At 74.6% G+C, this 56,535-nt stretch carries 49 protein-coding genes and 1 pseudogene (1 of these 50 cut by a window edge); 30 read left to right on the top strand and 20 right to left on the bottom strand.

What is annotated here, in order from left to right; translation table 11 throughout:
* Window positions 1-56: 56 nt before the first annotated feature.
* Entirely contained in the window at window positions 57-1,724 is a 1,668-nt protein-coding gene (locus GBN72_RS00525) for a PucR family transcriptional regulator (protein ID WP_151769613.1), read from the bottom strand.
* Between the two features lie 127 nt (window positions 1,725-1,851).
* Here GBN72_RS00525 and GBN72_RS00520 point away from each other — a divergent pair, with 127 nt between their 5' ends.
* On the top strand, window positions 1,852-2,517 hold the full coding sequence (locus GBN72_RS00520) for an SMI1/KNR4 family protein (RefSeq protein ID WP_151769612.1): 666 nt from the start codon (window positions 1,852-1,854) through the stop codon (window positions 2,515-2,517).
* Window positions 2,518-2,670: 153 nt separating this feature from the next.
* Here the strand turns inward: GBN72_RS00520 and GBN72_RS00515 are convergent, their stop codons facing one another.
* Window positions 2,671-3,408: an SDR family NAD(P)-dependent oxidoreductase gene (locus tag GBN72_RS00515; protein ID WP_439959720.1), complete on the bottom strand. Its 738-nt coding sequence runs from the start codon at window positions 3,406-3,408 to the stop codon at window positions 2,671-2,673.
* A 121-nt stretch (window positions 3,409-3,529) separates the two neighbouring features.
* Here GBN72_RS00515 and GBN72_RS00510 point away from each other — a divergent pair, with 121 nt between their 5' ends.
* On the top strand, window positions 3,530-3,955 hold the full coding sequence (locus tag GBN72_RS00510) for a VOC family protein (RefSeq protein ID WP_151769610.1): 426 nt from the start codon (window positions 3,530-3,532) through the stop codon (window positions 3,953-3,955).
* Between the two features lie 115 nt (window positions 3,956-4,070).
* On the top strand, window positions 4,071-4,298 hold the full coding sequence (locus GBN72_RS00505) for a twin-arginine translocase TatA/TatE family subunit (RefSeq protein WP_151769609.1): 228 nt from the start codon (window positions 4,071-4,073) through the stop codon (window positions 4,296-4,298).
* Here GBN72_RS00505 and mnhG read toward each other — a convergent pair whose 3' ends face one another.
* The 7 genes from mnhG to GBN72_RS00470 all read right to left on the bottom strand — a co-directional run bounded on the left by mnhG (window position 4,299) and on the right by GBN72_RS00470 (window position 11,311).
* Window positions 4,299-4,661 (bottom strand): monovalent cation/H(+) antiporter subunit G, encoded by a 363-nt coding sequence (gene mnhG / locus GBN72_RS00500; RefSeq protein WP_151769608.1) that lies wholly within the window; start codon window positions 4,659-4,661, stop codon window positions 4,299-4,301.
* Window positions 4,658-4,924, bottom strand: coding sequence for an MrpF/PhaF family protein (locus tag GBN72_RS00495; protein ID WP_151769607.1), 267 nt, complete (start codon window positions 4,922-4,924; stop codon window positions 4,658-4,660). Before GBN72_RS00495 ends, mnhG begins: the two co-directional genes overlap by 4 nt.
* Window positions 4,921-5,463 carry a Na+/H+ antiporter subunit E gene (locus GBN72_RS00490; protein ID WP_151769606.1) on the bottom strand — a complete coding sequence of 181 codons (543 nt, stop codon included), beginning with the start codon at window positions 5,461-5,463 and terminating at the stop codon, window positions 4,921-4,923. Before GBN72_RS00490 ends, GBN72_RS00495 begins: the two co-directional genes overlap by 4 nt.
* Window positions 5,460-6,980, bottom strand: a complete 1,521-nt coding sequence (locus GBN72_RS00485; protein ID WP_151769605.1) for a Na+/H+ antiporter subunit D — start codon at window positions 6,978-6,980, stop codon at window positions 5,460-5,462. Before GBN72_RS00485 ends, GBN72_RS00490 begins: the two co-directional genes overlap by 4 nt.
* Entirely contained in the window at window positions 6,977-7,405 is a 429-nt protein-coding gene (locus GBN72_RS00480; RefSeq protein ID WP_151769604.1) for a Na(+)/H(+) antiporter subunit C, read from the bottom strand. The genes GBN72_RS00485 and GBN72_RS00480 overlap by 4 nt, the downstream gene beginning before the upstream one ends.
* Window positions 7,402-10,281 (bottom strand): Na+/H+ antiporter subunit A, encoded by a 2,880-nt coding sequence (locus tag GBN72_RS00475; RefSeq protein WP_151769603.1) that lies wholly within the window; start codon window positions 10,279-10,281, stop codon window positions 7,402-7,404. The genes GBN72_RS00480 and GBN72_RS00475 overlap by 4 nt, the downstream gene beginning before the upstream one ends.
* Before the next feature lie 97 nt (window positions 10,282-10,378).
* On the bottom strand, window positions 10,379-11,311 hold the full coding sequence (locus tag GBN72_RS00470) for an adenosine kinase (RefSeq protein ID WP_151769602.1): 933 nt from the start codon (window positions 11,309-11,311) through the stop codon (window positions 10,379-10,381).
* A gap of 101 nt (window positions 11,312-11,412) precedes the next feature.
* Here GBN72_RS00470 and GBN72_RS00465 point away from each other — a divergent pair, with 101 nt between their 5' ends.
* Entirely contained in the window at window positions 11,413-11,685 is a 273-nt protein-coding gene (locus GBN72_RS00465; protein ID WP_151769601.1) for a GlsB/YeaQ/YmgE family stress response membrane protein, read from the top strand.
* Window positions 11,686-11,749: 64 nt separating this feature from the next.
* Here the strand turns inward: GBN72_RS00465 and GBN72_RS00460 are convergent, their stop codons facing one another.
* Window positions 11,750-12,151: a DUF7144 family membrane protein gene (locus GBN72_RS00460; protein ID WP_164540296.1), complete on the bottom strand. Its 402-nt coding sequence runs from the start codon at window positions 12,149-12,151 to the stop codon at window positions 11,750-11,752.
* Between the two features lie 243 nt (window positions 12,152-12,394).
* Between GBN72_RS00460 and GBN72_RS00455 the strand changes: the two genes are divergently transcribed.
* Both GBN72_RS00455 and GBN72_RS00450 read left to right on the top strand, forming a co-directional pair.
* Window positions 12,395-14,410: a hypothetical protein gene (locus GBN72_RS00455; RefSeq protein WP_151769600.1), complete on the top strand. Its 2,016-nt coding sequence runs from the start codon at window positions 12,395-12,397 to the stop codon at window positions 14,408-14,410.
* Between the two features lie 224 nt (window positions 14,411-14,634).
* Window positions 14,635-15,705: a YncE family protein gene (locus GBN72_RS00450; protein WP_151769599.1), complete on the top strand. Its 1,071-nt coding sequence runs from the start codon at window positions 14,635-14,637 to the stop codon at window positions 15,703-15,705.
* 164 nt (window positions 15,706-15,869) lie between these two features.
* Here the strand turns inward: GBN72_RS00450 and GBN72_RS00445 are convergent, their stop codons facing one another.
* Window positions 15,870-16,823: a zinc-binding dehydrogenase gene (locus GBN72_RS00445; RefSeq protein WP_151769598.1), complete on the bottom strand. Its 954-nt coding sequence runs from the start codon at window positions 16,821-16,823 to the stop codon at window positions 15,870-15,872.
* A gap of 265 nt (window positions 16,824-17,088) precedes the next feature.
* On the opposite strand from GBN72_RS00445, the gene GBN72_RS00440 reads away from it, so the two are divergent.
* The 3 genes from GBN72_RS00440 (at window position 17,089) to GBN72_RS00430 (ending at window position 19,956) form a co-directional block, all read left to right on the top strand.
* Complete coding sequence (locus GBN72_RS00440) at window positions 17,089-17,760, top strand: TetR/AcrR family transcriptional regulator (RefSeq protein WP_151769597.1); 672 nt, start codon at window positions 17,089-17,091, stop codon at window positions 17,758-17,760.
* Between the two features lie 160 nt (window positions 17,761-17,920).
* Entirely contained in the window at window positions 17,921-18,961 is a 1,041-nt protein-coding gene (locus GBN72_RS00435; RefSeq protein ID WP_151769596.1) for an NAD(P)-dependent alcohol dehydrogenase, read from the top strand.
* A gap of 227 nt (window positions 18,962-19,188) precedes the next feature.
* A complete protein-coding gene (locus GBN72_RS00430; protein WP_151769595.1) occupies window positions 19,189-19,956 on the top strand; it encodes an SDR family NAD(P)-dependent oxidoreductase in 768 nt (255 codons plus the stop codon).
* A gap of 78 nt (window positions 19,957-20,034) precedes the next feature.
* On the opposite strand, the gene GBN72_RS00425 is transcribed toward GBN72_RS00430, so the two are convergent.
* Entirely contained in the window at window positions 20,035-21,582 is a 1,548-nt protein-coding gene (locus tag GBN72_RS00425; RefSeq protein ID WP_151770852.1) for an MDR family MFS transporter, read from the bottom strand.
* Between the two features lie 196 nt (window positions 21,583-21,778).
* Between GBN72_RS00425 and GBN72_RS00420 the strand changes: the two genes are divergently transcribed.
* From GBN72_RS00420 to GBN72_RS00410, 3 genes are all read left to right on the top strand, one after another.
* Window positions 21,779-22,408: a TetR/AcrR family transcriptional regulator gene (locus GBN72_RS00420; protein ID WP_151769594.1), complete on the top strand. Its 630-nt coding sequence runs from the start codon at window positions 21,779-21,781 to the stop codon at window positions 22,406-22,408.
* Between the two features lie 290 nt (window positions 22,409-22,698).
* A complete protein-coding gene (locus GBN72_RS00415; protein ID WP_151769593.1) occupies window positions 22,699-24,285 on the top strand; it encodes an alkaline phosphatase D family protein in 1,587 nt (528 codons plus the stop codon).
* Between the two features lie 108 nt (window positions 24,286-24,393).
* Window positions 24,394-24,777, top strand: a complete 384-nt coding sequence (locus GBN72_RS00410; protein ID WP_151769592.1) for a VOC family protein — start codon at window positions 24,394-24,396, stop codon at window positions 24,775-24,777.
* A 12-nt stretch (window positions 24,778-24,789) separates the two neighbouring features.
* Here the strand turns inward: GBN72_RS00410 and GBN72_RS00405 are convergent, their stop codons facing one another.
* From GBN72_RS00405 to GBN72_RS00395, 3 genes are all read right to left on the bottom strand, one after another.
* Window positions 24,790-25,416: a LysE family transporter gene (locus tag GBN72_RS00405; protein ID WP_151769591.1), complete on the bottom strand. Its 627-nt coding sequence runs from the start codon at window positions 25,414-25,416 to the stop codon at window positions 24,790-24,792.
* 212 nt (window positions 25,417-25,628) lie between these two features.
* Window positions 25,629-26,003 carry a DUF2255 family protein gene (locus tag GBN72_RS00400; protein WP_151769590.1) on the bottom strand — a complete coding sequence of 125 codons (375 nt, stop codon included), beginning with the start codon at window positions 26,001-26,003 and terminating at the stop codon, window positions 25,629-25,631.
* 129 nt (window positions 26,004-26,132) lie between these two features.
* A complete protein-coding gene (locus GBN72_RS00395; protein WP_151769589.1) occupies window positions 26,133-26,939 on the bottom strand; it encodes a peptidoglycan DD-metalloendopeptidase family protein in 807 nt (268 codons plus the stop codon).
* Between the two features lie 287 nt (window positions 26,940-27,226).
* On the opposite strand from GBN72_RS00395, the gene GBN72_RS00390 reads away from it, so the two are divergent.
* From GBN72_RS00390 to GBN72_RS00365, 6 genes are all read left to right on the top strand, one after another.
* Window positions 27,227-28,870 (top strand): ABC transporter substrate-binding protein, encoded by a 1,644-nt coding sequence (locus GBN72_RS00390; RefSeq protein WP_151769588.1) that lies wholly within the window; start codon window positions 27,227-27,229, stop codon window positions 28,868-28,870.
* Window positions 28,871-28,979: 109 nt separating this feature from the next.
* Entirely contained in the window at window positions 28,980-31,088 is a 2,109-nt protein-coding gene (locus GBN72_RS00385; protein WP_246212186.1) for an alpha/beta hydrolase family protein, read from the top strand.
* On the top strand, window positions 31,085-32,056 hold the full coding sequence (locus GBN72_RS00380; protein WP_151769587.1) for an ABC transporter permease: 972 nt from the start codon (window positions 31,085-31,087) through the stop codon (window positions 32,054-32,056). Before GBN72_RS00385 ends, GBN72_RS00380 begins: the two co-directional genes overlap by 4 nt.
* Complete coding sequence (locus GBN72_RS00375; protein ID WP_151769586.1) at window positions 32,053-32,907, top strand: ABC transporter permease; 855 nt, start codon at window positions 32,053-32,055, stop codon at window positions 32,905-32,907. The genes GBN72_RS00380 and GBN72_RS00375 overlap by 4 nt, the downstream gene beginning before the upstream one ends.
* Window positions 32,904-34,868: an ABC transporter ATP-binding protein gene (locus GBN72_RS35795; protein WP_151769585.1), complete on the top strand. Its 1,965-nt coding sequence runs from the start codon at window positions 32,904-32,906 to the stop codon at window positions 34,866-34,868. Before GBN72_RS00375 ends, GBN72_RS35795 begins: the two co-directional genes overlap by 4 nt.
* 40 nt (window positions 34,869-34,908) lie before the next feature.
* Entirely contained in the window at window positions 34,909-35,526 is a 618-nt protein-coding gene (locus GBN72_RS00365; protein ID WP_151769584.1) for a helix-turn-helix domain-containing protein, read from the top strand.
* A 35-nt stretch (window positions 35,527-35,561) separates the two neighbouring features.
* Here the strand turns inward: GBN72_RS00365 and GBN72_RS35790 are convergent, their stop codons facing one another.
* Window positions 35,562-37,283: a hypothetical protein gene (locus GBN72_RS35790; protein ID WP_151769583.1), complete on the bottom strand. Its 1,722-nt coding sequence runs from the start codon at window positions 37,281-37,283 to the stop codon at window positions 35,562-35,564.
* Window positions 37,280-37,957, bottom strand: a complete 678-nt coding sequence (locus tag GBN72_RS00355) for an ATP-binding cassette domain-containing protein (RefSeq protein WP_151769582.1) — start codon at window positions 37,955-37,957, stop codon at window positions 37,280-37,282. Before GBN72_RS00355 ends, GBN72_RS35790 begins: the two co-directional genes overlap by 4 nt.
* A gap of 346 nt (window positions 37,958-38,303) precedes the next feature.
* Here GBN72_RS00355 and GBN72_RS00350 point away from each other — a divergent pair, with 346 nt between their 5' ends.
* Window positions 38,304-38,507 carry a cold-shock protein gene (locus GBN72_RS00350; RefSeq protein ID WP_108952184.1) on the top strand — a complete coding sequence of 68 codons (204 nt, stop codon included), beginning with the start codon at window positions 38,304-38,306 and terminating at the stop codon, window positions 38,505-38,507.
* Between the two features lie 299 nt (window positions 38,508-38,806).
* Complete coding sequence (locus tag GBN72_RS00345) at window positions 38,807-40,321, top strand: DEAD/DEAH box helicase (RefSeq protein ID WP_151769581.1); 1,515 nt, start codon at window positions 38,807-38,809, stop codon at window positions 40,319-40,321.
* 154 nt (window positions 40,322-40,475) lie between these two features.
* Here GBN72_RS00345 and GBN72_RS00335 read toward each other — a convergent pair whose 3' ends face one another.
* Window positions 40,476-40,982, bottom strand: coding sequence for a DUF4383 domain-containing protein (locus GBN72_RS00335; protein ID WP_151769580.1), 507 nt, complete (start codon window positions 40,980-40,982; stop codon window positions 40,476-40,478).
* A gap of 147 nt (window positions 40,983-41,129) precedes the next feature.
* Between GBN72_RS00335 and GBN72_RS00330 the strand changes: the two genes are divergently transcribed.
* The 6 genes and pseudogenes from GBN72_RS00330 (at window position 41,130) to GBN72_RS35975 (ending at window position 47,296) form a co-directional block, all read left to right on the top strand.
* On the top strand, window positions 41,130-42,371 hold the full coding sequence (locus GBN72_RS00330) for a cytochrome P450 (RefSeq protein WP_151769579.1): 1,242 nt from the start codon (window positions 41,130-41,132) through the stop codon (window positions 42,369-42,371).
* A 375-nt stretch (window positions 42,372-42,746) separates the two neighbouring features.
* Window positions 42,747-44,288, top strand: a complete 1,542-nt coding sequence (locus GBN72_RS00325) for a PP2C family protein-serine/threonine phosphatase (RefSeq protein ID WP_151769578.1) — start codon at window positions 42,747-42,749, stop codon at window positions 44,286-44,288.
* The gene (locus GBN72_RS00320) at window positions 44,285-45,370 is read left to right on the top strand and encodes a cobalamin B12-binding domain-containing protein (protein WP_151769577.1); all 1,086 of its coding nucleotides are present in this window, start codon (window positions 44,285-44,287) and stop codon (window positions 45,368-45,370) included. The genes GBN72_RS00325 and GBN72_RS00320 overlap by 4 nt, the downstream gene beginning before the upstream one ends.
* A gap of 177 nt (window positions 45,371-45,547) precedes the next feature.
* Window positions 45,548-46,204 (top strand): pentapeptide repeat-containing protein, encoded by a 657-nt coding sequence (locus GBN72_RS00315; protein WP_151769576.1) that lies wholly within the window; start codon window positions 45,548-45,550, stop codon window positions 46,202-46,204.
* A 223-nt stretch (window positions 46,205-46,427) separates the two neighbouring features.
* Window positions 46,428-46,814 (top strand): annotated as a pseudogene (locus tag GBN72_RS00310) (aa3-type cytochrome oxidase subunit I); the annotation flags it as partial.
* A complete protein-coding gene (locus GBN72_RS35975) occupies window positions 46,811-47,296 on the top strand; it encodes a hypothetical protein (protein ID WP_369695863.1) in 486 nt (161 codons plus the stop codon). The pseudogene GBN72_RS00310 and the gene GBN72_RS35975, both read left to right, overlap by 4 nt.
* Here GBN72_RS35975 and GBN72_RS00300 read toward each other — a convergent pair.
* Both GBN72_RS00300 and GBN72_RS00295 read right to left on the bottom strand, forming a co-directional pair.
* Window positions 47,235-49,739, bottom strand: a complete 2,505-nt coding sequence (locus GBN72_RS00300) for a SpoIIE family protein phosphatase (RefSeq protein ID WP_246212185.1) — start codon at window positions 49,737-49,739, stop codon at window positions 47,235-47,237. The two genes, GBN72_RS35975 and GBN72_RS00300, sit on opposite strands and share 62 nt — an antisense overlap.
* A gap of 91 nt (window positions 49,740-49,830) precedes the next feature.
* Window positions 49,831-54,414 (bottom strand): hybrid sensor histidine kinase/response regulator, encoded by a 4,584-nt coding sequence (locus GBN72_RS00295; protein ID WP_246212184.1) that lies wholly within the window; start codon window positions 54,412-54,414, stop codon window positions 49,831-49,833.
* Window positions 54,415-54,855: 441 nt separating this feature from the next.
* Between GBN72_RS00295 and GBN72_RS00290 the strand changes: the two genes are divergently transcribed.
* The 4 genes in view from GBN72_RS00290 to GBN72_RS00275 are tightly spaced (each overlapping or abutting the next) and all read left to right on the top strand, a layout consistent with a single transcriptional unit that may run on beyond the window.
* Entirely contained in the window at window positions 54,856-55,722 is an 867-nt protein-coding gene (locus GBN72_RS00290) for an STAS domain-containing protein (protein WP_151769574.1), read from the top strand.
* Window positions 55,719-56,096, top strand: a complete 378-nt coding sequence (locus tag GBN72_RS00285) for an STAS domain-containing protein (protein ID WP_151769573.1) — start codon at window positions 55,719-55,721, stop codon at window positions 56,094-56,096. The genes GBN72_RS00290 and GBN72_RS00285 overlap by 4 nt, the downstream gene beginning before the upstream one ends.
* Window positions 56,093-56,518: an anti-sigma regulatory factor gene (locus GBN72_RS00280; RefSeq protein WP_151769572.1), complete on the top strand. Its 426-nt coding sequence runs from the start codon at window positions 56,093-56,095 to the stop codon at window positions 56,516-56,518. Before GBN72_RS00285 ends, GBN72_RS00280 begins: the two co-directional genes overlap by 4 nt.
* Window positions 56,506-56,535, top strand: partial view of an ATP-binding SpoIIE family protein phosphatase gene (locus tag GBN72_RS00275; RefSeq protein WP_151769571.1) — the 5' portion only. The gene runs 1,200 nt beyond the window's last position; the window shows 30 of its 1,230 coding nt (coding positions 1-30); it begins with the start codon at window positions 56,506-56,508; its stop codon lies off the right edge, out of view. Before GBN72_RS00280 ends, GBN72_RS00275 begins: the two co-directional genes overlap by 13 nt.

Here is a 56,535-nt window from a genome sequence, read left to right as displayed (position 1 = left end):
CCGCCGGACGGCCGGCGGACGGCCGCCGGTCGCCCGCCGGTCGACGCCGCCCCGCCTCAGAACGCCCGACCGCCGGCTTCGCCGTCGCGGGCCGGGAGCCGGAGCTGGAGCATGGCGGCGAGCCGGTGCTCGGGGTCGTCGAGGTCGAGCCCCGAGACCGCGGCCGCCTTGCGCACCCGGTAGCGCAGGGTGTTGGGGTGCACGTTGAGGGCCGCGGCCACCGGCCCCACGTCCCCGAAGGCGTCCAGGTACAGCCGCAGCGAACGGGCCAGCTCGGTGCCGTGTTCGGCGTCGTGGGCGACCAGGGTGGTGAGGCCGGGATGCCGGATGCCGCCCTGGGCCGCCATCAGGTCCACGGCCTCGCGGACCAGCATCGACGACACCAGCCCGCTGTAGGCGCCCACCGGCCGCCCCGGGTCGTCGGCCAGGATCCGCAGGCCCCGGTGGCCGCGGAGCTTGACCTCGGGGATCTCGTCCAGCCGGGCCGCGGTGCCCGCCACGCAGGCCTGGACCGGTGTCCGGGTGTGCTGCCGCAGCGCGGCCACCAGGTTCTCCGCCCAGCGGACCAGCGCTGGCTCGGCGGCCGTGGCGGCGGTGTCCTCGGGGCCGGCGGTCCCGGCCGGCTCCGGCAGCATCGCGTAGATCTGGCCGCAGGCCTGGGCGACCAGGGCGTCGCGGCGGTGCGCGGCCGCGTGCACCGAGACGACCACGGCGGCCTCGGCCAGCCGCGCGTCCCGCCAGGTGCCGTCCCCGCGGGCGGTGGCGTCCCGGAGGTCGAAGGCGACCACGGAGGCGCCGGACGCGGCGGGGATGCCCAGGTGTTCGGCGAGCGCCGTCGCGTTGAACCGCCCGGTGAGCAGACCGTGCGCCAGTTCCTCCCGGGAGCGCAGCCGGGCGCCGGAGTCGCCCCGGTAGTAGTGGTCGATCAGCTGCGTCCCGGCGATCCTGGCGGCGCCGCGCAGCGCGCCCTCGGTGTCCGGCGCGAGGGGGCGGCCGCCCTCCTGCACCCAGACCGTGCCGAGCGGCCGGGCCCCGGCGTTGATGCCGGCGACCATCCGCCGCCGGATGCCCTTCTCCGGCACGGCCGCGACCTCGACGACCTCCTCGCCCTTGCGGACCCGCTGGTACACGCCCCAGTCGCGGAGCATCGCCAGATACGGCTCCGGGCAGGTGCGGCCCAGGATGGAACGCCGCCGCAGCTCGTCGGCCTCCTCCCCGGGACCCGCGTAGGCGACCACCCGGTGCGCGGTGTCCTCGATGCTGACCAGGCCGTGGGTGAGGGTGGCGACGGTCTGCGCCAGCGCGTACAGGTCGCCCTGCTGTCCGGCGCCCCCGCGGATCAGCTCCCGCCGGGCCTCGGCCTCCACGGTGTCCCAGCGCACCCCGGCGGGCAGCCCCAGCACCGGCACTCCGGCCGCCGCCGCGGCGTCCCGCACGGCCGGGGTGACGCCGTCCCCGCCGACGCGTACGGCGACGCAGGCGGCGCCCGCCGCACCCGCCGCCGCGATCAGTTCCGGCGCCTCCTCGTCACGGACCCCGACCGCCAGCACCAGGACGCCCGGCATCCCCACCAGGGTGTCGCCCGGCTCCGCGATGACCACGTCGCTGATGCCGTCGTCGGTGGCGTCCGCCGCGGCCGCGCGTGTCAGCACCGCGCCCAGCGCCTCGGCGATCCGCTCCAGTGGTGTGCCCAGGGAGCCGCTCCCCGGCAGGTCGTGCTGCATGGCCGACAGCGTAGACAGGCCCCGTTCGCGGCCGTAAGGGCCGCCGTTGTGACGCGGGACACCCGGCTTCGCCCGGTGTGCCGCGGGGCCGCCCGGGTGTGTCGGTGGTGCCGGGGAGACTCGGGCCATGTCGCACAGACCTTCGCCGGTAAGCGCCGCCTGGACGCGCATCGACAACTGGCTCCGCACCTACGCACCCGGGTCGTACGAGAACCTCTCCCCGCCCGCGGACCCGGCGGCGGTGGAGGAGGCGCAGGCGGTGATGGGCCTGCGGTTCCCCGACGAGTTGCTGGAGTCGCTGGCGTGCCACGACGGCATGCGGTGGCAGGACAGCACCTTCCCGGTGCGCTCGCCGCGGTCCGTCGCCGCCATCGTCTCCTTCTGGCGGACGGCCATGGACATCCTGCGCCACGAGGCGGACGACCCGGAGGACGAGGCGCCCGGCGACGGCGCGGAGCCCTGGTGGCACCCGCTGTGGATCCCGTGGGCCCACGGCGACGGGGACGCGCAGATCATCGACATGCGCGAGGGACCGCACCAGGGGCGGTTGGGAGAGCGCCGGCATGACGACTGCGGCCACTTCGGCGGGGGGTGGCCCACGCTGGCCGCCTACCTCGAGGAGGTCGCGGACACGCTGGAGTCCGGGGGAACCGTCGGGAGCCTCGCGCCCTTCCTCGGCGAGGGCTACGTGGACGGCATGCCGGAACTGCACTGGGAGGTGCCGGACCCGGCGAAGAGGTCGCGCTTCTCGCGCGGCGGTGTGCCGGCCCCGGTGTCCCGGCCACCTCGCTGACAGCGACACGGTGTCCGCGTCGTGAGGCGGCGGCCGTGCACCCCCGGCCGCCGCACCGCACACCGCGGCGTGCGCACCGGGGCGTGCGCACCGCGGCACGCACGCCGCCGCCCGCCGCCCGCCGCCCGCCGCCCGCCGCCCGCCGCCCGGGACCTACCGGCCGCCCGCCACCCGCAGCACCGCTCCCGTCGTGTAGGAGGCGTCGTCCGACATCAGCCAGGCGACCGCGCCGGCGATCTCCTCCGGCTGCCCGGACCGGCCCATCGGCGTGGTCTCCCCCATCCACGCGGGCCGCTGCGGATCCTGGTGGAACTCGGTCCACACGGTGCCGGGAGCCACGCAGTTGACGCGGATCCCGTCCGCGGCGACCTCCTTGGCCAGGCCCACCGTCATCGTGTCCACCGCCGCCTTGGCCGCCGCGTAGTGGACGTACTCGCCGGGGCTGCCCAGGGTCGCCGCCGCGGAGGAGATGTTGACGATCGCGCCGCCCTCCCCCGCCGTCATGTCGCGGACCGCGCGCCGGGCGCAGATCAGGTAGCCGAGGACGTTGACCCCCAGCGCGTCCCGCATGCCCTCCGGGTCCGCGTCGGCGAGCCGGCCCACCGGTCCGCTGATCCCCGCGTTGTTCACCAGGCCGGTGACCGCGCCCAGCCGCTCGGCCGCGGTGTCGAACAGCCGGTCGACCGAGGCGGCGTCGGAGGTGTCGACCGCCACCGGCACCGCGCGGACCCCCAGGCCGGCGGCCTCGGCCGCCACGCGCTCGGCGGCGGCCGCGTCGGAGCGGTAGCCGACCACCAGGTCGTGGCCCCCGGCGGCGAGACGACGGCAGACCGCCGCTCCGATACCCCGGCTGCCCCCGGTGACGACGGTGATCCTGCGCTCAGTAGTCATACCGGCCATGATCGCAGTGCCGGGACGGCGCCCCACGCGCGCCGTTGATCACGACGGCCGGAAAAACCGCCGCCCGGCGCAGCCGGACGAGCTAGCCTGACGGGCCGTCACCGACGAAGGGATGTCACCCGTGCAGGTCAACATGGTGGGAACCGCGTACGCCGCGAAGGACCCGGCCCGTGCCGCGGCCTGGTTCGCCGAACACTTCGGGCTCCGGGTGAACATCGACCTCGGCTGGTACGTGAACACCCAGCACCCCGCTCACCCGCAGTTCAGCCTGGACTTCGTGCAGCGGGACCACGAGTCCTGGCCTGAGGCCACCCGCGGCCGGGAGGTCGTCGGCGCCCTGCTGGCCTTCCTGGTGGAGGACGTGGACGCGGAGTTCGCGCGGCTGAGCGGCACCGGGGCCGAGATCGTGCTGGACCTGGTGACCGAGCCGTGGGGGCAGCGGCGGTTCCAGGTGGCCGGGCCGGACGGGCTGCTGATCGAGGTGCTCCAGGCGGTCGCCCCGGACCCCGCGTGGCTCGAGGCGAACGGCCTGGGCTGAACCGGGGCCCGGGCGGGGCCGGGTGGGGCATGGGCAGGCCGCGCGGGGCCGGGTAGATTCTCCGGCGGCACGGCCTCCCGCCGCGCCAGCCCCACCGACCACAGAACGGGATCCCATGTTCGGACTGAGCGAGCTCGCCGTCGTCCTGCTCGTCGTCGCCGCCGTCCTCGCGGCGAAGCGGCTGCCGGACCTGACGCGGTCCATGGGGAAGTCGGCCCGCATCCTCAAGGCGGAGTCACGCGCGCTGAAGGACGAGCCCGCGCCCGGCGCGCCCAGGATCGTCCAGGGCGAGGTCGTCGACCGCGACGCCGCCGGGCGGCCGGACCGCGCCGCCGGAGCCTGATCAGTCGTCCTGGCCCGGCCGCCGTTCCTCCGGGGGCAGCCTCCGGGCCAGCGCGTCCTCGGTGAGCGACTCCTCGGCCAGCGCGGACGTCCGGTAGGCGGTCCGGCCCACGATCTGCCCGGTCACCGGGATGGTCAGCAGCTGGAACAGCGCCACCAGGGCCAGCGGCACCGCGTACCGGGGCGCGTTCTGCAGGGCGGCGCCGAGCAGGATCAGCAGCAGCCCCAAAGTCTGTGCCTTGGCCGCCGCGTGCTGCCGGCCCACCGCGTCGGGGAAGCGGAGCACACCGACCGAGGCGAGCAGGCAGAAGACCGCGCCGGCGATCAGCAGCAGGGCCGACGCCACGTCCAGGGCGGTGTTCACCGCATCCCCTCCCGTTCCTCCACCAGGTGTGCCGCCGTGACGGAGCCGACGAAGGCGAGCAGGGTCACCGCGAGCAGCACCGGCAGCCCGGTGCCGTCCTCCCGCCGGGCGGCCTCCGCGGCGATGCCGGCCGCGAACAGGGTGACCAGCACGTCGAGGGTGACGATCCGGTCCAGCACACCCGGGCCGATCACCAGCCGGACGACCGTCAGCAGGGCGGACAGGCCGAGCAGGATGAACACGACGTAGTAGACGGCGGTCACGCGTCGTCCTTCCGTGACGTCGGGGAGGTGGAGGGGTCCGGCCGCCGGCCCAGCGCGGCCACCAGCCGGCGTTCGGTCGCCAGCAGTTTCCGGCGGGCCTCCTCGGGCTCGCCGGACGCGGCGACCAGCAGGACGTGGACGTAGAGCACGCCCCGGTGGCGGTCGATCTCCAGCACGAGGCTGCCGGGCGAGACGTTGGTGACCAGCGTCGCGAGGGTGACCAGCAGGTCGGTGTCCGCGTCGAGCGGCAGTTCCACGATCGCGGCCCGCACCCGGGGCCCGTGCCTCAGGGCGGCCCAGCCGACGGCGGCGGCGGAGACCACGAGGTTGCCGGTCATCCGCACGCACAGCGCGAGCAGCCGCAGCGGGCGCACGGTGATCTGCCGGGACACCTCCGGGAAGCGCGAGACGGCGAGCACGGCGACGGCGACGAGCAGGCCGCCGAGGACCACCAGCGGGCTCGGCGTGGACCAGAGCAGGATCCACAGCAGCCACAGCCACAGCAGTGAGGGCAGCCGGCGCAGCAGGGAACGGTTCACGGGCCCTCCCTCTCACCGACCAGCACCGCGTCCCGGTAGCCGCCGGGCCGCACCAGTTCGGTGGCCGCCCGCTCCCCCATGGAGGCCAGCGGTCCCGCGGCCGCCGCGAGCCCCAGGCCGGTGAGGGTCATGGCGACGGCGGCGGACATGGTGAGCAGCACCCCGGGCCGGCGGCGGAGCGGGAGCGGTTCGCCGAGTCCCGGGGAGAAGGCCCCGCGCCAGACCCGGACCATGGCGTACAGGGTGAGCACGCTGGTGACCAGCGCCGCCGCGGCGAGCAGCCAGGCCGCGACCCCGCCGTGCGCGGCGGCGGCCCGCAGCAGCGCGAACTTGGCGATGAAGCCGGAGAAGGGCGGCACGCCGGCCATGCTGAGCCCGCCGACCAGGAAGAGCAGTCCGGTGACGCCGTGCACCCGGCGGGCGCCCTCGCCGCGTTCCATCCGGGAGAGTTCCGCGGTCCCGGCGGCGTTGACGATCAGTCCGGCGACCAGGAACAGGGTGGCCTGGGCGGTGATGTGGTGAAGGATGTACAGGATCGTGCCGGTCAGCCCGGCGATGTCGGAGAGCGCCAGGCCGAAGATCATGAACCCGACGTGGCTGACCAGGGTGAACGACAGCAGGCGGTTGATGTCGTCCTGGGCGATGGCGCCGAGGATGCCCACCAGCATGGTGGCCACCGCCAGCACGGCCGCCACCCACCAGGCGCCGTCGCGGGGGAAGACCAGGCTCTCGGTGCGCACCATGGCGTAGACGCCGACCTTGGTGAGCAGCGCGGCGAAGACGGCGGTGATCGGGGCGGGCGCGGTCGGATAGCTGTCGGGCAGCCAGAAGTGGAGCGGCACGACGGCGGCCTTGATGCCGAAGACGACCAGCAGCATCAGGCTGAGCGCGGTGCGCAGGCCGGGCGGCAGCCGTTCCGCCTGGACGGCGAGGTCGGCGAGGTTGACGGTGCCGGCGGCGGAGTAGACCAGGCCGAGGGCGGTGAGGAACAGCAGCGACGAGGTGAGGCTGGTGATGACGTAGGTCATCCCGGCTCGCACCCGGTCCGGTCCCGCGTCCAGGGTGATCAGCACGTAGGACGCGGAGAGCAGCATCTCGAAGGCGACGAACAGGTTGAACAGGTCGCCGGCGAGGAAGGCCAGCGTGATCCCGGCGACCAGCACCAGGTAGGACGGGTGGTAGGGCACGGTGATGCCGGGCCCGCGGTCGGCGTTGTCCTGGCCGACGGCGAACAGCAGCACCGCGAGGGCGACCAGGACGGCCAGGGCGAGCAGCATGGCCGCGAGCAGGTCGGCGACGAGCACGATGCCGATCGGGGGCGCCCAGTCCCCGGCCCGCACCACGATGGTGCCGTCCCGTTCGACGACGACCAGCAGGGCGATCGCGTCGGCCAGCACCAGCGCCAGCGCGGTCAGGGTGACGGTGCGCTGGCGGTCGGTGCTGGCGGAGACGATCAGCGAGAGCCCGGCGGCGAACAGCGGCACCAGCACGGGGAGGGCGACCAGGGCGAGCGTCATCCGGCGTCCCCCCGGTCGTCGGACGGCAGGTGCGGGGTGGGGTCGTCGTCGGCGCGTTCGGCGACGTCGCCGATGCGGCGGTCCTCCGGGTCGTTCTGCACCTCGTCGTGGCCGGTCAGCCGCCACGAGCGGTGGGACAGGGCGAGCAGGAACGTGGTGACGCCGAAGGTGATGACGATGGCGGTGAGCGCCATGGCCTGCGGCAGCGGGTCGGAGTAGGCCTCGACGTCGACCTCCGGTCCGCCGCCGGTGATGGGCGGTTCGCCGAGCGGTCCGCCGGCCTCCAGGAGCAGGAGGTTGGCGCCGTGGCCGAGCAGGATGATGCCGAGCACGATCCGCATCAGTGAGCGTTGCAGCAGCAGGTGGACCCCGGCCGCGAACAGGCCGCCGACGACCAGTGCCATGGTCACGTCGAGGCTGGTCATGTGCTCCTCCCCACGGCGGTGCCGCCGCCGGTGCCGAGCTTGGGGACGGGGGCGCGCAGTGAGGTGCCGGCGGCCGAGAGCAGGGTCAGGATGACTCCCAGGATCAACAGGTAGACGCCGATGTCGAAGACGAGGCTGCTGGAGGTCTTCACCTGGCCGAGCAGCGGAAGGTGGACGCTCCACAGGGTGCTGGTGAGCGGCGGGTCGCCGAAGGCGAGCGGGACCATGGCGGTCGTCGCGGCGAGGGTGAGGCCCACGCCGATCAGGTGGCCGGGGCGGACGCGGACGGCGTGCTCGACGTCGGTGGGGCCGCCGACCAGGTAGCGGAGGATGAAGGCCTGCCCGGCGACCAGTCCGCCGGAGAAGCCGCCGCCGGGCCGGTAGTGGCCGGAGAGCAGCAGGAACAGCGAGACGACCAGGATCGAGGGGAAGAGCAGCCGGGTGACGACCTCCATCAGCACCGACCGTTCGGCTCCGAGCAGGTCGGTGCTGCCGGGCAGCCAGTGTTCGCGGGGCTCGTCCCAGCGGTCCGTGGGGTATCCGGTGGACTCCGTGACGACGTCGGGGCCGGCGCGGCGTCCGGCGGCGGTCCGGGTGTCGGTGCGGGTGCCGAGCCGGATCAGGCTGATGACGCCGAGGGCGGTGACCATCAGCACGGAGATCTCGCCCAGGGTGTCCAGGGCGCGGAAGTCCACGACGATCGCGTTGACGACGTTTTCTCCGCCGGTCTCGCCGACCCGGCGCAGGTAGTCGCCGGCCGGTCCGGCGTTCTCGCGGCCCTGGGGGGCGGTCAGCGCGAACCCGGCGACGAAGAGGCCGACGAGGAGGGCCACGGCGGCGCGCGCCCAGCGCCCCGGCCCGGTCTGCGAGGCGGGGGTGAAGCGCGGCGGCATCCGGCGCAGCACCAGCACCACCACGACCAGGGTGAGGGACTCGACGAGGAACTGGGTGAGCGCCAGGTCGGGCGCCCCCTGGACGACGAAGAGTCCGGCCACCGCGTAGCCCACGGCGCCGGTGACCAGCACGGCGGCCAGCCGGTGCTTGAGCACCGCGGCGCACGCGGCGGCGATCACCACGATGACCGCGAGCGGCAGTTCGGCCGGCGTCCACCAGGCGCGCACCTGGTCCAGCGGTGGCATGGCGGTCAGCACGGCGAAGGAGGGCAGCACCACGACGGTGATCAGGATGGCGGTGAGGTAGAGCGGGAGGGAGCCGACCTGGGTGTACCGGGTGAACACCACGGCGCCGTGGTGCAGGGCGATCATGCCGCGCCGGTAGCACCGTTCGGCGTCCGGCAGCCGGGGAAGCCGGCGCAGCAGCCGGGAGAACGGGCGGCGGGCGGCGTGCAGGGCGAGGCCGAGCACCACGATCAGCAGGGCCAGCCACACGACGGGGGTCCAGCCGTGCCAGAGCGCCGCGTGGAAGGGCTTGCCGGTGGGCTCCGGGTACTGGTCGGCGTAGGGCGCGGTCAGCGCGTCGACGGCCGGGTAGCAGAGGCCCGCGACCAGGCCGAGCACGGAGAGCACGGCGGCGGGGGCGAGGAAGAGCGGTCGGGGCGGGCTCGCGGGCCGTCGCGGCCTGTCGTCCCGCTTGGTCGCGAACCCGCCCTGGAGGAGGCGCGCGGTGTAGGTGACGGTCAGCACCGAGCCCAGGCAGAGGGCGGCGGTCGCCCACGCGGCGCCGGTGAGGTGGCCGTGGAGCATGGCCTCCAAGGCGCCGTCCTGGGCGATCCAGCCGATCGTGGGCGGCAGTTTGGCCATGGAGGCGCCCGCCAGCAGCGCCACCACGGCGACGGCGGGCAGCGCCCGGCCGAGGCCGGAGAGTTCCCTGAGGTCGCGGGTGCCGGTCTGGTGGTCGACCACGCCGACCACCATGAACAGGGAGCCCTTGAACAGGGCGTGGGAGAGCAGCAGCACCGCCCCGCCGATCGCGCCGGTGCGGGTGCCCATGCCGAAGAGGGCGATCATCATGCCGAGTTCGCTGACCGTGCCGTAGGCCAGCAGCCGCTTCATGTCGGTCTCGCGCAGCGCCCGCCACGCGCCGACGACCAGGGTGTAGAGGCCGACGGTCAGCACCAGCGGCCGCCAGGGCGCCACGTCGGCGAAGCCGGGGGCCAGCCGGGCCACGAGGTAGACGCCCGCCTTGACCATGGTCGCGGCGTGCAGGTAGGCGCTGACCGAGGTGGGGGCGGCCATCGCGGCGGGCAGCCAGGCGTGCAGCGGGAACTGGGCGGACTTGGCGAACGCGCCGATCAGGATCAGCACCAGGGCCGTCGTCACCATCGCGTCGGCCGGGGGCGGGTCGGCGAGCAGCGCGGAGATCCGGTAGGTGCCAGCCGCCCGGCCCAGCATCACCATGCCGAACAGCATGGCCAGTCCGCCGGCGACGGTGGTGAGCAGGGCCTGTTCGGCGGCCCGCTGCCGGTCGCCGCCCTCGCGGCGTCCGGCGATCAGCAGGAAGGAGGCGACGCTGGTCAGCTCCCAGAAGACGTACAGCAGCAGGAGGTGGTCGGCGAGGACCAGACCGAGCATCACCGCGGCGAACGCCAGCAGCAGTCCGGCCTCGCGGCCGTGGCCGAGGTGGTGGTAGTACGCGCCGTAGACCATCACGCCGACGCCGACGCCGGTGACGACCAGGGCCATCAGCAGGGCGAGGGGGTCGAGACGCAGCGCGATCTCCAGGCCGAGCGTCGGGGACCAGGCGTAGGTCTCGGTGTACGTCGTGCCGTCCAGGACGGCCGCCGTCCGGGTGAGCAGCCAGGCCAGGGAGCCGGCGAGCACCAGGGCGGCGACCGCCCAGACCCCGCGGCCGATGCGCCGCGCGGCCGCGGGCAGTGCGGCGGCGCACGCCAGCTGCGACAGCACGACGACGAGCACGCGACCTCCGGACGCTGGGCGGTGTGCCTCCGGTTCCCTGTCCGCTCCACCCTTAACGTCCTGGTCGCCGCGCGCCTCCCGTACTGCCCTACATGGCCTAGGAGCCGGCCCCCGCGGAGCGGCCGGGCGCCTCGCCGGCGGCGGCGAGCAGCGCGGCGGCGTCCACGGCGCGCGCGGCGGTCGCCGGGACGGTGCAGGCGTAGGCCCCGGCGACCGCGCCGAACCGTCCGCACCGCTCCGCCGGTTCGCCGCGCAGCCACCCGTACAGGTAGCCGGCCGCGAAGGCGTCCCCCGCGCCGTTGGAGTCGACCACCGGCGCGGGCGGCTCGGCGGGGGCGATGCGGCTGAGCGTGCCGTCGGCAAGCTGGAGCGCGCCCTCGGCGCCCGCGGTGACCACCACCACGCGCGCCCGGCCCTCGCGGGCGATGCGGCGCATCGTCGGCCCGGGGTCCGCGGGCAGCGCCGCGGCGGAGACGAACACCAGGTCCGCGCCGAGGGCGTAGGGCAGGTGGTGCGCGGCCTCGCCGTCCCAGTCGTGCAGGTCGGTCGAGACGGTCACGCCCGCCTTCCGCAGCACGGGCAGGGCGCGTTCGCAGGGCTGGGTGATGGAGACGTGCGCGTGCCGGCACCTCGCCGCGAGGGCGGCGACCGTCTCCTCGGGGTAGTGGCCGCCGCCCCGGGCCCCGTCGTAGAGGGAGGAGCGGCGTCCGTCCGGGCCGACCAGGTTCACGGCCCGCCGGGTGCCCTTCGGGGCCGGCGGGGCGGTCAGCGGGATGCCCCTCTCCCGGTGGAAGGCGCGCACCAGCTCGCCCTCCGGGTCGTCACCGACCACGTCGAGGTGGTGGACCCTCAGCCCGAGTTCGCTCAGGCCGAGCGCCACGAAGTCGCCGGTGTGGCCGGCCCGGGCCTCGATGCCCTCCACCAGCCTGCTGTCGGCGTCCTCGAGGGGCAGTCCGGGTACGTACACGATGGTGTCCACACCCGCGCCGCCGAGGACCAGTACGTCGAAGTCGTCGTCCGTTCGCTGCATCCGCCCATCCTGGCGTGACCTGCCGTGTCGTTGGGCAGGAACCCCTTACCGGCCGGGGAACCGAACGGGAAGGAAGCGCGCGGGAAGCGGAGGAAGCGGACATGGGTGTCGTGGCGTGGGTGGTGCTGGGGCTGGTCGCCGGGGCGATCGCCAAGGTGCTGATGCCGGGCCGGGATCCGGGCGGCCTGATCGGCACCACCCTCATCGGGGTGGTCGGGGCGTTCCTGGGCGGCTGGCTGTCCGCCCGCTTCTTCGACCGCCCGGTCGACCGGGACTTCTACGACCCCGCGACCTGGGTGTCCGCGGTCGGCGGCGCCCTGGTGCTGCTGATCGCCTACCGCGTCCTCTTCGGCCACTCCCGCGAGCGCGGCTGAGCGCCACCGGGCGTCCGGCTCACCGGGCCGCGGCGGACCGGGCGGCGGCGGACCGGGACGCGGCTCACCGGGTCGGCCGGTAGGTGGCCAGCGACCAGATGACGAACACGTAGAAGGCGATCAGCAGGACCGACCAGACGGGGGCGTAGGGCAGGAAGACGAACTGGTCGATCAGGCTGATCACGGCCAGCATCAGGCCGACGATCCGCGCCCAGGCCTGCCCGCTCAGCAGCCCCAGTCCGGTGACCAGCAGCAGCACGCCGACCACCAGGTGGAAGACGCCCCAGCCGGTGAGGCTGAACTCGAAGACGTAGGAGCCGATCCGGCGGTACACGTCGTCACCGGCGAGCGCGGCGATGCCCTGGAGCGCCGTCACCACTCCGGAGACGCCCAGCAGCATCCCCGCGAAGGTGATGCCGCCCTCGGCCAGCAGCTGTTTGCTCCCGGTGCCCGCATGCCCGCTCATCCGCGGTCCTTCCGCCGTGACGTCTGGTCCTTCCGAGGGTGCGCCGCAGGCGCCGGAGCGGCACGTCGTGCGCGGCGGACGGGCTAACACCGTGCGGGGCCGGGTGCTTTCGCCCGCACCCACCCCGCACAGCCGAACTTTGGTTAGGCTAACCTAAGCTCGTCGCACAGGGCCTCAGCCCTGTCTCCACGCCTTCTTCTTGGGCTTTTCACACCCTTCGCCCCATCAGGAGCATCCGCAGCCATGCCTCCCTTCAGAGCCGACCGCGCCCCCCGTTCCCCCGGCCGCCTGGGCAAGCTCGCCGCCGCCACCGCCGGCGCCGCGCTCACCATCGGCGCGCTGACCTCCCCGGCGATCGGCGCGGGCCAGAACGAGACCGGCCCCGCCGCACGGGCGGCCGCCGACGTCGCCCCCTCGGTCTCCCTGGGGTCCCCGTCGGCCGCCGCGGGCGCGCAGCTCTCCTTCTCGGTGAAGGACTTCCCGGCCGGTGAGACCCTCACGGTCAAGCTGGACAAGGTCACGCAGCTCGGCCGGTTCACCGTCGGCACGGACGGCTCGGTCTCCGGCTCGGTCACCGTGCCCGCGGACGCGGTCGCGGGCACGCACACCCTGCACTTCCTCGCCCCGGGCACCTCCGTCCCGGTCGAGTTCGGCGTCCGCGTCCCGGCGGCCGAGCTGCTGGCCTCCTCGGTCCGGGCCGGGGAGAGCGTGCCGTTCCGCGTGAGCGGATTCCCGTCCGGGGTGAAGCTGAGCGTCAAGCTCGACGACGCGGACCTGGTGGCCCAGTTCACCACGGGCGCCGACGGCTCCTTCTCCGGCAGCGTCACCATCCCCGCCGGCACCGCCGCGGGAGACCACTGGCTGCGCTTCCTGGCAACCGGCACCAGCGTGAAGAGTTCCCCCCTCGAGGTCACCGCGCCCGCGCCCGCCGCCCCGAAGGCCGTGATCACCGCGGGTTCCTCGGTGGCGGCGGGCGGCAAGGTGTCGTTCGCGCTCTCCGGCTTCACCCCGGGGCAGAAGATCACCGTCAAGCTCGACGACGACAAGATACTCAAGCAGTGGGACGACGCGATCGCGGCGGACGGCACCTTCTCCGGTACCGTCACCGTCCCCGCGGGCACCGCCAAGGGCGCCCACTGGCTGCGCATCCTGGCCCCCGACCCCTCCACCAGCCTGCGCGCCGACTTCACGGTGACCTCCACCGGCGGCGGCTCCGGCTCGGGCGGCTCCACCGGCGGTTCGGGCGATGCGACCGGCGGCTCCGGGGGCGGCAACGGCGGGTCGACGGGCGGCGGGTCGACGGGCGGCTCCACCGGCGGGTCGGGCGGCGGGTCCAAGGGCGGTTCCGGTTCCACCGGCGGAGGCACCAGCAGCGGCGCGTCCGCGTCCATCACCGCCGGTGCCGACGTCAAGGCGGGCGGCAAGGTCTCCTTCCGGGTCACCGGCTTCCCGCCGGGCCGGCGCCTGACCGTCAAGCTGGACGACTCCGACATCCTCGGCCAGTGGACCATCGGCACCGACGGCTCCTTCTCCGGCAGCGTCACCGTCCCCGACGGCACCACCAAGGGCGCGCACTGGCTGCGCTTCCTGGCACCGGACCCCTCCACCAGCCTGCGCGCCGACTTCACCGTCACCGACGGCGCCGAGCCCGGCTCCGCCGGCACCGGCGGCCCCGCCGGCACGGGCGGCACGGGCGAGGTCCCGGCCGCGACCGGCGCACCCGCCTCGGCCTCCAACTCCGCGGGCGCCAAGGCGGAGATCACCGCCAGCGAGGTCCAGCCGGGCGGCAGCATCCACTTCAAGGTGACCAGGTTCCCCGGGAACGAGACCGTCACCATCAAGCTGGACGACGACGCGATCCTCGGCCAGTGGAAGACCGACGCGGAGGGCGGCTTCGAGGGCGACGTCGAGGTCCCCGCCGAAACCCCGGCCGGGGAGCACTGGTTCCGCTTCCTCGCGCCCAACCCGCCCACCACGCTGAAGGTCGACTTCACCGTGGTCGCCGCGGACGGGAGCGGGGCGGCCGCGGCCGGCTCCACGACCGCCCCGGAGGCCGCCGCCGAGACCCTCGACGGCGCCGCCGCGGCCTCCACGACGGCCGCCGCCTCCCCCGTCTCCTACGCCACCATCGCCTGGTCCACGGCCGGCGGCGTGGCCGGCGGCGCGGCGGGCGCAGCGGCCGCGAGCTACCTGGTGCTGCGCCGCGCGAAGTTCGCGTCGCAGTCGCCGAAGGCCGCCGGGACCGCCACCGGCGACTGAACCGGCCTCGCCCCCGCTCCGGCCGCCCTGCGCGGCGCACGACTCATGTGAGAACTGCGCCGCGCAGGGCGGCTCTTGCGTGTCCGGCGCTCAACTCCCTTACGGAACAAGGGAGTTGTGATATTGGCCATAGCGGGAATGGGGGTTCAAGTTAGGTAAGGCTAAGCTAAGTTATGATCAGTCAGACGCTCTCCGGAGCACCGTCCCAAGGAGCTTGATCACCCATGCGCAACACCTCCCGCACCCTCCGTCGCGCCGCCGCGATCGCGGTCGCCGCCGCCGCCGGCCTCTCCCTCGCGGTCCCGGCCGCCACCGCCGGCCCCCAGGCCGGCAAGGGCGCCGGCAAGCACGACGTCCCGTCGATCGCGACCAAGACGGCCGTCGCCAAGGGCCAGTACCAGACCGCCTACTCGGAGCGCAACGACGTGCTCTGGGCCGCCAGCGCCGTGGGACGCCCGCCGGTCACCCAGACCGCGCTGCTCAAGCTCGACCCGGACACCCTCGAGGTCATCGACACCATCACCCCGCCGCTGGTCAACGAGACGACCGGCGCGCGTGAGGCCGTCTACGGCGTCGAGGTGGACGACGAGAACAACACCGTCTGGGTCACCAACACCCGCGACAACGGCGTGGCCGTCTACAGCCAGCGGACCGGCGAGCACCTCGCCTTCATCCCGAACGTCAGCCACGCCCGCGAGGTCGTGATCGACACCCGCCGCGACACCGCCTGGGTCAGCGCGGTGAACTCCGCCGAGGTCGTCGCCTTCGACACCGACACCTTCGAGGAGAAGCGCCGCGTCACCGTCGAGGGCTCCCGCCCGGCCGGCCTGGCGCTCGAGGAGCGCAGCGGCAAGGTCTACGCGAGCGACCTGAACGGCGACCAGATCATCGAGATCTCCCCCTACAAGGAGACCGTGGAGCTGCACCCGGCCGGCGCCGGCGCCATCTCGGTCTCGCTGTCCAAGAACGGCAGGACCGCGTACACCGCCAACCAGACCGACGGCACCGTCACGGTCACCGACCTGCGGACCAGCACCGTCACCGCGACCATCCCGACCGGCGAGGGCGCCCTGTCCGTCCGCACCGACTTCCGGACGGGCAAGCTGGTCGTCGCCAACCGCGTCGCCGCCACCGTCTCGATCGTCGACCCCAAGCGCGGCACGGTCCAGAACCTCGTCACCGAGGCCAACCCGAACCACGTCGAGATCGAGGACGGCATCGCCTACGTGGTCGACAAGTCCGGCGCCAACGCCGAGGGCGGCGACTTCGCCTACCGCATCGACCTGGGTCACTGAGCCACACCCGCACCCCCACCGACGGAGCCCCGCAGCCGCCCCTCCCGCCCGGCTGCGGGGCTCCCGCGTACCCGGGCGCACCCACGCCCGGGGGACGACGAGTGGCCGGGCCCCGAGGAGGGGCCCGGCCACCGTGGCGCGACCGGCTCGTCAGCCGGCCGGGGTCACTCGCCCGCCACCGCGACGAGACGTCCGACGACCCCGCCCTCGGCCAGGCGGCGCAGGCCGTCGGAGATCTCCTCGAAGGTGATCGGGGTGAGCTGCGGAGAGAGCTCGCCCGCCGCCATCAGGGCGTAGACGCCCTTGACCGCGTCGATGTCGCCGCCGCAGGAGCCGCGCAGGATCACGGACTTCAGGATCAGCGACTTGGTGGAGATGGTGGACTCCAGCCGGCCCATGCCCACCTGGACCACGGTGCCGCCCGGACGGATCGCCTCGACGGCGCCGGCGGTGGTGGTGCCGAAACCGGCGTAGTCGACGATGACGTCGAGCTGCTTGTCGGCGAGTTCGGTGACGTCCTTGACGATCTCCTTGACGCCGATCTCCCGGCCGAGCTCCCAGACCTTCTCGTTGGGTTCGGCGGCGTAGACCTCGCAGCCGGTCAGCACGGCGACGCGGGCGCCGATCTGGCCGAGGCCGCCCAGGCCGATGACGCCGACCCGGTCGCCCTTCTTGATGCCGCCCTTGGCGACGACGGCGTGGTAGGCGGTCATGCCGGAGTCGGTGCCGGCCGCGCCCTGTGCGAACGAGACGGAGTCGGGCAGCGCGACCAGCGTGGCGGCCGGGACGGCGCACCGGGGCGCGTACCCGCCGTCGAAGGCGTAGCCGACGGCTCCGTGGCCCTCGACGGTCGGGCAGACGCCCACGCGGTCGCCCGCCTTCCAGCCCTCGACGCCCTCGCCGACCTCGGTGATGACACCGGCGACCTCATGGCCCGGGGTGATCGGACGCTTCGCCAGCATGTCGAGCCAGCCCTCGTCCTCCAGGAGGCCGACGTCCGAGTGGCACAGGCCCGCCGCCCTGACCTCGAGGACGACCTCCCCGGGGGCGGCCTTCGGCTCGGGAACCTCGTTGAGCACGAGCGGCTGATGGGTGTCGGTGAACTGCCAGGCCTTCATCGGACCGGCCCTCCTGTTGTGCGTGGGGTGCTTCCGGGACGCCGCGGCGACCGGTGGGTGCGCCGCCGCGCCCCACCACGCTACGCCTTTCTGTCTGATCAGGACAACAAGTCCGGATCTGACAAAAAACCCTCGCCCTCGCGGCGGGCCGGGTCCGGCCACGGCCGTCCCGGCGCGCCGCACCCGCGCGGTAACCTCGTGACGCGGGCCCCGCACCTGGGCCCACCTGCGGAAACGGCGGGACCCAACGGCGGGAGGGGCAGGTATGGAAGGGCCAGGCAGGGCGGACGGCGCCGGCGACTCCCCGGACGCGGCCCGCGGCCCCCGGCGGCCGGGCCGCCCCCCGCTGACCGAGCGCCGCAAGGAGGCCACCCGCCTGGAGATCGCGCACGAGGCGGTGCGCCTCTTCGCCGCACGGGGCCTCGCGGCGACCTCCTGGGACGACGTCGCCCGCGCCGTAGGCGTCTCCACCCGGACCCTCAGCCGCTACTTCGCGCGCAAGGAGGAGTGCGTGCGGCCCCTGCTCACGGTGGCGGTGGAGCGGTTCGTCACCACCCTGCGCGCCTGGCCCGCGGACCGTCCGCTGCACGAGATCACCGGGCCGCTGTGGCCGCCGGCCGACTCCGACCCCGAGATGGGGACCCTGCGCGAACTGCTCCGCCTGACCCGCGCGGAACCCGGACTGCGCTCGGTCTGGCTGGACCTCCACTACGAGGCGGAGCGCGTCATGGTCCCGCTGCTGGCGGAGCGCACCGGCCTGCCCGCCGGTTCCCCCGAGGCGCAGGCCCTCGCCCTGGTCGTCAACGGCTCGCTGCGCCTGGCGGTGGAGCTGTGGGTGGACCAGCCCGGCACGGACTCCTACGCGGACGTCGTCCACGCCCTGCTGCGCCGCACGGTCACCCCGGCGCTGGAGGACGGCGGGCGGGGCCCGGCCTGACGCACCCCGCCCGGGCCGCCCCGGCCGCGGATGCGGCCCGACGCCGCCGCGGACCTGCCCGGCCTCGGGTCCACCGGGAGCGCCGCACTGGGTACCCGGTGGACGCGTGCCCGCCCGGGGCCGCTTCCCGCCCCCGTCTTCCGGAGGAGGCCGGTTCGACATGAAGGCTCTCCAGTACCGCACCATCGGCTCCGCGCCCGAGGTGGTGACCGTCCCCGACCCGGAGCCCGGACCGGGCGAGGTCCTGCTGAAGGTGACCGCCGCCGGCGTCTGCCACTCCGACATCGCCGTGATGGAGTGGCCCGCCGAGGGGTTCCCCTACCAGCTGCCCATGACGCTCGGCCACGAGGGCGCCGGCACCGTCGCCGCGCTGGGCGCGGGCGTCACCGGTCTCGCCGAGGGCGATCCGGTCGCCGTCTACGGTCCGTGGGGCTGCGGCCTGTGCGCGAAGTGCGCCGAGGGCAAGGAGAACTACTGCCTGGTCGCCCGGGAGCGCGGCATCAACCCGCCCGGCCTGGGCGCGCCCGGCGCGATGGCCGAGTACCTGGTCGTCGACTCGCCGCGCCACCTGACGCCGATCGACGGCCTGGACCCCGCGGAGGTGGTGCCGCTGACCGACGCGGGCCTCACCCCGTACCACGCCGTCAAGCGCTCGCTGCACCAGCTGGTGCCGGGCTCCACCGCCGTGGTGATCGGCACCGGCGGCCTCGGCCACGTCGCCATCCAGCTGCTGCGGGTGCTGACCCCGGCCCGGGTGATCGCCATGGACGTCAGCGAGGAGAAGCTGGAGCTCGCCCGCACCGTCGGCGCGGACGAGACCGTTCTGTCGGACGCCCAGGCCGCCGGCCGGGTCCGGGAACTCACCGACGGCCTGGGCGCGCAGGTGGTCCTGGACTTCGTCGGCGCGGAGCCCACCGTGCGGACGGCCGCCGGCTCGGTCGGCGTCGAGGGCGACATCACCATCGTGGGCATCGCCGGCGCGGGGCTGCCCGTCGGGTTCGGCCTGCTGCCCTTCGAGGTGTCGGTGGCCGCGCCCTACTGGGGCACCCGCGGGGAGCTGATCGAGGTCCTGGACCTGGCCCGTGCCGGGGCGGTCTCGGTCCACACCGAGCGGTTCTCCCTGGACGAGGCCCCCGACGCGTACGCCCGCCTGCACGAGGGTCGGGTCAACGGCCGCGCGGTGGTCCTGCCCGGCGGCTGACCCGCCGCCCTGCCGGCCGGCCGGCGCCCCGGCCTCGGCCCGGTGCTCCGTCGCACCCGACGTGCCCGCCGGGCGCATCCGGTTTACGGTGCCCATGCGAACGAATCGACACAGATCGCCCGGGAGGATGATCCCCGCCGCGTGCGCCGCGACCCGACACCCCGGCCGCGCGCCCGGGTCGGTCGCGCGCCCGGGTCGGCCGCACACCAGGAAAGTGAGCACCGACTGTGAGCACCGACTACGCCACCGAGTTCGCCGGGCGCGCCGCCCTCGTCACCGGGTCGGCCTCCGGCATCGGCCTGGCCATCGCCCGCCGCCTCGCGGAGGGCGGCGCCCAGGTCGTGATCGCCGACTACAACGCCGAGGGCGCCGAGCGGGCCGCCGCCGACCTGAGGAGGGACGGCTTCGAAGCCGCCCCCTTCACCGTCGACGTCTCCGACGCCGCCTCCGTCCAGGCCGCCGTCCGCTTCACCGTCGACACCTTCGGGGGCCTGCACCTGGGCGTCAACAACGCCGGCATCGGCGGCGACAGCGCCCCCACCGGCGAGCAGACGCTGGCCAACTGGGACCGTGTGGTGCGCATCAACCTGGACGGCGTCTTCTTCTCCGTGCGCTACGAGATCGAGGAGATGGAGCGGTCCGGCAAGGGCGGCTCCATCGTGAACGTCTCCTCCATCCTCGGCTCGGTGGCCTTCAGCGGCTCCTCCGCGTACGTCGCCGCCAAGCACGGCGTGCTGGGCCTGACCAAGTGCGCCGCCGTGGAGTACGCCGCGAAGAACATCCGGATCAACTCCGTGGGTCCCGGCTTCATCGAGACGCCGCTGCTGGAGAACCTGGACGCCGAGACCCGTGACGCCCTGGTGGGCCTTCACCCGGTCGGCCGCCTGGGCCGGAGCGAGGAGGTCGCCGAACTGACGGCCTTCCTGCTGTCCGACCGGGCCTCCTTCGTCACCGGCAGCTACCACCTGGTCGACGGCGGCTACACCTGCGTGTGACACCGGACGGCGGGAACGCCCGTGGGGCCGCCCCCCTGACACGGGGGCGGCCCCACGGGCGTGCGGAGCGGACCGGGATCAGACCTTCGCCGTCTCCTGGCCCTGCGCGCCCTCGACCTCGAGGTCCACGCTGTCGCGCAGCTCGGTGGAGGTGAGGAAGAGGGTCGCGACGATGCCGAGGACCGCGACCGCCGCCGCGACCAGGAAGATCTGGCCGGTGGCCTCGCCGTAGGCCGCGCGGACGATCTCCTGGATCGGCGCGGGCATGGCGGCGATGTCGAGGTTGCCGCCCGCCTCGGCGCCGCCGCCCGAGGTGTCCACGCCGAGCTTGCGCAGGCCGTCGGCGATCTTCGTGGAGACCCCGTTGGCGAGGACGGCGCCGAGGACCGACACGCCGATGGTGCCACCGAGCGAGCGGAAGAAGGTGATCGAGGCGCTGGCCGCGCCGAGCTCGGCGAGCGGCACGGTGTTCTGGAGCACGAGGACCAGGTTCTGCATCGACATGCCGACGCCCACGCCGATGAGGAACATGCCGCCGAAGACGTGCCACATCGGCGTCGTGTGGTCGATCACCGACAGGGTCAGGAAGCCGAGCGTGAGGATCACGGTGCCGGAGACGATGTACGGCTTGACCCGGCCGCTCTTGGAGACCAGTCGTCCCGCGATCGTCGAGGAGATCAGCACGCCCGCCATCATCGGGATGGTCATCAGGCCGGCCTTGGTGGGCGAGTAGCCGCGGCCGATCTGGAAGTACTGGCCCAGGAAGACGGCGCCGCCGAACATGGCCACACCGACCGCCAGGCTCGCGATGATCGCCAGCGCCGGGTCACGGCGCTTGATGACCTTCAGCGGCACGACGGGCTCGGGGACCCGCGACTCGACGAACACGGCGAGGCCGAGCAGGACCACCGAGCCGCCGACCATGGCGCCGGTCTCCCAGGAGATCCAGGCGAACTCGTTGTCCACGAAGGTGACCCACAGGAGCAGCAGGCTGACGCCGGCGGCGATCAGGGTCGCGCCCAGGTAGTCGACCTTGGGCTTGTCGCCGCCGCGCTCCACCACCGGGAGCTTCAGCGTCCTGGAGAGGATCACGAAGGCGACGGCCGTGAACGGCAGGGCGAAGAAGAAGCACCAGCGCCAGCCGAGCCACGAGGCGTCGGCGATGGCGCCGCCGAGCAGCGGTCCGCCGACCGTCGCCACGGCCATCACGCCGCCGAGGTAGCCGTTGTAGCGGCCGCGCTCCTTGGGGCTGATCATCGCGGCGATGATCACCTGGACCAGGACCTGCAGCGCGCCCATGCCGAGGCCCTGCACGGCGCGGAAGGCGATCAGCGTCTCGGTGTTCTGCGCGAAGCCGGCTCCGAGCGAGGAGACGAAGAAGATCACGATCGCCGTCTGGAGCAGCGCCTTCTTGCTGAAGAGGTCGGCGAGCTTGCCCCAGATCGGCGTGGAGGCGGTCGAGGTGAGCAGCATCGCGGTGACCACCCACGTGTACTGCGACTGCGTGCCCTTCAGCGCTCCGATGATCTGCGGCAGCGCGACGGAGACGATGGTGCTGCTGATCATGGTGACGAACAGCAGCAGGAGCAGGCCGCTCATCGCCCTCAGGACGGCCCGGTGACCCATCTTCGGGGCGGCGTCACCCCCGGGCGGTGCGGCATCGGTGGCGTCGGCGACGGGCGCGCTCAAGAAGGACCTCCGGAGAAGGAACGAGGAAAAGGGAATGCCCTCGGGAAGTGAGGGGGATGTCTTCAAGATACATGCACACTGTGCAACTTTGCTCATTGGGCATTTTTCTTGCCTTGGCCTTACCATTGCCGCGATGGACATCACCGACCGCACCGCCGCCCCGGGCGGAGCCCCGGGCCTGCGCGAACGGAAGAAGGCCGCCACCCGCGAGGCGGTGCACCGCGCCGCGCTGCGCCTGACGGTCCAGCACGGCCTGGACCACGTCACGGTCGAGGCGATCGCGGACGAGGCCGGGGTCTCCCGCCGGACCTTCTCCAACTACTTCGCCACCAAGGAGGACGCCGTCCTGTGGGGCGAGGAGCAGCAGGCCGCCGCCCTGCTGCGCGAGGTCGCCGACCGGCCCTCCGGCGAGTCCCCCTGGGCCGCGCTCGGCGCCGCCCTGCGCACCCTGGAGCCCGGCCCGGTCTTCCCCGACCGCGAGACGATCACCCGTACCCGGCTCGCCCTGCGCCACCCGTCCCTGCTGGGCCGGCAGCTCGCCACCCACGCGCGGCTGGAACAGGACCTGGCCGCCGTCCTCGCCGGACGGGGCGCCGAGCCGCTCCCTTCGCGGGTCCTCGCGGCGGCGTTCCTGGCCTCCATGCGGACCGCGATGCGCGCCTGGGTGGAGACCGAGCACCCGGGCGAACTGCTCGACCTGGTCCACGAGGTCCTGCGCCTGATGGGCCGGCCGTTCGACGGACCCGGCGCCGGGCGCGACTGAACGGCACGTCCGGCGGGTGACCGCCCCGCCTCCCCGCACGCGACCCGCCCGTCCACGTCACGCGACCCGCCGCGCGTGCGGCATCCGGCCCGCCGCGTGCCGCATGTGACCCGCCGCGCGTGCGGCCGTACCGCCGCGCCACCCTGACGGGGCGTCGGCCGTCGTCCCGGTGAACCCTTTCGGCGCGTCACGTCACGCGAATTCACGTACCAGCCACTCCGGCACCCTCACCATGTCACCGCCGGGGAGCAGCCTTCCGGATGTCCCAGCCCGACCTCCGAGGAGGCACCATGGCCGACCTGCACCGGTCCCGCAGAAGCGTCCTGGGCCACGGCTCCGCCGGCGCCGCAGCCCTGATGCTCGGCACCGGACTCTGGACCTCCGGCTCCGCGTGGGCCGCCCCCGTCATCGCCGACGACCCGTTCACGCTCGGCGTCGCCTCCGGTGACCCGCTGCCGGACGGCGTCGTCCTGTGGACCCGGCTCGCCCCCGACCCGCACGCCGCCGACGGCCTGGGCGGCATGCCGCGGGTACCGGTCCGCGTGCAGTACGAGGTGGCGGCCGACCGCCGCTTCCGCCTGATCGTCCGCCGCGGCAGCGTCGTCGCCACCCCCGAACTCGCGCACTCCGTCCACCCGGAGGTCGGCGGCCTGCTTCCCGACCGCGTGTACTACTACCGGTTCCGCGCCGCCGGCCACATCTCCCCCGTCGGCCGCACCCGCACCACCCCGCAGGCCCACGTGAAGCCCGCCGACCTGCGGTTCGCCTTCGCCTCCTGCCAGGCCTGGCAGGACGGCTACTTCACGGCGTACGACCACCTGGCCGAGGAGGACCTCGACCTCGTCGTGCACCTCGGCGACTACCTGTACGAGTCGGGCGTGCGCACCAACCGGCGCGGCGTCACGACCGACCCCAGGTTCCACACCGAGACCTTCGACCTGGCCCGCTACCGCCTCCAGTACGGCCTCTACAAGTCCGAGGAACCGCTGAGGAAGGCCCACGCCCGCTTCCCGTGGGTCGTCACCTTCGACGACCACGAGGTGGAGAACAACTGGGCGGGCGACCTCTCCCAGGCCGACACCGAACCCGACCAGGACCCCGCCGTCTTCCGGGCGCGCCGCGCCGCCGCGTTCCAGGCGCTCTACGAGCACCAGCCGCTGCGCCACACGCAGATGCCGCAGGGCCCCCACCTCCAGGCCTACCGCCGCCTCTCCTACGGCCGCCTCGCCGACCTCACCATGCTGGACACCCGCCAGTACCGCGACGACCAGCCCGACGGCGACGGCGAGTCGGCCACCAGCACCGCGCGGTTCGACGAGAACCGCACCATCCTCGGCGCCCGGCAGCGCGACTGGGTGCTGAAGAACTTCTCCCGCTCCCCCGCGCAGTGGCAGATCCTCGGCAACCAGGCCCCGATGGGGCAGACCGACAAGGACCCCGGTCCGGCCGAACTGGTCTGGCTCGACCCGTGGGACGGCTACGTCGCCGACCGCAACCGCCTCCTCGCCGAGGCCGACCGGCGCGGCGTGCGCAACCTCGTCGTCGTCACCGGGGACCGCCACCAGAACTACGCCTGGGACCTCAAGCGCGACTACCAGGACCCCGGATCGCCGACCGTGGGCGCGGAGTTCGTCGGTACGTCGATCACCAGCGGCGGCGACGGCGCGGACATGACCGCCGACGGCGAGACGTTCCTCGCGGCCAACCCGCACATGAAGTTCTTCAACTCCCAGCGCGGCTACGCCCGTGTCCGCGTCGACCACCGGCGCTGGACCACCGACTTCCGCGTCCTGCCCTACGTCCAGCGGCCGGGCGCGCCGGTCACCACCCGCGCCACGGTGGTCGTCGAGGACCGGGTGCCGGGGGTCCAGATCTGACCTTTCCCCGGGGTCGGGGTCTGCCCTAGAGTCGGTGGCCGCATCGCGTGCCGGCCACCGACCGGGTGGGGCATGGAGGTGCCGGGATATGCCCGTTGGAGGCATACCTTGTCCGTCCGGTTCAACCACACCATCGTCCACGCCCGGGACAACCGGGAGTCCGCCCGCTTCTTCGCGGAGCTGCTGGACCTCGCCGTCACCGCCGAATGGGGGCCGTTCGTCGCGGTCGCCCTCGACAACGGCGTCACCCTCGACTTCGCCACCGTCCCCGAGGGTGACATCGCCACCCAGCACTACGCCTTCCTCGTCTCCGAGGAGGAGTTCGACGCGGCCTACGCGCGGATCAGGGCCCGCGGCATCGAGCACTGGGCCGACCCGCGGCAGACCCGCCCCGGCGAGATCAACCGCAACGACGGCGGCCGCGGCGTCTACTTCCTCGATCCCGCCGGCCATGCGATGGAACTGATCACCGTGCCGTACGGCGGCTGGTAGGCCGGCCGCCCGCTACGGCAGGAGCAGCCGCACGGCCAGAGCCGTGACCAGGGCGCTGGAGGCGAGGGCGGTCACCAGCCGCCCCCGTTCCCCGGTCAGTGCCCGCCCGAGCAGCGCGCCGCCTCCCGCGAGCAGCAGCTGCCAGCTCGCGGAGGCGGCGAGGACGGCCAGCACGAACACGGCCTGTTCCGCCGGCGCGGGATCGACGGCGGCCCGGCCGCCGAGCACCAGGGCGGCGAAGTAGACCACCGTCATGGGGTTCAGCAGGGTGATCCCCAGCAGCGTCAGGTAGGCCCGGCCCGGACCGGTGGGGCTCTCCCCGGTCCGGGTCCCGGACCGCCGTGCGCGGTGGCGGCGGACGGCGCCGACGGCTCCGGCCGCCGCCACCGCGACGAGCACCAGCGCGGACACCCACCGCAGCGGGTCGGCGAACGGCCGGATCACCGCGGCGAGCGCGGAACCGCCGAGGACGGCCAGCAGCGCGTACAGCCCGTCGGCCGTGGCGACCCCGAGCGCCGCGCAGGCGCCGGTGCGCGGCGTGGTCCGCGCGGTCAGCGTCACCAGGTACGCCCCGACCGCCCCCACCGGGACGGCGACCCCGTACCCCGCGAGCAGCCCCGCGACCAGCGCGGTGTTCACCGCCGGGCCGGGGCCGCCCCGCACGGGCCGCCGTGCCGCCGCTGTCGGCCCCGTGCCGACCGGGCGTCGGAGGAGGGCAGGGGGCGGGCGGGCGTGGAGTTCATGCGCCGATGGTCGGCGGCGCGGGAGGGACGGCGCAAGCCGATTTCCGCAGGACCGCGCCGCGCCGGGGCGGGGCAGGGCGGGGCGGGACGGCGCGGCGGTGAGCGGGGTCAGTCCCGCGGGTCGAGCCGCATGGTGGTGGAGCGGGCGGCTTCGCCGAGGATGGTCTCCAGGGAGGCCGGGTAGGCCTCGTACTTCGCGTAGTAGGCGGCGTCGACCCGGTCGTTGAGCCGCGGGTCGGCGTCGACGACGGTGACGTCCCGCTCGACGCCGCCCGCCCGGACGCGGCCCTCGTGGCGGGCGCGGGTCCCCCGGTACCAGCGGGAGCCGGGCCCGTAGACGGACCGGACGTAGACGTCGTCGCCGTCGCGGACCACCCAGATGGTGCGCCAGTCGCTGAGCGAGCCGTCCTCGCCCACCGAGGCGATCTCCAGTTCCTCCGCCTCGCCGATGGCCGCGAGTTCGGTCCGGGTCCAGGTGGTCATCACTCTCGGCTCCTCGCTGCGGTCCGGTGCACGCCTGCTCCCAGCGGAACGTTTCCGCGGGGCGCACGCCACCGGTGGGCGTCCGGACGGACCACGCCGGCCCTTCCGGACGCCCCGCACCGGGGAGCGTCAGCAGAGCGGCACGCCGGGCAGCTGGGCCGCGGGGTGGTCGATGTAGATGTTGGAGACGAACCCGTTCTGGTCGCGCAGCTTGCTCCACCAGTTGTTGCTGTAGCCCTCCGCGGCGACCGTGTCGCCCTGCTTCTGGCACAGCACCCGCACGGCGGTGGGCCCGCTCAGGGTCGCGACCACGGGGGCGCTCAGCCGGGCGTCCGCGCGGACGTTGACGCCACTGCCCCAGGTGGTGAAGGGGACGCCCGTGCCACTGCCGCCGCAGCCGTTGTCGCTGGTCAGGTAGGCCTGGTTGTAGGAGCCGGGGTAGGAGAGCGCGGCGCCGTTGATGACGATGTTCTGTCCGGTGCCGTTGTAGAGCTGCTCGTAGTGGATGTGGGCGCCGGAGGAGTTGCCGGTGGAGCCGGTGGTGCCGATCTGCTGGCCCTGGCCCACGGACGCGCCGCTCGCCACGGAGTACGCGGCGAGGTGGAAGTAGTAGGTGCGCCAGCCGCCGCCGTGGTCGATCACGATGTAGTTGCCCGCGCCGCCCGCCTGGTAGTAGCGGGTGGCGGTGCCGGCCGCGGAGGCGAGGACGGGGGTGCCGGCGGTGGCGCCGCCGTCGGCGCGGACGAAGTCCAGGGCCCGGCGCACCTCGGCCGAGTGGTGGCTGTACGTCCAGCGCTGCCCGCAGGGGAACGGTGCCTTGAAGTTGGGGGCGGCGGCGACCGCGTCCGGGGCGGCCTGCGCGGGTGCGGCGGCGAGGCCCGTCAGGGCGAGCAGCACGGTGGCCAGCAGGGCGGGGAGGCGTCTGAGCAGGGACAAGGAATGCTCCTTGGGCCGGGGGGGGAACGACGCGGGACGCCCGGAACGTAGGGCCCGTCCCCCGCTTCCGGCAAGGGCGGGTTCCGGCCGTCCACCACCCCGCCGCGCTTCTTGCTCTTATATGACTGTCCAGATCGTATGCACCCTCCCCTCGTCTCGCACATAAGGCGCACTTTGACTGCGTCAAACCGCTTCGGTTACTGTCACCGCCCAAGTGGGCACTTCTGGTGGACGAATGACCGGAAGAGCCACGACGTTCCGAAGTACAGAGTGAGGACGGTGGCCCGATGTCGGCCTCGGAGACCGGCGGCGCGCTGAGCCGCCGCAGACTGCTGAGCCTTTCCGCGGCCGGGGCCGGCGTGCTCGCCGCCTCGGGGCTGCTCGGGGCGTGCGCGCCGCAGGCCGCCGACCAGGGTGACTCCGGCAAGGGCGCGGCCCAGGGCGCCGACGTGCCGCTCGGCGAGCTGACCTTCGCCCTGCCGTCCTCCATCTCCTCGCTGGACGTCGGCCGTGAGTCCGGCGTGCTGAACTACCTGGTGGCCACGCTGGTCCAGGAGTCGCTGCTGTCGGTGACGCCGGCCGGCGACCTGAAGCCGGGCCTGGCCACCTCCTGGAAGCAGCCGGACGCCACGACGTACGTCTTCACGCTCCGCCGTGGCGTCGTCTTCAGCGACGGCACCCCCTTCACCGCCGCCGACGTGGTCGCCTCGATCGAGGAGATCCGCGACCCGGAGAACGCCTCCGTGCTGGCCTACGCCTTCGCCGGGGTGAAGTCCGTCGAGGCCACCGGCTCGCACGAGGTCACCGTCCGGCTCAAGGCCGCCGACGGCGCCTTCCTGTGGAGCGTCGCCCCGGGCTGCCTGCCGATCGGCGGCGAGAAGTTCCTGCGCGCCAACCGCGGGAAGATCGGCACCGAGAAGACCCTGCTGCTGGGCACCGGCGCGTACCGGATCACCGAGTTCGCCGCCGACAGCCACGTGCTGCTGGAGAGCAACCCGCGCTGGTGGGGCGAGAAGCCCGCGGCCGGCAAGCTCAAGCTCTCCTTCGTGCCGGACGCCGGGACCCGCCTGGTGGCCATGAAGTCCGGCGAGGTGGACGGCGCGCTCGCGCTCGCCTCGGACGAGACCGAGGGCTGGGGCTCGGCCGCCGAGGTCGGCTACACCGCCGACCGCTCCGTGGTCTCGCTCGCCTTCGACACCTCCAAGGCCCCCTGGAACGACCCGCACGTGCGCCGTGCCGTCGCGTGCGCCGCCGACCGCGAGGGCATGGTCGAGGGCATCCTCCAGGGCAAGGCGGAGATCGCCAACGCCCTGGTGTCCCCCGCCATGTGGGGCGACCTGATGCCGGCCGACGAGGTGCGCGCCGCCTACGCGGAGATCCCCGAGTACGCCTTCGACCTGGACAAGGCGCGCGCGGAGCTCAAGAAGTCGAAGCACGCGGACGGGTTCACCGCCGAGCTGCACTACCCGGCGAGCGGTCCCCAGGTCGGCAAGGCGGCCCTGGCGCTGGCCGACTCGCTGAAGAAGCTCGGCATCACCCTGAAGGTCAAGGAGATCACCCTCGAGGCCTGGGTGAACGAACTCGGCTCCGGCAAGCAGCCGCTGCAGTTCCTCTGGTACTTCCCGGTCACCGGCGACCCGGCGGAGCTGGCCGACGCCTACCTGAACGCGGCGGCCACCGCCACCAACATCGCCCACTACGACGAGCCGGCCGTGAACAAGGCCCTCGACGGGGCCAAGACGGACACCGACCCGGCGAGCCGCGGCAGGAAGCTGATGACCGCGGTCACCACGGCCGCCGGCGACCTGCCCTACCTGCCGCTGTGGTGGGCGCAGACCGCGACCGCGCTCTCCCGGGACATCGTCCTCCAGGAGCCCGGCCCGTTCGCCTTCGTCGGCCCCTGGGCGACCCGCATCCGCAAGGCCGCCTAGGACCCTCCCCGCGAGCCGCCCCGCGGCTCCCCGACCGGTGGGCGGGGACGACGGCCCCCGCGCCGTCCCCGCCCACCCGCTCGTTCCCACGACTACACACGGACCCCGCATGCTTCCCCCCGCCGCCCCTTTCCCGTCCCCGGACCGGCCCACGGCACACGCCGTGCGGCGGGTGCGGGAGGCCATGCTGCGGCTGGTCCACCCCGCCGAGGCCCGCATCAGCCCCGACGGGGCCACAGTGGCGGTCACCGCCATGGGTCCGGACCACACCCGCATCGTGCTCACCCCGGCGACGGAACGTTCCTCCGCCGGGGACGCCGTCTCGGCCGCCGACGACGGCACGACCTGGCGCCACACCCCGCGCTGGCTCCCCGACTCCCGCACCCTGCTGCACGTCGCGCACCCCGACGAGGCCGGGGAGCCCGGGGAGGCCGGGGAGCCCGGCCGCCACCCGCACCTGGCCCTGCTCGACACGGTCACGGGCGCGGTACGCACCCTGCTCCGCGCCCCGGGCGAGGTGGAGGACCTGCTGCTGTCCGACGACGGCACGCGGGCCCTGCTGCTCACCGCGGACGACGGCGCGGAGCGTGACGGGATGAGCCTGGGGCTGCCGGTGCGGCTCGGCCCCGCGCCGGACCCGGAGCGGTTCGCGCCCGGTCTGGGCCTGCGCCGCCTCCACCTGGCCGACCTGGCCACCGGCGCCCTGCGCGAGGTGGGCCCCGAGGGGCTCACCGTCTGGAACGCGGCCTGGCGCGGCGGCGACCTCGCGGTGGCCACCGTCTCCGAGGACACCCTGCCCTCCGGCTACTACGAGGCCCGCCTCGCCGCGGTCGACCTGACCACCCGCGCCGCGCGCACCCTGTACGTGCCCGAGGGGCAGCTCACCGCGCCCGCGATCGACGCGGAGGGCCGTCATGCCGCCGTGGTGGAGGGCATCTCGATCGTCGCCGGACGCCCCGTGGTCGTGGACCTGACGACCGGGGAGGCCACGCACCGGGCCGGGCCGGAGGACGTGACCTGGCTCGAGTTCGCCTCGCCCGGCACTCCCGGCGGCTCCGGGGCCCCCGCGCTGTGGCACGCCGGCTGGGACGGCTTCGGCTCCCGCGTCGGCCGCACCCCGGCCGGGGGCGGGACCGAGGCCTCCTGGAGCTGCCCGGTGACACTCACCGGCTCCCATTTCACGCCCGCCCTCTCGCTCAGCGCCGACGGCCGCACCGCGGCCGCCGTGCTGGACGCCCCCGGGCGGCCCGCGGAGGCGGTCGTCGCCGCCACCCACGGCCCCGACGCCTGGCGCTGGCGGCCGGTCACCTCGCTCAACGAGGGCCTGCGGATCGGCGGGCTGCGCACCACCGTCACCGCCTGGGACTCCCCCGACGGCACGCCCGTGCACGGTCTGCTGCTGGAGGGCGACGGGCCCTCCCCCGCCGGTCCGCGCCCCCTCGCGGTGCTGCTGCACGGCGGCCCGTCCTGGCTCTGGACCTCCGCCCACGCCCCCGGCGACGTGCTGGGCCTCGCCCCGGCGCTCGCCGCGGCCGGGTACCTGGTGCTGCTGCCCAACCCGCGCGGCAGCAGTGGGCGCGGGCTGGACTTCGCCCGTGCCGTGGTCGGCGACGTCGGCGGGCGCGACCTGGAGGACGTGCTCTGCGGCGTCCGTCACCTGGTCGCCGCCGGCCGGGCCGACGGGGACCGGGTGGCGGTGCTGGGCCACAGCTACGGCGGCCACCTCGCCGCGCTGGCCGCCGCCCGCACCGACCTGTTCCGCGCCGCCGTGGTCGTCTCCGCGCCCACCGACTGGTCGAGCTTCCGGGACACCAGCAACATCGGCGGCGGCTACGACGACGCCTACCGGATCCACCCCGCCCGGGAGCGCTCGGCGGTCGCCGCCGAGGGCGGGTCCGGCACCCCGACCCTGATCATCCACGGCGCCGAGGACCGGGTCACCCCGGTCGGGCAGGCCCACCAGCTGTACCGTTCGCTGCGCCGCGCCGGCCGGGCGCCGGCCGAGCTCTGCGTGTACCCGCAGGAGGGTCACGAGTTCACCGACCCGGCCCGGGTGCTGGACGCCGCGGCCCGCGCCGAGGCGTGGCTGGCCCGGCACCTGCCGTTCGACGGCACCGGCACCCGGACCGGCACGCACACCGACATGGACACCGGCTCCGTCACCCGAGCCGGCACCGGCACCGGCACCGGCACACCCGAGGGAGGCGACGGCCCATGACCGCGCGTTACGTCCTGCGCCGGCTCGGCGGCACGCTGGTGCTGCTCCTCGTGCTGTCGGTGGCGGTGTTCGCGCTGCTCCAGGCGGCTCCCGGCGACCCGGCCCGCACCCTGCTCGGCCCGCGCAACGCCACCCCGGACGCGCTGGCCGCCGTCCGCGCCCGGCACCACCTCGACCAGCCGTTCGCCGTGCAGTACCTGCGCTGGGCGGGCGACGCGCTCCGGCTGGACCTGGGCACCTCCATCCGCACCGGCGCCTCGGTGTCCGCGACCATCGGCGGACGGCTCGCCCTGACCGGGCAGCTGGTGGGGCTGGGGCTGGCGATCGCCGTGCTGCTGGGCGTCCCGGGCGGTGTCCTCGCGGCACTGCGCCGGTACCGGGCCACGGACCGGGCCGTGCAGACCGCCTCGCTGATCGCCCTCTCCACCCCGGCCTTCGCGGGCGGTCTGGTGCTGATCTACGTCTTCTCGCTGATGCTCGGCTGGTTCCCCGCGTACGGCCCCGGCACGGGCGGCGACCGGCTGCCGCACCTGGTGCTGCCCGCGGTGGCGCTGGCCCTGGGCGTCACGGCGGTGCTGCTCAAGCTGACCCGGGCGGCGGTGATCCGTGAGCTCGACAAGGAGCACGTGGTGTTCGCGCGCGCCCGCGGGGTCGCCGAGCGGCGGATCCTGGTCCACTACGTGCTGCGCGGCGCCCTGGTGCCCGTGCTCACCGGCGTCGGGCTGGTGGTGGCCTACCTGCTGGCCGGCACGGTGATGGTGGAGCAGGTGTTCGCGCTGCCGGGCCTGGGTTCGCTGCTGGTCGACTCGGTGACCTACCGCGACGTTCCGCTGGTGCAGGCGGAGGCGCTGCTGATCGCCGTGCTGGTCTGCCTGGCCGGCCTCCTCACCGACCTCGCCCAGCCCCTGATCGACCCGCGCCTGCGCCCGGCCGCCGACGCGCCGCGCCGGCCGAAGGAGCGCCGATGACCTCCCCCCGTGCCCTCGGCCGCCCGCGCGGCCTGCCCGGCCCGTCCGGCCTGCGGCCGCTGACGGCGCTCAGCGTCCTGGTGGCCTTCCTGCTGCTGGCGGCCTCCTTGTTCGGCCAGACGCTGCTGCCGCACTGGGACGCCCAGGACATCACCGCGGGCGCCCGGATGCCCGGCGGCGGTCACCTGCTCGGCACCGACGAGCTGGGCCGGGACATCGCGCAGATGGTGATCGCCGGAGCCCGGTCCACGCTGACCGGTGCCGCGCTGGTCGCCCTCGGCTCGATGGTGATCGGCAACGTCCTCGGCCTCCTCGCCGGGTACCTCGGCGGCTGGACCGACGTCCTGGTCCGCCGCTGGGCCGACCTGCTGTTGGCCGTGCCCGCGCTGCTGGTCACCCTGGTGGTGGCCGGCATCGGCGGCGGGGGCTGGGCGCTGGCCGTCTGCGCGCTGATCGTGCTCACCTCGCCCTCCGACATCCGCCTGGTGCGCACCGCCGCGCTGGAGCAGCGGCACCTGCCCTACGTGGAGGCGGCGGAGACGCTGGGGCTCCCTGGGCGCACGGTGATGCTGCGCCACATCTGGCCCAACACCCTGCCGGTGGTGTTCGCCAACACGCTGCTCAACTTCGCGGGCGCCGTGGTCTCGCTGAGCTCGCTGTCCTTCCTCGGCCTCGGCGTCCCGCCGGGCGCCCCGGACTGGGGCCGGATGCTCTCCGAGAACCGGAACCTGCTCTGGACCAATCCGAGCGCGGCGCTCGCGCCCGCCGTCCTCATCGTCCTCTCGGCCGTCGTGCTCAACCTGCTCGGCGACCGCGTCCTGGAGGCGTTCTCCAAGCGAGGCAAGTCGTGACCACCACCACCGCGGCCACCACCACGTCCACCACCGCGCCCGAACCGCTCCTCGCGGTCGACGGCCTGTCCGTGGCCGTGGCCTCCGGGGCCCGCGCCCTCGTCGTGGACGGGGTGTCGCTGACCGTGGCGCCGGGCGAGTGCGTCGGCGTGGTCGGCGAGTCCGGCAGCGGCAAGTCGCTGACCATGCGGGCCGTCGCGGGCCTGCTCCCCGAGGGCCTGGACGTCACCAAGGGCACGGTCCGCCTCGGCGGCGAGGAGGTCCTCGGCCTGGCCCCGCGGGCGCGGGCCGCGCTGCGCGGCCGCCGGATCGCGCTGCTGATGCAGGACCCGTTCGCGATGCTGCACCCGCAGCTCACCTGCGGCCGGCAGATCGCCGACGGGCTGCGCGGGCAGGGCGGCCGCGGCCGGGCCGTCCGCGCGGCGCGGCGCGCCGAGGTGGAGCGGCGTCTGGCCGAGGTCGGGCTGGAGCCGTCGGTCGCCGACCGCTACCCGCACGAGCTGTCCGGCGGCATGCTCCAGCGGGTCGCCACCGCGGCCGCGCTCGCCGGCGACCCGGACCTGCTGATCGCCGACGAGCCGACCACGGCGCTGGACACGGCCACCCAGGCCGCCGTCCTCGACCTGCTGGGGCGGTTGCGGCGGGAGCGCGCCATGGGGCTGGTCCTCATCACCCACGACCTGCGGGTCGCCTTCTCCGCCTGCGACCGCGTCCACGTGCTGTACGCGGGCACGGTCGTCGAGCACGGCCCCTCGCACGCGCTGCGCACCGCGCCCCGTCACCCCTACACGGCCGCCCTGCTGGCCTCCGAGCCCTCGGCCCGGGAACGCCGCCCCCGCCTGACGGCCGTCCCGGGCTCCGTCCCCGCCCCCGGTGAACGCGGCCCCGGCTGCCCCTTCGCCGACCGCTGCGCCTTCACCGCCCCGGCGTGCCGGACCACCCCGGTGGCCCTCGTGCCCCTCGCCCCGGCGACCGCCGGCGGGGCGGGCACCCCGGCGCCCCGCGCCTCCGCGTCCGCCACGGACCCCGGCACGTCCGCCCCGGACCCCGGCTTGTCCGGGCCGCACGCCGCGGACGCCGGCGGCCGGGCCACCGCCTGCCTGCGCGCCGCCGGGCTCGGGCCGCTCGACCCGCCCGCCGGCGAGGCCGCCGCGGACGGCGCGGCGGGCACCGGCCCGGAGACGGACGACGCCGCACTGGTCGTGAGCGACGTCGGGCGCCGGTTCGGATCCGCCGCCGGGGACCGGCAGGTCCTCGCCGACGTGTCGCTGACCGTCCCGGCCGGTGAGGTGACCGCGCTCGTGGGGCGTTCGGGCTCCGGCAAGACCACGCTGGCGCGGATCGCCATCGGCCTGGAGACCTTCGACTCCGGCACGGTCCGCACCGGCCCGGTCGACCTCCCCCCCGGCCGCCGTCCCTCGACCGCCGACCGCCGCCGGCTGGCCGGGCACGCGCAGATCGTCTTCCAGGACCCGTACGCCTCGCTCAGCCCGCTGCGCACCGTCGGCGCCACCCTCCGCGAGGCGCTGGACGCGGCCCGGCGCGGCGGACGCGGGGACGGCGCGGAGACCGTGGAGTCGCTGCTGGCCAAGGTCGGCCTGCCCGAGCGGTACGCCGCCCGGCGCCCCGCCGCCCTGTCCGGCGGCGAGCGTCAACGCGTCGCGGTGGCAAGGGCGTTGGCGGCCCGGCCCCGGCTGTTGATCTGCGACGAGGCGGTCGCCGCGCTGGACGTCTCGGTGCAGGCCCAACTGCTCAACCTGCTCGACGAGTTGCGCCGGGACCAGGGCTTCGCCGTGCTGTTCATCACCCACGACCTCGCCGTGGTGCGGCAGATCGCCGACCACGTGGCGGTGCTGCACGACGGCCGGATCGTCGAGACCGGGCCCGCCGCCCGGGTGCTGGACGCCCCCGGGCACCCGGAGACCCGCCGGCTGCTCGCCGCCGTTCCCGCCCCACGGTAGAGTCGGCCACCCCTGACCTGCGACGACCCAGGAGGCTCCGGTGACCGGGACGACGACCCGGGCGACGGTCCCGCCCCAGGCCGGCGACCCGGCGGGATCCGCCGCGCCGGCCGCCTCCGGCACCCGCGCCTCGCTCGCCGGGAACGTCAACAGGCGGCGTCTGGCACGGGGGTTGAGCCTGCGGGAGCTGTCCGCCGCGACGGGGGTCAGCAAGGCGCTGCTGTCGCAGATCGAGCGTGCCGAGGCCAACCCGACGGTGGAGGTGCTGGTCCGGATCGCCGAGGCGCTGGGGACGACCTGCGACGAGCTGCTGCGCCGCCCCCTGCTGCGCCCGGAGATCGTCCGCGCCGCCGACCTCGACGAGCCGCCCGGCGAGACGGCCGTCAACCTGCTCTTCGCGGGGCACGAGCCGGGCCGCGTCGAGCTGTACCGCACCCGTCTGCACCCGCACGCGCAGAGCCAGTTGAGCTCCCACGGGGCGGGATCGGTGGAGTACGTGGTGGTCCTCTCCGGCGAGGTCACGCTGACCGTCGACGGGCAGCCGCACCGACTGGGCACCGGGGACAGCGCCCGGTTCTCCGGTCTGAGCAGCCACTACTACAGCACCGAGGCGGCCCCCGCCGTCACCCTCACCATGGTCGGCCACCCCCGCCACTGACGGCCGCCCACCGGCCCCCGGCGCCGGCCGGGCGCTCAGAGCCGGACCAGCGCCCTGGCGCGCCGCCGCGCCCAGGCCAGCATGGCCGCGGCCACCGCCCAGCACGCCACGGTCCGGACCGCCGTCGGTCCCTGCGTCCCGCCGAGGAGCGCCGTCACCGCCGTGACGCCCGTCAGAGGTCCCGCGGCGTGCCGGAGCAGGGCGAGCGCCGGTCCGGCGCCGGCCAGCGCGGCCGACCCGTACAGCAGCGCGGCGGGGGTCGGCGGCCGGTAGGCGCTGACCAGCCCGGCGGCAACCAGTACGGGGACCGCCGCGACGAGGAACGGCAGCGCCGGCCGGCCTTCCCCCAGCAGCGCCGCCCCGGCGCCCACCACCGTCGACACGGCCGTCAGCACCGCCGTCGGCGCCACCGCGTGGGCGAGCACGGTCCACTCGAACGGCCGGGGCGACCAGGCGGCCCGGCGCGGGTCGTCCCCGTCCAGCCGGGCGGGCTCCAGGAGCCGGGCGGCCGCGCCGTGGACCGCCAGGGCCGCCACCGCCGTCGCCGCCGGCCCGCCGCCGGCCGTCGTGACCACCGCCGCGGCGAGGAGCAGCAGCGCCACCGCCGACGCCGTGCGCCGGGGCGCCGCGAGGAGGGCCACGGTGTCCCGCCACGCCATCAGCGGACGCGGGGACCGCGGCGCGGTCAGGCTCCCGGCCCACCGCGCGGTCCGGCCCCGGCCCCTCGCCTCCCGCGCCCGGGCCGTCGCCAGGCGCACCACGCGCGGGTCCGACGCGAGGAGGCCGGCCAGCACGCCGTCGGCGGCCCGTGCCCGGGCCCGCAGCGTCCCGGCCGGGATGTCGCCCACGTGGCGCACGGCGAGCGCCAGCACCGCGGCGGTGAGCGACACCAGCAGCAGCGCCGCCACCGGCCACAGCGGGGCCGCGCCTCCCGCGGCCGCCAGCACGGGCTGCGCCGCCCATCCCCAGGGTCCGGACCACAGCTCCGCCGTCTCCAGCCACCGCGCCCTCTCCCCACGGGCGGCGGCGACGGCCTGAACGCCCATCAGCAGCAGCGCCGCCACGGCCCACGGGGTGACCCGGTGGACGGCGCCCGCGGCCCTGCGCGAGCGCTGGACCAGCGTCGCCGACGCGACGGCGAGCAGGGCCGTGCAGAGCGCGCCGCCGGCGCAGGCGGCCGTCAGCGGGCCCAGGGCGCCCAGGCCGGTGGCCGCGAGCAGGGCGGCTCCGGCGACCCCGAGCAGCAGCGCGGCCACCGCCCAGATCCCGGCGGACAGCGCCCACCACGGCAGCAGCACCGCCCTGCGCCGCACCGGCAGGGCCAGCAGCCAGTCCACGTCCGGCCGGGGCGGTGTCACCGGGCCCCGCCAGAGCGCGTCGCGCACGGTCGCCCACAGGACCGCGGCGGCCGCCGCCGCGAGTCCGGCGGGCAGCACGTCCCCGCTCACGTCGGCGTGCGCGGCGAACGGCCGCTCCCGCACCTCGGCGAGCAGGCCGGCCAGGAAGAGGCCGTACCACCCGGCGAGCAGCACCACGGCCGTCCAGAGGCGGGAGGCGAACCGCTGCCTGCGCCCCGCCCCGCGCCGCGCCCGCAGCCAGGCCCGGACCTCCGCCGTCCGGTCCTCGGGGGGACGGGCCTCGCGAGGGCCGTCCCCGTGCCCGCCGTCCCGGTGCCCGCCGTCCCGGTGCCCGCCGTCCCCGTGCCCGTCGTGCCCGCGGTCCTCGTCGCGTGCGCCCGCCCGCGCCGTGCCGCTCACGTCGGCGTCCCGGCGAGCACCTCGTCCGCGGGACCGTCCGCGACCACCGCGCCGTCCTCGATCAGCACCACCCGGTGGGCGGCGCGGGCCAGCTCGCGGTGGTGGGTGGCGTAGAGGACGGCGGTGCCCCGGGCGCCCTCGGCGCGGACGACGTCCGCGAGGCGGCGGCGCGCGCCGGGGTCGAGCCGCTGCTCGGGTTCGTCGAGCACCAGCAGGTCGCGGGGCCTGATCAGCGCGGCGGCCAGCAGCAGCGACTGGAGCTGCCCGGAGGACAGCGCCCCCGGGAGGGAGCCGCCGTGGCCGTCCAGCCGCAGTTCGCGCAGGACCGCGTCGATCCGCGCCCGCTCCACCCCGTGGGCGACCGCGACCAGTTCCAGGTGCTGCCGCACGGTGAGGTCCGGGTACCAGCTCGGCGTGTCGGCGACGACGGCGACCCGGGCCCGCACCCGGGGGTCGTTCTCGGTCATCGGCGCCCCGTCGAAGACCACCGTGCCGGCGTCGGGCGCGTCCCGTCCGGCGGCGATCCGCAGCAGGGTGGACTTGCCCGACCCGTTCGGTCCCATCAGCGCGACGAGTTCGCCGCGCGCGACGTCCAGCCGGACGGTACGCAGCGCCACGCGTTCCCCGTAGCTCCGGCTCACTCCCGTGGCCGTCAGCAGAACCGCAGGTCCCATCGCCCCGCTCCTCCCCCGCGGGCGGTTCCCGCTCCTCCCCCGCGGGCGGTTCCCGCCCGCCGCCGCCAGGCGATCATCACACCACGCGGGAGGGCGGCGGGGTGGAGACCCCCGTCACTCGGCCGCCCCGACCGGCCCACCGGCCCTCCACCTGTGCTACGGTCGCAGAAGTTGCAGTTTTGGTTCCCAGAGGCTTCGAGTGCTCTTCCGACCCTTTCGTCGACGAGCACTCTTTTTGTTTTCGGCGGTTTCACCGCTTGCCGGACATCTCCGGACGGGAAATCATCGCAGCGACTCCGGTTCCACACGGTGTGGTTCCGGGCACTGCCCCAGAAGGAGATTCAATATGGCATCTGGCACCGTGAAGTGGTTCAACTCGGAAAAGGGTTTTGGCTTCATCGAGCAGGACGGCGGCGGCCCCGACGTCTTCGCCCACTACTCGAACATCGCCACCTCCGGCTTCCGTGAGCTTCAGGAGGGCCAGAAGGTGAACTTCGACGTCACGCAGGGCCAGAAGGGCCCGCAGGCCGAGAACATCGTTCCTGCCTGACGCCGGACACGTACGACGGACTGGGGCCCGCACTTTTCGGGGTGCGGGCCCCAGTCCCGTGCTTTCCCCCGCACCACCCGACGGCCCGGCCGCATCGCCGCCGTCGCCCGCCCGGACGACCACGGTACGGAGATTCACCTCCCGTACACCGTCCGGCCCATTCTTCCGGCGCAGCCGCCCGCCCGTTCCGGCCGGCGCTGTCTCGCCCACCCACCGGCTCAGTATTGCGAATACCCGCATGGCGTTCATCCGCCCGGGGGAATTCCTCGATACGTGTGCCGCATCGAGGAAGGTTCCGCATGAACCGCACCACACGCTCCAACGGCTCGCGTCCCGACCGTCGTTCGGCCGGCGGCTCGGGCTCCGGCGCCGGCTCGCGTGGCGGCCGTTTCCGTTCGCAGGGCTCCGGCGGCGGCGGCCGTCAGGGCGCCCCGTCCCGCAAGGGCGGCTCCCGCCGTCCCTCCTCCCCGGCCCGTTCCGCCGAGTTCGCGCCGCCCGCCACCATCACCCCGGCGCTGCCGGCGGTGGAGGCGTTCGCGGAGCTGGACCTGCCCGCGGCGCTGCTGTCCGCGCTGACGGCGCAGGACGTCACCGCCCCGTTCCCGATCCAGGCGGCCACGCTGCCGAACTCGCTGGCCGGGCGTGACGTGCTGGGCCGCGGCCGCACCGGCTCCGGCAAGACGCTGGCCTTCGGGCTGGCGCTGCTGGCCCGTCTGGCCGGGCAGCGCGCCGAGTCGCGTCAGCCGCTGGGCCTGGTCCTGGTGCCCACCCGTGAGCTGGCCCAGCAGGTCACCGACGCGCTCACCCCGTACGCGCAGGCGCTGCGGATGCGGCTCACCACGGTGGTCGGCGGCATGTCGATCGGCCGGCAGGCGAGCGCGCTGCGCGGCGGCGCGGAGGTCGTGGTGGCCACGCCGGGCCGTCTGAAGGACCTCATCGACCGCGGCGACGTCCGGCTGGACCGGGTGTCGATCACGGTCCTCGACGAGGCCGACCAGATGACCGACATGGGCTTCATGCCGCAGGTCACCGCGCTGCTGGACCTGGTGCGCCCGGACGGGCAGCGGATGCTGTTCTCGGCCACCCTGGACCGCAACGTGGACCTGCTGGTGCGCCGCTACCTGCACGACCCGGTGGTCCACTCGGTGGACCCGTCGGCGGGCGCGGTCACCACGATGGAGCACCACGTGCTGCACGTGCACGAGGCCGACAAGCACGCGACGACCACGGAGATCGCCGCCCGCGACGGCCGCGTGATCATGTTCCTGGACACCAAGCACGCGGTGGACCGGCTCACCAAGCACCTCCTGTCGGTGGGCGTGCGCGCCTCCGCGCTGCACGGCGGCAAGTCGCAGCCGCAGCGGACGAGGACGCTGGCCCAGTTCAAGGACGGCCTGGTGAACGTGCTGGTCGCCACCAACGTCGCCGCGCGCGGCATCCACGTCGACAACCTCGACCTGGTCGTCAACGTCGACCCGCCGGCCGACCACAAGGACTACCTGCACCGCGGTGGCCGTACGGCCCGTGCGGGCGAGTCCGGCACGGTCGTCACGCTGGTGCTGCCCAACCAGCGGCGTGAGATGGACCGGCTGATGTCGGACGCGGGGATCACGCCCCGGATCGCCAAGGTGCGCTCGGGCGAGGCGGAGCTGACGCGGATCACCGGCGCGCAGGCGCCGTCGGGTGTTCCGGTGGTCATCCAGTCGCCGCCGGCCGCCGCGCCCGCCACGCGCTCGGCGGCCTCCCGCCGCGGCCGTCGCAGCCGTCCCTCCCAGGCGCGCCGTCGCGCCACCGGCGGCGGCACCACCCGCTGAGGCCGCGCGGAGCGGAGCGGCGAGGGGCCCCGAGGCGAGGGGCCCCGGCCCCGCTCCGCGCCGCCTGCTCCGCCCGCGCCGCCTGCTCCGCCCGCGCCCCGCTCCGCCCGTGCGGGGAGCGGGGGCGGGACGGGGCGTGACGCGGGGCGCCTCGTCACGGCATCGTGCCCGGTCCGCCGTCCCCGGGTCCGCCGGCGGCGCCGTACGGGCCGGGCGCGGTGGCGCGGTCCCGGGTGAGGATCAGCGCGAGGGCGATCATGCCGAGGCCCAGGAACAGGTGCAGCCAGTTGTCGGCCGTGTTCACCGGCACGAAGTTGGCGCCGGTGTGGTGGTCGACGACCACCAGCCCGTACACCCACAGCACCAGGTAGACCAGTCCGCCGCCGATCAGGTAGGCGCGGGCCGCCGACGCCGTGCGCGACAGCGCGAGGCCCACCACGCCGAAGAGCAGGTGAACCAGGTTGTGCAGGACGGAGACCTGGAAGAGGCCGAGCAACTGCGCCCCCGACGTGTGCGACGCGAACTCCATCTCCCCGTAGTGGGTGGTGATCCCCGGGACGAACCCGAGGACCCCCACCAGCAGGAACACCAGGCCCACCGCCTGGGCGGCCCGCTGCACCGGGGCGTACTCACCGGCCGGCCCGGACTCGTTCACGGTCATCGTCGTGGCGCCTCCTCACGGCGGCGCCGGCCTTCGGCTCCCGCCTCGTGCACCGCCGGTGCCCCGGTCCGCGTGCGGGTAGACCGAAGATCACCCACCCGGCGGAGCCGCGCGTTTTCCCGCCCCGCCCCCGGGCACTCGCCCGCCATGTCCAGCAACCCGTCTGCTCTCGCCGACCGCACCGCCGCGCTGCTGCTGAAGGGGTACGCCTGGCTGCCGGGCATGGTCCGGCGGCACGGCAGCCCCCTGTTCACCCGGCTCATGGGCCGCCCGGCCGTGGCCGTGCGCGGGCCGGAGGCGGTCCGGTTCGTGTACGACGAGCGGCACGTGGTGCGCGGGCCGGCCATGCCCGAGCCGGTGCTGAGCACGCTCTTCGGCAAGGGGGCCGTGCACACCCTGGACGGGGAGCCGCACCGGGTGCGCAAGGCGATGTTCCTGGCGCTGCTGACCGACCCCGGCCGGGTCGCCGACCTGACCGAGCAGGTCGCCGACGCCTGGGAGCGGGCGGTGCCCGAGTGGTCGGAGCGCGAGGAGATCGTGCTGTTCGACGAGGCCGCGGTGGTCCTCGCCCGGGCGGTGTGCCGGTGGGCGGGCGTGCCGCTGGAGGAGGCGGACGTGCGCCCGCTGGCCCGTGACCTGGTGGCCATGGTGGACGGTTTCGCCACCGCGGGCCCGCGCCACTGGCGGGCGCGCCGCGCCCGCTCCCGCCGCGAGTTCTGGGCGGCCGGGATCGTCGAGGAGGTCCGTGACGACGCCCTCGCCCCGCCGGAGGGCTCCGCGCTGGACGTGATCGCCCGGCACCGTGACGCGGACGGTCTCCTGCTGGAGCCGAGGGTCGCCGGCGTGGAACTGCTCAACGTGCTGCGGCCGACGGTGGCGGTGACCTGGTTCCTCTCCTTCGCCGGGCACCTGCTGCACCACCGGCCCGACGTGCGGGACCGGCTGTGGGCCGACGACGCCGCCTACCTGGCCGCGTTCGTCCACGAGCTGCGCCGCTTCTACCCGTTCGCGCCGCTGATCGGCGGCCTGGCCCCGGCGGACGTGTCCTTCCAGGGCCGCGGGATCCCCGAGGGCGCCATGGTGGTGCTGGACCTGTTCGGCCAGAACCACGACGAGGAGCTGTGGGGCGACCCGTACGTCTTCCGGCCGGAGCGGTTCCTGGAGCGGCCGGTGGAGCGCGACGAACTGGTCCCGCAGGGCGGCGGCGACCCGGCGCACGGCCACCGCTGTCCCGGCGAGGCGGTGACCATCGCGCTGCTGGAGGCGCTGACGCTGCGGCTGGCCCGGCTGGAGCACCGGGTGGTGCCCGGGCAGGACCTGCGGATCTCCCTGCACCGGATGCCGGCCCGGCCGTGCGGCGGCCTGCGCATCACCGTGACGGGGAAGTGACACCGGTGCCCGGGGCCGGGCGCCGCGGTCCGGGCGCGGCGGATCCGCCCGCGCCGCGCCTCGGCGGCCGGCCGGCGCGGCCCGCTCGCCGCTCCCGCCGGCAGCGCACCCGTCCCCGGCAGCGCGCCCGTCCCCGGCCGTGACACCGCACACATCGGCGTCCTTGGGTCCGGCACGCTTGCCCCGGCGCCGAGGCGCGGGGGATGGTGGGGAGAGCAATGTCGTACAGAAGGGCGGTCGGCGCGCCAGTTGTCGCGCCCGTTTTCCGTGGACACTTCACAGCCTCTCCACGACACCCCCTCGCCCGCGGGACACGACCGCGGGGCAGCCCTGACCGCTCCGTTCCCCGTCCTCACGGCCGATCCGGTGGGTGTCATGACCTCGCTGAATCCGGCCGCCGCCGCCCTCTTCCCGCGCGGCGCGGCCGGCGTCGCGCTGCGTGAGGCGGTCCCCACCTGGCTGGCCAAGGCCCACGACCGCCTCGGCCGCGCCTCGGCGGCCCCACACGCGCGTCCCCCGGTGTGCGGCCCGGTGGGCGACCTGTGGTTCCGCGCCGCCCCGGTCCCCGCCGGGGACGGGAGCGTCACCTGGTGGCTGACGGACGACACCGCGCGCCACACCGCCGAGCGGCGGCTCTCCGAGGAGCGACGGCAGGCCGCCGTGCTCGCCGAGGTGTCCGGCGCGCTGCTCGCCACGCTGAACGCCGAGCGCTGCATGGAACTCGTCGCACGGCTGGCCGCCGAGCACCTGGCGGACGCCGCCGTGGTGGTCGCCCCCGCGCCGGGGCGGGGCCTGCCGGTGGCGGTCGCCGGCCCGGACGGGCTGACGGAGTACCAGGTGCTGCGCGCCGACCCGGAGGAGGTCCCGGGCCTGGAGGAGGCGCTGCGGGGCCGTCCGCCGTCCCCGGAGACGGTCGCCGTCGACCCCGCCGCGCTGCCCGGCTGGGCGCTGCCCGGCTCACTGGCGGGGCCGGTCGTGCGCGCCTCGCTCACCCCGCTGCCCGGACAGGGTCTCCCGGCCGGGGCGCTGCTGCTGCTCGACACGGGCGCCTCGGACGGCGCGCGGGACGCCCGTCCCGGACCGGGCTTCGCCCGCCTCTTCGCGATCCGGGCCGGCGCCGCGCTGTCGGCGGCGCGGCTGCACGCCGAGCAGGCTGCGATCACGGCCACCTTGATGCGCGGTCTGCTGCCGCCCGCCCTGAGCGCCGTGCACGGTGTGGAGTACGCGGGCGTGTACCGCCCGTCGGGGGCGAGCGAGCGGGTCGGCGGCGACTTCTACGACGTCCACCCGGGGGCCGGACCGGACGACGAGACGCTGGTCGTGCTGGGCGACGTGTGCGGCAAGGGCCTGGAGGCGGCCGTCCTCACCGGCAAGATCCGCAACACCCTCCAGGCGCTGCTGCCGCTGGCCGACGACCACCAGCGGCTGCTGGGCCTGCTCAACGGCGCCCTGCTGACGCCGGCCAATCCGCGCTTCGCCACGCTGGCGCTGGCCTCGGTGGTGCGCGACGGCCCACGGGTGCGGCTGCGGGTGACCAGCGCGGGGCACCAGCCGCCGGTGGTGGTCCGCCGCTCCGGCGCGGTGGAGGAGGTCCCCACCCGCGGCACCCTGGTCGGCGCGTTCCACCGGATCACCTCCACCACCGTGGAGGTGGTGCTGGAGCCGGGTGAGACCTGCGTGTTCTTCACCGACGGCGTCACCGAGGCGCGCGGCGGGCCGATGGGCGACGAGATGTTCGGCCAGCGGCGGCTGGAGGCGGGCCTGTCACGGTGCGCCGGGATGCCGGTCCACACCCTCGTCGACCATGTGCACATGCTGGCCGCCGAATGGCTCGGCGGGAACGACCACGACGACATCGCGGTGGTGGCCGTCGGCGCCCCGTACCGCACGAACCCCGAGGAGGGGACGACCGCATGACCACACAGCACCCCGCACGGACCGGCCCGGGGACCCCGGCCGTCCTCACCCAGGAGGTCCACGAGCGCCTGTGGGCCGCGCTGCGCGACGGTGACGAGTACGCGGCGTCCGGTGTCGTCATGGACGCCGTGGAGGCGGGCGCGGGCGTCGAGGAGGTGCTGCTCGACCTGATCGCGCCGGTCCAGGCACGGATCGGCGCGGAGTGGGCCGCGAACCGGATCACGGTGGCCCAGGAGCACTCCGCGACGGCGGTCAACGAGCGGGTGATGGCGGCGCTGGCCCACCACCCCGCGCACCGGCCGCCGCCCCCGCACCGCGGGCGGATCACGGTGGCCTGCGTGGACGGCGAGTGGCACGCGCTGCCCGCCCGGCTGGTCGCGGAGGTGCTGCGGCGGCGCGGCTGGGAGGTGGGCTTCCTCGGCGCCCACGTGCCCACCCCGCACCTGGTGGCCGAGCTGCACGCGACGGCGCCGCGCGCGGTCGCCCTGTCCTGCTCGATGCCGCGGCACCTGCCGGTCGCCCACCGGGTGGTGGCGGCCTGCCAGGCGGCCGGGTTCCCGGTCCTCGCGGGCGGGCGCGCGTTCGGTCCGGACGGCCGTCACGCGCGGGCGCTGGGCGCGGACGGGTGGGCGCCGGACGCCCGGGGCGCGGCCGAGGTCCTGGGGTCCGGGCTGGCCGGCAGCCTGCCGAGGCCGGCCCACCTGCCGGTCGAGGACCTGCCCCACCTGGACGACCAGGAGTACACGTCGGTGACCCGGGCGCGGCGGCGGCTGGTGAAGGAGACGCTGGCGGGGCTCGAGGACCGGTTCCCGCCGATGCGTGCGTACACCGACGTGCAGCGGGACCGCACGGCCGAGGACGTCGCCCATGTCGTCGACCACCTGGCGGCGGCGCTCTACGTCGACGACGACGTGCTGTTCACCGGCTTCCTCACCTGGACGGCGGACGTCCTCACCGCCCGCGGGGTGCCCGCGGTGAGCCTGGACCCCACCCTGGACCTCCTGGCCGCCGCCCTTCCCGCCGCCGCCCCGCGCGCCCGCCGCATCCTCACCGCCGGCCGCGCGGAACTCGCCGCCGCCTGAGGGGGACGCGCGGCAGCCGCTGCGCCGACGCCGGCCCCTTCACCGGCGCGGTGACCCCTCACCGCCGGCCGGCCGGGCCGCGAGCCGGGCGGCCCGCCTGCCCCGGTGGGCGCGGCCGCGCCGGTAGAGTCGTCCCCTGCTCCCGAGCGTCCGCCCCCGAACGACCGTGAGGTGCCCGTGCCGGCCGTCCCCCGCGAACTCGCCGATCTGCCGTACGCCGGCCACCTGGAGCCGCTGCGCGGCGAGCTGGAGACGGAGGGCGTCTACGACACCGTCCACGCCGGCGAGCGGGAGTTCCTGGACGCCCGGGCGGGCGGCGCGCGGTTCGTCGAGTGCGCCTTCACGTCGGTGGCGTTCGAGGGCGGGCGGATGCGGCGGGCACGGTTCACCGACGTGTGGTGCCACACCGTGCGCTGGGTCGGCACCGACCTGGCCGAGTCCGGGTGGATGGACGCCTCGGTGGTCTCCGGGATGCTGGCCGGCGTCCAGGCGTTCGGCTCCACCCTGCGCCGGGTGACGTTCTCGCACTGCAAGCTGGACTCGGTCAACTGGCGCTCCGCGGCGCTGCGCGAGGTCCGTTTCGAGGACTGCCTGCTGCGCGACGTGGACTTCGGCGAGGCGACGCTGACCGACGTGTCCTTCTCCGGTTCCACCCTCGACGGCGTGCGCCTGCGCGGCGCCCGGCTGAGCAAGGTGGACCTGCGGGGCGCGGCGGCGCTGGGCGTCGCGGACGGCGTGGAGGCACTCCGCGGAGCCACCATCGACCACGGTCAGCTCCTCGACCTGGCACCGGCCTTCGCGCAGGCGCTGGGCGTCACGGTCACCTCGCGCTGACGGCGCGTCCACGCCACCCACGCCACTCACGCCACTCACGCCGCCCACCCCTCTCACGCCACTCACCCCGGCGGGTGGATCGGCCCGCCGTCCGGCTCAGCCGCACGGCACCGGCACGGGGCGACGCCGGGGCCGCGCGGCTACCTTCCGCTGGACCGGTGCGTCGAGACCGCGATCGCCCCGACGGAGGAGACCGATGGCGTCCCAGACCCGACCCGTCGCCGTCCAGCACTGGCTGGGCGCCGAGGGGATGCCGCGCCGGTACGCCGACCACCTCGCGGCCGACGGGTTCACCGCCCTCGACACCGTGTCCTCCGTCGCGGCGTTCCTGCTGGGCCTGTCGGCCCTGCCGTTCCTCCACAACGTCCGGAGGACCGCCAGGTACGGCCGGCGGATCGAGGCGGACGACCCCTGGGGCTTCGGCCGCTCGCTGGAGTGGGCCGCCTCCTGCCCGCCGCCGCGCCACAACTTCGAGGTCCTGCCGCGGATCCGCTCGAAGTCCCCGGCGTTCGACCTGCACCACCCGGACCTCGCCGCGTACGACGCGGACGAGAACGACGTCGAACGGGACGTCCTGGACGCCGCGAGCCACCGGGGGTCGAGGACGTGAACCCGGAGGGCCGGGACGAGCGCGCGTACTCGCCCGCCGTCGAGATGGAGGGCCATCTCATCGCCCACACCCACCGTGAGCGGGCCCGCGAGGAGGCCGAGGGCCTCTGCGCCCGGATGCCGTGGCTGACGACGGCGCAGGCCGAGGACCTGACCCGCCAGTACGTCCTGCTGCGCATCGGGCTCACCCGCCGGATGCTGCTGGACGCCGCCGAACGCGCCGACCGGCTCGGCGAGGAGTACGAGGCCCGCTACCAGGTGCTGCGCCGCGCCCTGCTGCGCCGCCACGCCGGCGGCCTGCGCCGTCCTGGCCTGCGCGGCGGGCGTGGCCGCCTGGACGCCCCTCGTCGCCCGCTGACGTCGGCGCGGTCCGGTCGCGCGGCCCCGGTCGCGCGTCCGGCCACGACCGCGGCCCGCGCGGTCAGACGACGCGGATGCCGATCAGGCAGGTGTCGTCGTCGGTGTCGGACTTGCTGTGCGTGAGCAGGCGGTCGAGCCGCTGCTCCAGTCCGGCCCCGGGGACGCGGGCGTTGGACAGGAGCCGGGCCAGGGAGTCCTGGACCGACTCGTCGCGGCGCTCGACCAGACCGTCGGTGTACATCAGCAGCGTGTCACCGGCGTCCAGTTGCAGCTCGGCCTCCTCGTAGGCCGCCTCGGAGAGGGCGCCCAGGAGGATGCCGCCGGCCGGCTGGAGCGGCGACGCCTTGTCGCCGCGGATCAGCACCGGCGGGAGGTGCCCGGCGCGGGCCCAGCGCAGCGTGCGGGTCTCCGGGTCGTAGAGGCCGCAGACGGCGGTGGCCGTGACGTGCTCGGTGAGGTAGTGGGCCACGATGTTCAGCCAGGCCAGCAGCTGTCCGGGGCCGGCACCGGTCACCGCGAGGCCGCGCATGGCGTTGCGGAGCACGACCATGCTGGTGGCGGCCTCGATGCCGTGACCGGCGACGTCGCCGACGCAGAGCATGACCTGCTTGGAGGGCAGCACCACCACGTCGTACCAGTCACCGCCGACCATCGACTCCGACTCGGCGGGCCGGTAGCGCACCGCGACCTGGAGGCCGGGGCTGTCCATGCCGGAGTGGCTGGGCGGCATGATCGCGTGCTGGAGCTGGAGGGTGAGCCGGTTGCGTTCGGCGGCCTGCTGCTCGGTGTGGGCGAGCTGGTCGCGGGTGGCCGCCAGCGCCACCTCGGTCCAGTGCTGCGCCGAGATGTCCTGGTAGGCGCCGCGTACCGAGCGCAGCCGGTTGTCGTCGTCGAGGACGGGCTCGGCGACCACCCGGATGTGCCGGGTGATGCCGTCCGGCCGCTGGAGGCGGAAGGCGGCCGAGGCGGGCCTGCGGTGGTGCAGCACCGCGCGGACGAACCGCCCGATGGAGACGGCGTCGTCGGGGTGGGCGTGCTCCGCCATCTCCTCCAGGGACACCGGGCGGGTGTGGTGCGGCAGCCCGTACAGGTCGAAGAGCTGGTCGTTCCAGACGATCTCGCCGGTGAGGACGTTCTCCTCGAAGCCGCCGATCCGGCCGAGCCGCTGCGCGTGCTGGAGCAGGTTGGCCAGCCGCGCGGTGTCGTCCTCGATCCGCCAGATCAGCAGCACGCTGCCGCCGTGGCGGCTGACGCTGACGTCGACGGTGGTGTCCAGGGGCACCTGGTCGACCAGCGTGGTCAGCGTCATCCCCCGGGCGCGGTACGCCTCGCCGGTCGCGTAGACCCGCTCGATCTTCTCGAACAGGCCGCTCTCCCCCATGGCCAGCGGGTACGACTCGAGCAGCAGGGTGCCGCCGACCGCGTTGCGGGGGCGCCCGGCGGGGTCGGTGAAGGAACTGTTGACGTGGTGGATCCGGAAGTCGGCGAGCCGGCCGTCGGGCCACAGGTGGGGGGTGAGGACCAGCGCCGGGTCGTACAGGCCCTCGGCGAGGTCGACCAGCTCGGACAGGTCCGACGGCACGCTCCAGGTGTCCGCGGCCGGGGTGACCGCGGACCCGGGGCCGCCCTCCAGCGTGTGGGCGCACAGTTCGGCCAGCGCCTCCACCTGGCGCAGGATCTGCGGGGGCTGCGGTTCCAGGGGCTCGGGCCAGCAGATCTCGAGGATGCCGTGGACGCGGCCGCCGGTGCCGGCCGGAACGGCGATCCGCCCGCCGCGCGGGTTGTGGGCCCAGCCGATCGAGGGCATGGCGGAGGAGGGCTGCGTCCCGGCGAGCACGGTGCGCCGGTCGGTGAGCGCCTGCCGGGCCAGCGTGCACACGCCCGGCGGCACGTACCGCCACCGGCCGGCCTCGTCGGCGGGGAAGCCGGCGTGCCCGGCCAGGGTGAGCGAGGCGTCGGAGCCCGCCGCCCAGACGGCGACCGCGGTGGCCCCCAGCGGGGTCAGCGCGTGCTCCAGCAGCGACTCGGCGACCGCCTGGGTGTCCCCGGCGGCGGCCGCGCCGCTCTCGGCGGTGCGCAGGCGGACGGCGACGGTCGCGGCGTCCTCCGCCTCGGGCACGTCCTGGTCGTCGTGGCCGTCGCCGTCGTGGGCTCCGGTGGCGGTGGCGCGGCGCACGAAGTCGGCGGCCACCTCGGCCACGTGGTCGCGGGCCGCCTGGTTGACGATGTCCGCCGCGAGCTCCAGCTGCGACAGGCCCGACTCCTCGGCCAGCGTGGCCAGCTGGCGGCCGGCGGCGGTCGGCCCGCAGCCGAGCCGCTCGATCAGCACGCCCTTGGCGAGCTCGATCAGCGCCCGGCCGTCCGCGGCGGCCTGCGCCGCGCGGATCTCGTCCCGCAGCCGGGCCACCGTGGCGGCCAGCCGGCCCATGCCGGCCGCGCCCTCGGGCCCACCCGCCCCGGAGCTGTCCGCGCCCGCCTCCGTCCTGGCCGCGGGTACGCGAGACACCTCTCCGGCGACGGTCTCGTCCGCCCGCTCGGGATGGGCGGGCTTGTCGGGAGTGCTCACGGTGCTGCTGACTCCTCGGTAGGCGGTGGACGGCTGGCGTGGGGTCGTGGGCGGACGGCGCGGGGCGCGGCGGGCGCCCCGCGCCACCGGGTCAGTCGGACAGATGGCGCTCGATGCAGGCGATCAGGTCGTTGGCGTCGACGGGCTTGGTGACGTAGTCGGTGGCGCCCGAGGCCAGGCTCTTCTCCCGGTCGCCGGGCATGGCCTTGGCGGTCACCGCGATGATCGGCAGGTCCGCGTGGCGGGGGTCCTGCCGGATCGCGCTGGTGGCCGTGTACCCGTCCATCTCCGGCATCATCACGTCCATCAGGATCAGGTCGATCTCCGGGTGGGCGTGCAGCGACTCGATGCCCTTGCGGCCGTTCTCCGCGTGCAGCACCTCGATGCCCTGGAGCTCGAGGATGCCGCTGAGCGCGTACAGGTTGCGGGCGTCGTCGTCCACCACCAGCACGGTGCGGCCGGCCAGGCCGCCGGCGACGGTGCGCTCGGGCTGCCGCCGGTTCTCCTCCTGGCGCACCAGGGGAAGGACGTCGCCGGGCTCCTCTGCGGAAAGGTGCAGGGTGATCCGCTCGCGCAGCTCGTCCAGGCTGGAGATCAGCTCCAGCGGCCGCATCCTCGCGAGGAACTGCACCTGCTGCTCCTGGGTGACGTCCATGCGGCGGCTGTTGTGGGCCAGCACCGGGACGCTGGAGAGCGCGGTGTCGCCGTCCATCGCCTGGAGGAAGCGGATGGCCGCCCCGTCGGGCATGTCGATCTCCAGGACGACGCAGTGGAACGGGCCGGCCGCCAGGTTCTCGGCCGCCTCCTGGGCGCCCACCGCGGTGATCACCTCGATGTCGCCGACCGGCTTGCCGAGGCCCGCGCCGGCCATGAGGTCGCCGACGGCGCTCTCGGCGACCAGGGAGAGCAGCCCGCGGCTGCGCTCCTCGACCACCAGCAGCCGGCGCCTGGGCCGCTGCTCCGGTGCCGGGCGCTCCTGGGCGGCCGGGACCACGGCCGGGCCGGCCGCGGCGCCCAGCGCGGCCGGGGACGCGGCGCCCGCGCCCAGGGCGTTCTCCCAGTCCCCGCGGGCGACGGGGAGGTAGAGCGTGAAGGTGCTGCCCTCGCCGACGGTGGAGCGGGCGGTGACGGCGCCGCCGAGCAGATGGGCGATCTCGCGGCTGATGGACAGGCCCAGGCCGGTGCCGCCGTACTTGCGGCTGGTGGTGCCGTCGGCCTGCTGGAACGCCCCGAAGATGGCCTCCAGGTGCTGTTCGGCGATGCCGATGCCGGTGTCCTTGACCTGGAAGGCGATCACCGGGCCGCCGCGGTGCACGAAGGGCGGCACCTCGTCGGCCTCGGCGGTCTCGATGCGCAGTTCGACGCTGCCGTGCTCGGTGAACTTCACCGCGTTGGAGAGCAGGTTGCGCAGCACCTGACGCAGCCGCGCGTCGTCGGTGAGCAGCTGCCCCGGGACGCCGGGCGCGGTGCTCACCGTGAAGTCGAGGTTCTTCTGGGTGGTCATCGGCCGGAAGGTGGCCTCGACGTAGTCGACCAGCTGGCGCAGCGGCACCTGCTCGGGGTTGATGTCCATCTTGCCCGCCTCGACCTTGGACAGGTCGAGGATGTCGTTGATCAGCTGCAGCAGGTCCGAGCCGGCGGAGTGGATGATGCCCGCGTACTCGACCTGCTTCGGCGTCAGGTTCCGCGTGGGGTTCTGCGCGAGCAACTGGGCGAGGATCAGCAGGCTGTTGAGCGGGGTGCGCAGCTCGTGGCTCATGTTGGCCAGGAACTCCGACTTGTACTTCGACGCCAGCGCCAGCTGCTGGGCGCGGGCCTCGAGTTCCTGGCGGGCCTGCTCGATCTCCAGGTTCTTGGTCTCGATGTCCCGGTTCTGCGCGGCCAGCAGTGCGGCCTTCTCCTCCAGCTCGGCGTTGGAGCGCTGCAGTTCGTCCTGCTGGACCTGCAACTCCGCGGAGCGGGCCTGGAGTTCGGCGGTGAGCCGCTGCGATTCGTCGAGCAGCTCGTCGGTGCGGGCGTTGGCGACGATGGTGTTGACGTTGACGCCGAGCGTCTCCATCAGCTGTTCCAGGAAGTTCTGGTGCACCAGGGTGAACGGCGTGAAGGAGGCGAGCTCGATGACGCCGAGCACCTGCTCCTCGACGACGATCGGCAGCACCACCAGGCTGCCCGGGGGCGCCTCGCCGAGCCCGGAGGAGATGGTGACGTAGTCGCCGGGAACCTGCTGGACGACGATGGTGCGGCGGCTGCGCGCGGCCTGGCCGACCAGGGACTCGCCGAGCCGGTAGCGGGCGTGGCCCACGAACTCGGCGGGCCGGCCGTAGGAGCCGACCAGGCTCAGCTCGGTCTCGCCGTCGTTCTCCTCGGCGAGGTAGAAGGCGCCGTACTGGGCGGCGACCAGCGGGGTCAGCTCGTCCATGACCAGTTCGGCGACGACGGCCAGGTCGCGGTGACCCTGCATCAGGGAGGAGAACTTGGCCAGGTTGGACTTGAGCCAGTCCTGTTCCTGGTTGGCCCGGGTGGTCTCGCGCAGGGACTCCACCATCGAATTGATGTTGTCCTTGAGTTCGGCGACCTCGCCGGAGGCGTCGACGGTGATGGAGCGGGTCAGGTCGCCCTCGGCCACGGCGCTGGCGACCTCGGCGATCGCGCGGACCTGGCGGGTGAGGTTGCCGGCCAGCTCGTTGACGTTCTCGGTGAGCCGCTTCCAGGTGCCCGAGACGCCCTCGACCTCGGCCTGGCCGCCGAGGCGGCCCTCGCTGCCGACCTCGCGGGCGACGCGGGTGACCTCGGCGGCGAACGAGGAGAGCTGGTCGACCATCGTGTTGATGGTCGTCTTCAGTTCGAGGATCTCGCCGCGGGCGTCGACGTCGATCTTCTTGGACAGGTCGCCCCGGGCCACGGCGGTGGTCACCAGGGCGATGTTGCGCACCTGGTTGGTCAGGTTGTTCGCCATGGAGTTGACGTTGTCGGTCAGGTCCTTCCAGGTGCCCGCCACGTTGGGGACCCGGGCCTGGCCGCCGAGCTGGCCCTCGGTGCCCACCTCGCGGGCCACGCGGGTGACCTCGTCGGCGAAGGCGGAGAGCGTGTCGACCATGGTGTTGATCACCCCGGCCAGCGCGGCGACCTCGCCCTTGGCCTCGACGGTGATCTTCTGCGAGAGGTCGCCCTTGGCGACCGCGGTGGCGACCTGCGCGATGGAGCGCACCTGACCGGTCAGGTTGGACGCCATCACGTTGACGTTGTCGGTGAGGTCCTTCCAGGTGCCGGAGACGCCGCGCACGGTGGCCTGGCCGCCGAGGTTGCCCTCGGTGCCCACCTCGCGGGCGACGCGGGTGACCTCGTCGGCGAAGGCGGAGAGCTGGTCGACCATCGTGTTGATGGTCTCCTTCAGCTCCAGGATCTCGCCGCGGGCGTCGACCCGGATCTTCTGCGAGAGGTCGCCCTGGGCCACCGCGGTGGTGACCTCGGCGATGGAGCGCACCTGGGCGGTGAGGTTGTCGGCCATCACGTTGACCGACTCGGTGAGGTCCTTCCAGGTGCCGGAGACGCCCTTGACGTCGGCCTGGCCCCCGAGGCGGCCCTCGGTGCCCACCTCGCGGGCGACCCGGGTGACCTCGTAGGAGAACGCGGAGAGCTGGTCGACCATCGTGTTGATGGTGTTCTTCAGCTCCAGGATCTCGCCGCGCGCGGTGACGTTGATCTTCTGCGACAGGTCGCCCTTGGCGACCGCGGTGGCGACCTGGGCGATGGAGCGAACCTGGGCCGTCAGGTTGCCGGCCATGGAGTTCACGGAGTCGGTGAGGTCGCGCCAGGTGCCGGAGACGCCCTTGACGTCGGCCTGCCCGCCCAGGATGCCCTCGGTGCCGACCTCGCGGGCCATGCGGGTGACCTCGTCGGCGAACGAGGAGAGCTGGTCGACCATCGTGTTGATGGTGTTCTTCAGCTCGAGGATCTCGCCGCGGGCGTCGACGGTGATCTTCTGCGACAGGTCGCCCTTGGCGACCGCGGTGGTCACCTGGGCGATGTTGCGCACCTGGTCGGTGAGGTTGCCGGCCATGAAGTTGACCGAGTCGGTGAGGTCGCGCCAGACGCCGCCGACGCCGGGCACCTCGGCCTGGCCGCCGAGGCGGCCCTCGCTGCCGACCTCGCGGGCGACGCGGGTGACCTCGTCGGCGAACGAGGAGAGCTGGTCGACCATCGTGTTGACGGTGTTCTTCAGCTCCAGGATCTCGCCTCGGGCGTCGACGTCGACCTTCTGCGACAGGTCGCCCTTGGCGACCGCGGTCGCCACCTGGGCGATGTCGCGGACCTGGGTGGTGAGGTTGCCCGCCATGGCGTTCACCGAGTCGGTGAGGTCGGCCCAGGTGCCGGAGACGCCCGGCACCTCCGCCTGACCGCCCAGCGTGCCCTCGGTGCCGACCTCACGGGCGACGCGGGTCACCTCGGAGGTGAACAGCGAGAGTTGGTCGACCATGCCGTTGAAGACGGTGGCGATCTCGCCGAGGAGACCGTCCTCCTCGTCGGAGAGCCTGGTCCCGAAGTCGCCGTCGCGTACCGCCGTGAGACCGGCCAGGAGCTGCCTCAGCTCCGCCTCGCCGACCTTCCCGCCCCCACGCGGGGACCGCGACCGCGGCGCGCCACGCGTACCTTCGACCGCCGTCGCCTCAGCCACGACCGACCTCTTTCCCTCATCGTTGCCATGACGCAGTGATGCCATGGACGAAAGGCCGCACGGCGAACCCCTCGCCTACCCGGAATTCCCGGCACCATGCTTCCGGTTTTCCGCCCATGCCAAAGGACGACTCCGGAGGTTACTTCACCTTGTGAAGGAAGTGGAAACACCCCTCGCCCCTGGGGACCGACGGGCACGATTTCCGGCCGCCTGCGCTTCCTGCCTGCCCCGATCCACCGTACGACCCCGGGGAGGCTTGCGCCGGGACCGTCCTGCGGGCGTACCGTGGCACGACGGATCCCCCCGGAACCATCGCGAAAAATTCGCAGGTGTGTGGCGTGTGAGCCGGGGTATCGGGAGCCAGACGTTTCCGTCGTGCCGTCCCGCCTGCGCGGGGAGGCGCGCCGCGCCGACACTGCCGTCGCAACCGGTGGCGAGTGCATGTATCAGAGGAGTTCAGCGGTGGCAGGGCAAGAAGTTTCCAGCAGACTCGTCGAGCTGCTGACGGCCAAGGACGAACAGCTCGCCTCCGCCTGGGTGGAGGCCGTCTCCCGCACGCTGCGCGGCCGGATGTCGCTGGCCGAGCTCGAGCGTGAGCTCCGCGAGCTGTACACGGCCCTGGTGGACGGACTGCGCAAGGGCGCGTTCGACTGGCAGGGGGACGCCTACGCGGAGCTGCGGGCGCTGCTCGCCGAGCTGTCCCGCAGCCGGGCCCGGCAGGGCTTCACGCCCACCGAGACCGCGACCAGCGTGCTGGCCTGCAAGGACATCCTCGCGCCGACGACGGACACCCCGTCCGACGACATCCACGCCTACCTCCACCTCGGCAAGCTGATGGACGCCCTGGCGCTGTTCACGCTGGAGGTCTACGCCAAGACGCGCGAGGAGATCATCAGCGCGCAGTCCGAGCAGCTGATGGAGCTCTCCACCCCGGTCGTGAAGCTGTGGGAGGGCGTGGTCGCCGTCCCGCTGGTGGGGACCCTGGACTCCGCGCGCACCCAGGTGGTGATGGAGAAGCTCCTCCAGGCCCTGGTCGACGTCGACGCCGACCAGGCGATCATCGACATCACCGGGGTTCCCGCGGTGGACACCGAGGTCGCCCAGCACCTGCTGAAGACCGTGGTGGCGGCCCGTCTGATGGGCGCCGAGTGCATCATCTCCGGCATCCGCCCGCAGATCGCGCAGACCATCGTCGCGCTGGGCATCCAGTTCGGCGACATCGTCACCAAGGCGTCCCTCGCCGACGCCCTCAAGCACGCGCTCCGCCGCGGCGGGGCCGACGTCACGACCAGTGGCGGCCAGGCGTGACCGAGCGCGTACCCGTCCTGAAGATCGGTGACGTCCTCCTGGTGTCCATCCAGGTCGACCTGGAGGACCAGATCGTCCTGGACCTCCAGGAGGACCTGGCCGCCCGGATCGTGGAGTCCGGCGCCCGGGGCGTCGTCATCGACATCACCGCGGTGGAGATCGTCGACTCGTTCGTGGGCCGCATGCTGGCCACCACCGCGGCCATCTCCCGGATGCTCGACGCGGAGACCGTCGTCGTCGGCATGCGGCCGGCCGTGGCCATCACCCTCGTCGAACTGGGCCTGTCGCTCGGTGGGGTGCGGACCGCTCTCTCGCTGGAGAAGGGCCTGGATATGCTGGCCCGACCGGGCGACGACCGTCCGGCACAACGATGAACGGGCCCCTGCCCGAGCTCGGCGCCGACGACCAGACCCTGCCGATCGCCTCCAACGACGACGTGGTGCGGGCCCGGCAGCTGGTGCGGACGCTCGCCCAGCGCTGCAAGCTCTCGCTGGTCGACCAGACCAAGCTGGTGACCGCCGCGAGCGAGCTGGCGCGCAACACCCTCGTCTACGGAGGAGGCGGAGTCCTGCGGATCGGTCTGGTCCGGCGGGACGGAAAGACCGGGGTGACGGCGGTGTTCGACGACTCGGGGCCCGGCATCCCCGACGTCGACCAGGCGCTGACCGACGGCTGGACCTCCGGCGGAGGTCTCGGGCTCGGCCTCAGTGGCGCGCGCCGTCTCGTCGACGAGTTCGCCCTGGACACCGAGGCCGGCGGCGGCACCCGGGTTTCGGTGACCAAATGGGGCCGCTGACCTGGGCGGTCCTGGAC

The sequence above is a fragment of the Streptomyces abyssomicinicus genome (assembly GCF_008974245.1).
GTDB lineage: Bacteria > Actinomycetota > Actinomycetes > Streptomycetales > Streptomycetaceae > Streptomyces > Streptomyces abyssomicinicus.
The sequence above is the reverse complement of the archived record's forward strand: the minus strand, read 5'-3'. Positions and strand labels throughout refer to the sequence as shown.

Coding starts and splice junctions, on each gene's coding strand:
- GBN72_RS00520 (WP_151769612.1), top strand. CDS start 1,852: ATGTCGCACAGACCTTCGCCGGTAAGCGCCGCCTGGACGCGCATCGAC.
- GBN72_RS00335 (WP_151769580.1), bottom strand. CDS start 40,982: ATGACCGTGAACGAGTCCGGGCCGGCCGGTGAGTACGCCCCGGTGCAG.
- GBN72_RS00470 (WP_151769602.1), bottom strand. CDS start 11,311: ATGCAGCGAACGGACGACGACTTCGACGTACTGGTCCTCGGCGGCGCG.
- GBN72_RS00290 (WP_151769574.1), top strand. CDS start 54,856: ATGTATCAGAGGAGTTCAGCGGTGGCAGGGCAAGAAGTTTCCAGCAGA.
- GBN72_RS00385 (WP_246212186.1), top strand. CDS start 28,980: ATGCTTCCCCCCGCCGCCCCTTTCCCGTCCCCGGACCGGCCCACGGCA.
- GBN72_RS00425 (WP_151770852.1), bottom strand. CDS start 21,582: ATGGGTCACCGGGCCGTCCTGAGGGCGATGAGCGGCCTGCTCCTGCTG.
- GBN72_RS00380 (WP_151769587.1), top strand. CDS start 31,085: ATGACCGCGCGTTACGTCCTGCGCCGGCTCGGCGGCACGCTGGTGCTG.
- GBN72_RS00510 (WP_151769610.1), top strand. CDS start 3,530: ATGTCACCCGTGCAGGTCAACATGGTGGGAACCGCGTACGCCGCGAAG.
- GBN72_RS00505 (WP_151769609.1), top strand. CDS start 4,071: ATGTTCGGACTGAGCGAGCTCGCCGTCGTCCTGCTCGTCGTCGCCGCC.
- GBN72_RS00350 (WP_108952184.1), top strand. CDS start 38,304: ATGGCATCTGGCACCGTGAAGTGGTTCAACTCGGAAAAGGGTTTTGGC.
- GBN72_RS00375 (WP_151769586.1), top strand. CDS start 32,053: ATGACCTCCCCCCGTGCCCTCGGCCGCCCGCGCGGCCTGCCCGGCCCG.
- GBN72_RS00355 (WP_151769582.1), bottom strand. CDS start 37,957: ATGGGACCTGCGGTTCTGCTGACGGCCACGGGAGTGAGCCGGAGCTAC.
- GBN72_RS00450 (WP_151769599.1), top strand. CDS start 14,635: ATGCGCAACACCTCCCGCACCCTCCGTCGCGCCGCCGCGATCGCGGTC.
- GBN72_RS00280 (WP_151769572.1), top strand. CDS start 56,093: ATGAACGGGCCCCTGCCCGAGCTCGGCGCCGACGACCAGACCCTGCCG.
- GBN72_RS00420 (WP_151769594.1), top strand. CDS start 21,779: ATGGACATCACCGACCGCACCGCCGCCCCGGGCGGAGCCCCGGGCCTG.
- GBN72_RS00400 (WP_151769590.1), bottom strand. CDS start 26,003: ATGACCACCTGGACCCGGACCGAACTCGCGGCCATCGGCGAGGCGGAG.
- GBN72_RS00465 (WP_151769601.1), top strand. CDS start 11,413: ATGGGTGTCGTGGCGTGGGTGGTGCTGGGGCTGGTCGCCGGGGCGATC.
- GBN72_RS00415 (WP_151769593.1), top strand. CDS start 22,699: ATGGCCGACCTGCACCGGTCCCGCAGAAGCGTCCTGGGCCACGGCTCC.
- GBN72_RS00525 (WP_151769613.1), bottom strand. CDS start 1,724: ATGCAGCACGACCTGCCGGGGAGCGGCTCCCTGGGCACACCACTGGAG.
- GBN72_RS00455 (WP_151769600.1), top strand. CDS start 12,395: ATGCCTCCCTTCAGAGCCGACCGCGCCCCCCGTTCCCCCGGCCGCCTG.
- GBN72_RS00445 (WP_151769598.1), bottom strand. CDS start 16,823: ATGAAGGCCTGGCAGTTCACCGACACCCATCAGCCGCTCGTGCTCAAC.
- GBN72_RS00345 (WP_151769581.1), top strand. CDS start 38,807: ATGAACCGCACCACACGCTCCAACGGCTCGCGTCCCGACCGTCGTTCG.
- GBN72_RS00435 (WP_151769596.1), top strand. CDS start 17,921: ATGAAGGCTCTCCAGTACCGCACCATCGGCTCCGCGCCCGAGGTGGTG.
- GBN72_RS00330 (WP_151769579.1), top strand. CDS start 41,130: ATGTCCAGCAACCCGTCTGCTCTCGCCGACCGCACCGCCGCGCTGCTG.
- GBN72_RS00485 (WP_151769605.1), bottom strand. CDS start 6,980: ATGACGCTCGCCCTGGTCGCCCTCCCCGTGCTGGTGCCGCTGTTCGCC.
- GBN72_RS00320 (WP_151769577.1), top strand. CDS start 44,285: ATGACCACACAGCACCCCGCACGGACCGGCCCGGGGACCCCGGCCGTC.
- GBN72_RS00390 (WP_151769588.1), top strand. CDS start 27,227: ATGTCGGCCTCGGAGACCGGCGGCGCGCTGAGCCGCCGCAGACTGCTG.
- GBN72_RS00460 (WP_164540296.1), bottom strand. CDS start 12,151: ATGAGCGGGCATGCGGGCACCGGGAGCAAACAGCTGCTGGCCGAGGGC.
- GBN72_RS00440 (WP_151769597.1), top strand. CDS start 17,089: ATGGAAGGGCCAGGCAGGGCGGACGGCGCCGGCGACTCCCCGGACGCG.
- GBN72_RS00515 (WP_439959720.1), bottom strand. CDS start 3,408: ATGACTACTGAGCGCAGGATCACCGTCGTCACCGGGGGCAGCCGGGGT.
- GBN72_RS00480 (WP_151769604.1), bottom strand. CDS start 7,405: ATGACCAGCCTCGACGTGACCATGGCACTGGTCGTCGGCGGCCTGTTC.
- GBN72_RS00325 (WP_151769578.1), top strand. CDS start 42,747: ATGACCTCGCTGAATCCGGCCGCCGCCGCCCTCTTCCCGCGCGGCGCG.